This is a genomic window from Streptomyces sp. NPDC127117 (assembly GCF_042677325.1).
Lineage (GTDB): Bacteria > Actinomycetota > Actinomycetes > Streptomycetales > Streptomycetaceae > Streptomyces.
This window is the reverse complement of record NZ_JBHXTM010000037.1, coordinates 4,013-60,642: the sequence shown is the minus strand read 5'-3', so window position 1 is coordinate 60,642 and position 56,630 is coordinate 4,013. Positions and strand designations below refer to the sequence as shown.

General features: G+C 71.5%; 52 protein-coding genes and 2 tRNA genes (1 of these 54 cut by a window edge). 34 read left to right on the top strand and 20 right to left on the bottom strand.

Annotated features, from left to right (window positions below):
* Positions 1 to 209 carry the 5' end (the start) of a lysylphosphatidylglycerol synthase domain-containing protein gene (locus tag ACFVH0_RS27985; RefSeq protein WP_385824573.1) on the bottom strand. It extends 2,644 nt beyond the left edge of the window, so 209 of the gene's 2,853 nt are visible here — the first part of the coding sequence; it begins with the start codon at positions 207 to 209; its stop codon lies beyond the left edge, outside the window.
* Between the two features lie 221 nt (positions 210 to 430).
* Between ACFVH0_RS27985 and ACFVH0_RS27980 the strand changes: the two genes are divergently transcribed.
* The 3 genes from ACFVH0_RS27980 (at position 431) to ACFVH0_RS27970 (ending at position 8,428) form a co-directional block, all read left to right on the top strand.
* Complete coding sequence (locus tag ACFVH0_RS27980; RefSeq protein ID WP_385824571.1) at positions 431 to 850, top strand: MGMT family protein; 420 nt, start codon at positions 431 to 433, stop codon at positions 848 to 850.
* A gap of 455 nt (positions 851 to 1,305) precedes the next feature.
* Positions 1,306 to 4,785 carry an ATP-dependent helicase gene (locus tag ACFVH0_RS27975; RefSeq protein ID WP_385824569.1) on the top strand — a complete coding sequence of 1,160 codons (3,480 nt, stop codon included), beginning with the start codon at positions 1,306 to 1,308 and terminating at the stop codon, positions 4,783 to 4,785.
* Between the two features lie 91 nt (positions 4,786 to 4,876).
* Complete coding sequence (locus ACFVH0_RS27970; RefSeq protein ID WP_385824567.1) at positions 4,877 to 8,428, top strand: UvrD-helicase domain-containing protein; 3,552 nt, start codon at positions 4,877 to 4,879, stop codon at positions 8,426 to 8,428.
* 57 nt (positions 8,429 to 8,485) lie between these two features.
* Here ACFVH0_RS27970 and ACFVH0_RS27965 read toward each other — a convergent pair whose 3' ends face one another.
* Complete coding sequence (locus ACFVH0_RS27965) at positions 8,486 to 9,235, bottom strand: hypothetical protein (RefSeq protein WP_385824565.1); 750 nt, start codon at positions 9,233 to 9,235, stop codon at positions 8,486 to 8,488.
* A gap of 171 nt (positions 9,236 to 9,406) precedes the next feature.
* On the opposite strand from ACFVH0_RS27965, the gene ACFVH0_RS27960 reads away from it, so the two are divergent.
* Entirely contained in the window at positions 9,407 to 10,801 is a 1,395-nt protein-coding gene (locus ACFVH0_RS27960; RefSeq protein ID WP_385824563.1) for a dipeptidase, read from the top strand.
* 44 nt (positions 10,802 to 10,845) lie between these two features.
* Positions 10,846 to 11,793: an NAD(+) diphosphatase gene (nudC, locus tag ACFVH0_RS27955; RefSeq protein ID WP_385824561.1), complete on the top strand. Its 948-nt coding sequence runs from the start codon at positions 10,846 to 10,848 to the stop codon at positions 11,791 to 11,793.
* 95 nt (positions 11,794 to 11,888) lie between these two features.
* On the opposite strand, the gene ACFVH0_RS27950 is transcribed toward nudC, so the two are convergent.
* A complete protein-coding gene (locus ACFVH0_RS27950) occupies positions 11,889 to 12,143 on the bottom strand; it encodes a mycoredoxin (RefSeq protein ID WP_385824560.1) in 255 nt (84 codons plus the stop codon).
* Between the two features lie 401 nt (positions 12,144 to 12,544).
* On the opposite strand from ACFVH0_RS27950, the gene ACFVH0_RS27945 reads away from it, so the two are divergent.
* The 5 genes from ACFVH0_RS27945 (at position 12,545) to ACFVH0_RS27925 (ending at position 16,526) form a co-directional block, all read left to right on the top strand.
* Positions 12,545 to 14,740 (top strand): ATP-dependent DNA helicase UvrD2, encoded by a 2,196-nt coding sequence (locus ACFVH0_RS27945; protein ID WP_385824558.1) that lies wholly within the window; start codon positions 12,545 to 12,547, stop codon positions 14,738 to 14,740.
* Positions 14,741 to 14,905: 165 nt separating this feature from the next.
* Positions 14,906 to 15,241: a hypothetical protein gene (locus ACFVH0_RS27940; RefSeq protein WP_385824556.1), complete on the top strand. Its 336-nt coding sequence runs from the start codon at positions 14,906 to 14,908 to the stop codon at positions 15,239 to 15,241.
* 173 nt (positions 15,242 to 15,414) lie between these two features.
* Positions 15,415 to 15,783, top strand: a complete 369-nt coding sequence (locus ACFVH0_RS27935) for a WhiB family transcriptional regulator (protein WP_124716511.1) — start codon at positions 15,415 to 15,417, stop codon at positions 15,781 to 15,783.
* 32 nt (positions 15,784 to 15,815) lie between these two features.
* Complete coding sequence (locus ACFVH0_RS27930) at positions 15,816 to 16,139, top strand: hypothetical protein (protein WP_385824609.1); 324 nt, start codon at positions 15,816 to 15,818, stop codon at positions 16,137 to 16,139.
* 171 nt (positions 16,140 to 16,310) lie between these two features.
* Complete coding sequence (locus tag ACFVH0_RS27925) at positions 16,311 to 16,526, top strand: hypothetical protein (RefSeq protein ID WP_385824554.1); 216 nt, start codon at positions 16,311 to 16,313, stop codon at positions 16,524 to 16,526.
* 40 nt (positions 16,527 to 16,566) lie between these two features.
* On the opposite strand, the gene ACFVH0_RS27920 is transcribed toward ACFVH0_RS27925, so the two are convergent.
* The gene (locus tag ACFVH0_RS27920) at positions 16,567 to 18,036 is read right to left on the bottom strand and encodes an ABC1 kinase family protein (RefSeq protein WP_385824552.1); all 1,470 of its coding nucleotides are present in this window, start codon (positions 18,034 to 18,036) and stop codon (positions 16,567 to 16,569) included.
* A gap of 41 nt (positions 18,037 to 18,077) precedes the next feature.
* The gene (locus ACFVH0_RS27915; protein ID WP_385824550.1) at positions 18,078 to 19,223 is read right to left on the bottom strand and encodes a ThiF family adenylyltransferase; all 1,146 of its coding nucleotides are present in this window, start codon (positions 19,221 to 19,223) and stop codon (positions 18,078 to 18,080) included.
* Positions 19,224 to 19,459: 236 nt separating this feature from the next.
* Between ACFVH0_RS27915 and ACFVH0_RS27910 the strand changes: the two genes are divergently transcribed.
* The 4 genes from ACFVH0_RS27910 to ACFVH0_RS27895 all read left to right on the top strand — a co-directional run bounded on the left by ACFVH0_RS27910 (position 19,460) and on the right by ACFVH0_RS27895 (position 23,349).
* Complete coding sequence (locus ACFVH0_RS27910; RefSeq protein ID WP_385824548.1) at positions 19,460 to 20,083, top strand: M48 family metallopeptidase; 624 nt, start codon at positions 19,460 to 19,462, stop codon at positions 20,081 to 20,083.
* Positions 20,084 to 20,190: 107 nt separating this feature from the next.
* Positions 20,191 to 21,882, top strand: coding sequence for a TerD family protein (locus ACFVH0_RS27905; protein ID WP_385824546.1), 1,692 nt, complete (start codon positions 20,191 to 20,193; stop codon positions 21,880 to 21,882).
* A gap of 11 nt (positions 21,883 to 21,893) precedes the next feature.
* Positions 21,894 to 22,574: an AIM24 family protein gene (locus ACFVH0_RS27900; protein ID WP_189273532.1), complete on the top strand. Its 681-nt coding sequence runs from the start codon at positions 21,894 to 21,896 to the stop codon at positions 22,572 to 22,574.
* Between the two features lie 19 nt (positions 22,575 to 22,593).
* Positions 22,594 to 23,349 carry an AIM24 family protein gene (locus ACFVH0_RS27895; RefSeq protein ID WP_385824544.1) on the top strand — a complete coding sequence of 252 codons (756 nt, stop codon included), beginning with the start codon at positions 22,594 to 22,596 and terminating at the stop codon, positions 23,347 to 23,349.
* Positions 23,350 to 23,429: 80 nt separating this feature from the next.
* Here ACFVH0_RS27895 and ACFVH0_RS27890 read toward each other — a convergent pair whose 3' ends face one another.
* Together ACFVH0_RS27890 and ACFVH0_RS27885 are read right to left on the bottom strand one after the other, a co-directional pair.
* Entirely contained in the window at positions 23,430 to 23,975 is a 546-nt protein-coding gene (locus ACFVH0_RS27890) for an NUDIX hydrolase (protein WP_385824542.1), read from the bottom strand.
* Positions 23,972 to 25,432: a zinc-dependent metalloprotease gene (locus ACFVH0_RS27885; protein ID WP_385824540.1), complete on the bottom strand. Its 1,461-nt coding sequence runs from the start codon at positions 25,430 to 25,432 to the stop codon at positions 23,972 to 23,974. Before ACFVH0_RS27885 ends, ACFVH0_RS27890 begins: the two co-directional genes overlap by 4 nt.
* Positions 25,433 to 25,624: 192 nt before the next feature.
* Here ACFVH0_RS27885 and ACFVH0_RS27880 point away from each other — a divergent pair, with 192 nt between their 5' ends.
* The 4 genes from ACFVH0_RS27880 (at position 25,625) to ACFVH0_RS27865 (ending at position 28,881) form a co-directional block, all read left to right on the top strand.
* Complete coding sequence (locus tag ACFVH0_RS27880) at positions 25,625 to 26,767, top strand: SDR family oxidoreductase (RefSeq protein WP_385824538.1); 1,143 nt, start codon at positions 25,625 to 25,627, stop codon at positions 26,765 to 26,767.
* Between the two features lie 120 nt (positions 26,768 to 26,887).
* A complete protein-coding gene (locus ACFVH0_RS27875; RefSeq protein ID WP_385824535.1) occupies positions 26,888 to 27,349 on the top strand; it encodes a molybdenum cofactor biosynthesis protein MoaE in 462 nt (153 codons plus the stop codon).
* Positions 27,350 to 27,478: 129 nt separating this feature from the next.
* Positions 27,479 to 27,649: a hypothetical protein gene (locus tag ACFVH0_RS27870; RefSeq protein WP_385824533.1), complete on the top strand. Its 171-nt coding sequence runs from the start codon at positions 27,479 to 27,481 to the stop codon at positions 27,647 to 27,649.
* Between the two features lie 143 nt (positions 27,650 to 27,792).
* Positions 27,793 to 28,881 carry a PDZ domain-containing protein gene (locus ACFVH0_RS27865; RefSeq protein ID WP_385824531.1) on the top strand — a complete coding sequence of 363 codons (1,089 nt, stop codon included), beginning with the start codon at positions 27,793 to 27,795 and terminating at the stop codon, positions 28,879 to 28,881.
* 31 nt (positions 28,882 to 28,912) lie between these two features.
* Here the strand turns inward: ACFVH0_RS27865 and ACFVH0_RS27860 are convergent, their stop codons facing one another.
* A complete protein-coding gene (locus ACFVH0_RS27860) occupies positions 28,913 to 29,473 on the bottom strand; it encodes a PPA1309 family protein (protein ID WP_385824529.1) in 561 nt (186 codons plus the stop codon).
* A gap of 137 nt (positions 29,474 to 29,610) precedes the next feature.
* Here ACFVH0_RS27860 and ACFVH0_RS27855 point away from each other — a divergent pair, with 137 nt between their 5' ends.
* From ACFVH0_RS27855 to ACFVH0_RS27840, 4 genes are all read left to right on the top strand, one after another.
* A complete protein-coding gene (locus tag ACFVH0_RS27855) occupies positions 29,611 to 32,577 on the top strand; it encodes a UPF0182 family protein (RefSeq protein WP_385824607.1) in 2,967 nt (988 codons plus the stop codon).
* Between the two features lie 52 nt (positions 32,578 to 32,629).
* Positions 32,630 to 32,703 (top strand) — tRNA-Met (locus tag ACFVH0_RS27850).
* A 213-nt stretch (positions 32,704 to 32,916) separates the two neighbouring features.
* On the top strand, positions 32,917 to 35,037 hold the full coding sequence (locus ACFVH0_RS27845) for a tetratricopeptide repeat protein (protein ID WP_385824528.1): 2,121 nt from the start codon (positions 32,917 to 32,919) through the stop codon (positions 35,035 to 35,037).
* Between the two features lie 119 nt (positions 35,038 to 35,156).
* Positions 35,157 to 35,230: transfer RNA gene (locus tag ACFVH0_RS27840), tRNA-Met, on the top strand.
* A 62-nt stretch (positions 35,231 to 35,292) separates the two neighbouring features.
* Here ACFVH0_RS27840 and ACFVH0_RS27835 read toward each other — a convergent pair.
* From ACFVH0_RS27835 to ACFVH0_RS27820, 4 genes are all read right to left on the bottom strand, one after another.
* A complete protein-coding gene (locus ACFVH0_RS27835; RefSeq protein WP_385824526.1) occupies positions 35,293 to 36,435 on the bottom strand; it encodes an ABC transporter substrate-binding protein in 1,143 nt (380 codons plus the stop codon).
* A gap of 32 nt (positions 36,436 to 36,467) precedes the next feature.
* Positions 36,468 to 37,337 (bottom strand): ABC transporter permease, encoded by an 870-nt coding sequence (locus tag ACFVH0_RS27830; RefSeq protein WP_385824524.1) that lies wholly within the window; start codon positions 37,335 to 37,337, stop codon positions 36,468 to 36,470.
* Complete coding sequence (locus ACFVH0_RS27825; RefSeq protein ID WP_385824522.1) at positions 37,334 to 38,143, bottom strand: ABC transporter ATP-binding protein; 810 nt, start codon at positions 38,141 to 38,143, stop codon at positions 37,334 to 37,336. The genes ACFVH0_RS27830 and ACFVH0_RS27825 overlap by 4 nt, the downstream gene beginning before the upstream one ends.
* Before the next feature lie 207 nt (positions 38,144 to 38,350).
* The gene (locus ACFVH0_RS27820; RefSeq protein WP_266912408.1) at positions 38,351 to 38,770 is read right to left on the bottom strand and encodes a Fur family transcriptional regulator; all 420 of its coding nucleotides are present in this window, start codon (positions 38,768 to 38,770) and stop codon (positions 38,351 to 38,353) included.
* Positions 38,771 to 38,931: 161 nt separating this feature from the next.
* Here ACFVH0_RS27820 and ACFVH0_RS27815 point away from each other — a divergent pair, with 161 nt between their 5' ends.
* Positions 38,932 to 40,383 carry a catalase gene (locus tag ACFVH0_RS27815; protein ID WP_385824520.1) on the top strand — a complete coding sequence of 484 codons (1,452 nt, stop codon included), beginning with the start codon at positions 38,932 to 38,934 and terminating at the stop codon, positions 40,381 to 40,383.
* Between the two features lie 93 nt (positions 40,384 to 40,476).
* Here the strand turns inward: ACFVH0_RS27815 and ACFVH0_RS27810 are convergent, their stop codons facing one another.
* Both ACFVH0_RS27810 and hisN read right to left on the bottom strand, forming a co-directional pair.
* Positions 40,477 to 40,881, bottom strand: a complete 405-nt coding sequence (locus ACFVH0_RS27810; RefSeq protein ID WP_385824518.1) for a cyclic nucleotide-binding/CBS domain-containing protein — start codon at positions 40,879 to 40,881, stop codon at positions 40,477 to 40,479.
* A 176-nt stretch (positions 40,882 to 41,057) separates the two neighbouring features.
* Complete coding sequence (hisN, locus tag ACFVH0_RS27805) at positions 41,058 to 41,858, bottom strand: histidinol-phosphatase (protein WP_266912402.1); 801 nt, start codon at positions 41,856 to 41,858, stop codon at positions 41,058 to 41,060.
* Positions 41,859 to 42,009: 151 nt separating this feature from the next.
* Here hisN and ACFVH0_RS27800 point away from each other — a divergent pair, with 151 nt between their 5' ends.
* Positions 42,010 to 42,693 carry a TetR/AcrR family transcriptional regulator gene (locus ACFVH0_RS27800; protein ID WP_385824516.1) on the top strand — a complete coding sequence of 228 codons (684 nt, stop codon included), beginning with the start codon at positions 42,010 to 42,012 and terminating at the stop codon, positions 42,691 to 42,693.
* Here ACFVH0_RS27800 and ACFVH0_RS27795 read toward each other — a convergent pair.
* The 4 genes from ACFVH0_RS27795 to ACFVH0_RS27780 all read right to left on the bottom strand — a co-directional run bounded on the left by ACFVH0_RS27795 (position 42,623) and on the right by ACFVH0_RS27780 (position 46,202).
* Positions 42,623 to 42,946 (bottom strand): DMT family transporter, encoded by a 324-nt coding sequence (locus tag ACFVH0_RS27795; protein WP_385824514.1) that lies wholly within the window; start codon positions 42,944 to 42,946, stop codon positions 42,623 to 42,625. The two genes, ACFVH0_RS27800 and ACFVH0_RS27795, sit on opposite strands and share 71 nt — an antisense overlap.
* Before the next feature lie 90 nt (positions 42,947 to 43,036).
* A complete protein-coding gene (rsgA, locus tag ACFVH0_RS27790; RefSeq protein ID WP_385824512.1) occupies positions 43,037 to 44,053 on the bottom strand; it encodes a ribosome small subunit-dependent GTPase A in 1,017 nt (338 codons plus the stop codon).
* A 3-nt stretch (positions 44,054 to 44,056) separates the two neighbouring features.
* Entirely contained in the window at positions 44,057 to 45,373 is a 1,317-nt protein-coding gene (gene aroA / locus ACFVH0_RS27785) for a 3-phosphoshikimate 1-carboxyvinyltransferase (RefSeq protein WP_385824510.1), read from the bottom strand.
* A 115-nt stretch (positions 45,374 to 45,488) separates the two neighbouring features.
* Positions 45,489 to 46,202, bottom strand: a complete 714-nt coding sequence (locus tag ACFVH0_RS27780) for a M50 family metallopeptidase (RefSeq protein ID WP_385824508.1) — start codon at positions 46,200 to 46,202, stop codon at positions 45,489 to 45,491.
* Between the two features lie 78 nt (positions 46,203 to 46,280).
* Here ACFVH0_RS27780 and ACFVH0_RS27775 point away from each other — a divergent pair, with 78 nt between their 5' ends.
* From ACFVH0_RS27775 to ACFVH0_RS27735, 9 genes are all read left to right on the top strand, one after another.
* Positions 46,281 to 47,096, top strand: a complete 816-nt coding sequence (locus ACFVH0_RS27775) for an SOS response-associated peptidase (protein WP_385824506.1) — start codon at positions 46,281 to 46,283, stop codon at positions 47,094 to 47,096.
* Positions 47,097 to 47,163: 67 nt separating this feature from the next.
* Positions 47,164 to 47,799, top strand: coding sequence for an alpha/beta family hydrolase (locus ACFVH0_RS27770; protein WP_385824605.1), 636 nt, complete (start codon positions 47,164 to 47,166; stop codon positions 47,797 to 47,799).
* Positions 47,800 to 48,072: 273 nt separating this feature from the next.
* Positions 48,073 to 48,729, top strand: coding sequence for a sigma-70 family RNA polymerase sigma factor (locus ACFVH0_RS27765; protein ID WP_266729806.1), 657 nt, complete (start codon positions 48,073 to 48,075; stop codon positions 48,727 to 48,729).
* A complete protein-coding gene (gene rsrA, locus ACFVH0_RS27760; protein WP_124716484.1) occupies positions 48,726 to 49,046 on the top strand; it encodes a mycothiol system anti-sigma-R factor in 321 nt (106 codons plus the stop codon). The genes ACFVH0_RS27765 and rsrA overlap by 4 nt, the downstream gene beginning before the upstream one ends.
* A gap of 137 nt (positions 49,047 to 49,183) precedes the next feature.
* Complete coding sequence (locus ACFVH0_RS27755) at positions 49,184 to 50,614, top strand: HD-GYP domain-containing protein (RefSeq protein WP_385824504.1); 1,431 nt, start codon at positions 49,184 to 49,186, stop codon at positions 50,612 to 50,614.
* Positions 50,611 to 51,894 carry an HD-GYP domain-containing protein gene (locus ACFVH0_RS27750; protein ID WP_385824502.1) on the top strand — a complete coding sequence of 428 codons (1,284 nt, stop codon included), beginning with the start codon at positions 50,611 to 50,613 and terminating at the stop codon, positions 51,892 to 51,894. Before ACFVH0_RS27755 ends, ACFVH0_RS27750 begins: the two co-directional genes overlap by 4 nt.
* Before the next feature lie 91 nt (positions 51,895 to 51,985).
* Positions 51,986 to 52,978: a tetratricopeptide repeat protein gene (locus ACFVH0_RS27745; protein ID WP_385824500.1), complete on the top strand. Its 993-nt coding sequence runs from the start codon at positions 51,986 to 51,988 to the stop codon at positions 52,976 to 52,978.
* A 143-nt stretch (positions 52,979 to 53,121) separates the two neighbouring features.
* Positions 53,122 to 53,760 (top strand): peptide deformylase, encoded by a 639-nt coding sequence (def, locus tag ACFVH0_RS27740; protein WP_385824498.1) that lies wholly within the window; start codon positions 53,122 to 53,124, stop codon positions 53,758 to 53,760.
* 179 nt (positions 53,761 to 53,939) lie between these two features.
* Positions 53,940 to 54,671 carry a D-Ala-D-Ala carboxypeptidase family metallohydrolase gene (locus tag ACFVH0_RS27735; RefSeq protein ID WP_385824496.1) on the top strand — a complete coding sequence of 244 codons (732 nt, stop codon included), beginning with the start codon at positions 53,940 to 53,942 and terminating at the stop codon, positions 54,669 to 54,671.
* Positions 54,672 to 55,021: 350 nt separating this feature from the next.
* Here ACFVH0_RS27735 and ACFVH0_RS27730 read toward each other — a convergent pair whose 3' ends face one another.
* On the bottom strand, positions 55,022 to 55,252 hold the full coding sequence (locus ACFVH0_RS27730; protein ID WP_385824494.1) for a hypothetical protein: 231 nt from the start codon (positions 55,250 to 55,252) through the stop codon (positions 55,022 to 55,024).
* Positions 55,253 to 55,355: 103 nt separating this feature from the next.
* Positions 55,356 to 56,330 (bottom strand): GlxA family transcriptional regulator, encoded by a 975-nt coding sequence (locus ACFVH0_RS27725; RefSeq protein WP_385824492.1) that lies wholly within the window; start codon positions 56,328 to 56,330, stop codon positions 55,356 to 55,358.
* Between the two features lie 81 nt (positions 56,331 to 56,411).
* Between ACFVH0_RS27725 and ACFVH0_RS27720 the strand changes: the two genes are divergently transcribed.
* Positions 56,412 to 56,630, top strand: a 219-nt coding sequence (locus ACFVH0_RS27720; RefSeq protein ID WP_385824490.1) for a hypothetical protein, incomplete at its 3' end; no start/stop codon positions are given.

The following is a 56,630-nucleotide window of genomic DNA, read 5'->3' as shown; positions in this document are numbered from 1 at the left end:
GGGCGGTGCACCCGGGCGGGGAGCAGCGGTTCGTCGCCCGAGACGCGCTCGGCCTGCTCCTCCGCGGCGGTCGAGAGCGTCGAGCCGGTCAGACGGCCGGGGGTTTCTCGGGCTTCCTCCCGGCCGGCACCGGGCTTCCCGGCGGGTGCGGGGGCCTCGTCAGGATGGGGCTCGGCGTCAGGGGCGTCCGCCGCCTTCGGTGGCTGCACGCCCTGCTCCTTCGTCGCCTCTGATTGGTCTTCGTGTTCTCGTATCACCGGTCACCGCCCGCACGATGGTGGCACGGCCCGGCGACGGAGGGGGGCATCAGGGTGCACTGCACGGACACGCGAAGCGCAAGATACGCTCCTTTGCTCCCGCGCGCACGCCCTGTGAGCGGGCGCACACGGACCGGGCCGGGATGTCGGTGGCGTACGGCAGGATGGGCCGGATGAGCCAACACCGGACGAGCGGCGACGGGGCGGCCGGCGACCCGATGAGCCACGCATTGCCGGAGTACGCGGAGCGGGTCCTCGACGTCGCCGACCTGATCCCGCCCGGCCGCGTCATGACGTACGGCGATGTCGCCGAGTGGCTGGGCGAGGGCGGGCCGCGCCAGGTCGGCCGGGTCATGTCGCTGTACGGGGCCGCGGTGCCGTGGTGGCGCGTGGTGCGCGCCGACGGGGCGCTGCTCCCCGGCCACGAACTGCGGGCGCTGGACCACTACCGAGCGGAGGGCACCCCGCTGCGCGAGGCGTCGCGCGTCGCGGAGGGCCATCTGCCGCGCCTCGACATGAAGCGGGCACGGTGGGACGGCGTCACCGCGGGCGGTGGCGCGGACCGGGACAAGGGCGGAGGTGCTCACATCTGACAGCTTCGGCCATTCGGCGGCACAGCGGGCGGTGCCGGGGCCGTACGAGCTGCCGGAAGCGGCCCGGTCCGGGAGCCGTGGCGTACGGCATGACGGGGCCCGGCGGGCGAATCGCGGCGCGGAACACCGTGAAGCGGAACACGGCGGCACCCGCCACGCGGCGCGGGAGCGGGCCCGCGACGGCGTCCGTACCCCGGAGCCGACCGGCGAAGGCATGCGCGCCCCGGGCCGGGCCCGTGACGGCGTCCGCGCCCCGGAGCCGCCCCGCGACGGCATCCGCGCCCCGGACCGGACCCGTGAAGGCATCGGGGCTCGCGAAGGCATGCGCGCCCCGGAACGTGACGAGGCACGCAGTGCTCTCGTCCCGGATCGTGCCCCCGCTGGCGTAGCTTCGTAAGTTCGCGGCACGCACCGCACCCTCGGCATCAGCACACCCACCAGGACCGGCGAACCACGTGAGCTCCTCCTCCTTCACCCGGCACAGCCCGCACCGTCGGACACGGCAGCGGGCCGCGGGCGCGTACCGGCTGGTGCGCACTCCGCCGGGCTCCGTGGACCCTCCTCTCCTGGACGCAGCACAACGCGCGGTGGTTGATCACCCCGGCGGACCGCTCCTGGTCCTCGCCGGACCCGGTACCGGCAAGACGACCACGCTCGTCGAGGCGGTCGCCGCCCGCATCGCACGGGGCGGCGACCCGGCCCGCGTCCTGGTCCTCACCTTCAGCCGCAAGGCCGCGGTGGAGCTGCGCGACCGGATGGCCGCCCGGCTGGGCGCCGCCCGCGGACCGCAGGCCACCACGTTCCACTCCTTCTGTTACGCGCTGGTCCGCGCCCACCAGGACGCCGACCTCTTCGCCGAGCCGATGCGGCTGCTCTCCGGTCCGGAGCAGGACGTCACCGTCCGCGACCTGCTCGCCGGCCAGCTCGAACTGGAGCGGGACGGCTTCGCGCACATCCGCTGGCCCGACGAGCTGCGGGCCTGCCTGACCACCCGCGGTTTCGCCGACGAGGTACGAGCGGTGCTGGCCCGCAGCCGCGAGCTGGGCCTGGGCCCGGACGCGCTGGCCGCCTTCGCCCGCCGCACCGGCCGGCCCGACTGGGGCGCCGCCGCCGAGTTCCTGGCCGAGTACCTGGACGTGCTGGACGCGCAGGGGGTGCTGGACTACGCGGAGCTGGTGCACCGGGCCGTGCTGCTCGCGGAGCGCCCGGAGGTGTCGGCGCTGCTCGCGGGGCAGTACGACGCGGTGTTCGTCGACGAGTACCAGGACACGGACCCGGCGCAGGTACGGCTGCTGCACGCGCTGGCCGGCAACCGGGGGAGCGCGCCGGGCGCGGGGGGCGGCCGGGACCTGATCGCCTTCGGTGATCCGGACCAGTCGATCTACGCGTTCCGGGGCGCCGATGTGAACGGCATCCTCGACTTCCCGGAGACGTTCCGGCGGGCGGACGGCGCTCCGGCCCGGGTCGGCGTGCTCACCACCTCGCGGCGTTCCGGCGGACAACTGCTGGCCGCCACCCGGCTGCTCACCCGCCGGATGCCGCTGACCCGGCTGCCCGCGGCGAAGGTCCGCGCCCACCGCGAACTGGCCGCGGTCCGCGAGGGCGGCAGCGTGGAGGCGTACACCTACCCGACCGCGTCCACCGAGCTGGAGAACATCGCCGATCTTCTGCGCCGGGCGCATCTGGAGGACGGCGTCCCGTGGAACGAGATGGCAGTGCTCGTACGGGCCGGCGGCCGCACACTCCCCTCGCTGCGCCGGGCCCTGACGTCGGCGGGCGTGCCCCTGGAGGTCGACGGTGACGACCTTCCGCTGCGCCACGAACCGGCGGTGGCCCCGCTCCTGACAGCCCTGCGCACGGTCGCGACCGCAGCTTTGCGCCAGGGCGCGCCGGGCGCGGACGAGGCTCCGGCGTCGGAGAGCGCGGCGGGTGCGGAGAGCGCGGAGAGCGTGGCGGGTGCGGAGAGCGCGGAGAGCGTGGCGGGTGCGAAGGACACAGCGGACCCGGAGGGCACAGTGGGCCCGGCGGTCCCGGAGGGTGCGCAGGATCCGGAGGTGTCCTCCTGGCTGGACACCGAGACCGCCCTGGCCCTGCTCGCCTCCCCCCTCGGCTCCATGGACGCGGCCGACCTGCGCCGCCTCGGCCGGGCCCTGCGCGACGAGGAGCGGGCCGCCGGGAACCGCGTGCCGGCGCCCTCCGGCGACCTGCTGGCGCGGGCGCTCGCCGAGCCCGAACGGCTCGTCGCGCACGATCCGGCGTACGCCCGCGGCGCCCAGCGCCTCGGCGCGCTGCTGCGCAAGGCGCGCGAGCTCCTCGAAGGCGGCGGTACCGCGGAGGAGGCCCTGTGGGCACTGTGGTCCGGCACCCCGTGGCCGGGCCGGCTGGAGCGTGCCGCGCTGCGCGGCGGCGCGGGCGGCCGCAACGCCGACCGTGACCTCGACGCCGTCTGCGCGCTCTTCGACACCGCGGCCCGCGCCGAAGAACGCACCGGCGGGCGAGGGGCGCTCAACTTCCTGGAGGAGGTCGACGCCCAGGACATCGCCGCCGACACCCTCTCCCGGCGCGCGGTGCGCCCCGACGCCGTACGGCTGATGACCGCACACCGCTCCAAGGGCCTGGAGTGGCGCCTCGTCGTCGTCGCGGGCGTGCAGGAGGGGCTCTGGCCGGACCTGCGCCGCCGCGGCTCACTGCTGGAGGCGGACCGGATCGGCCGCGACGGCCTGGCCGAACCGCTCACCCCCGGCGCCCTCCTCGCGGAGGAGCGCCGGCTCTTCTACGTCGCGGCGACCCGCGCCCGCGAACGGCTCGTCGTCACCGCGGTCAAGGCGCCCGCCGACGACGGCGACCAGCCGTCCCGCTTCCTCACCGAGCTGGGCGCCGAGCCCCGCGACGTCACCGGCCGGCCCCGCCGCCCGCTCGCCGTCGCCGCGCTGGTCGCCGAACTCCGCGCCACCACCGTCGACCCCGGGGCCTCCGCCGCCCTGCGCGAGGAGGCCGCCCGCCGCCTCGCCCGGCTCGCCGCGCTCGCCGACGACGAGGGCCAGCCGCTCGTACCCGCCGCCCATCCCTACCGCTGGTGGGGCCTGTACGAACCGACCCGCTCCGCCGTCCCGCTCCGCGACCGGGACCAGCCCGTGGCCCTCTCCGGCAGCGCGCTCGACCAGCTCGCCAACACCTGCGCGCTCCAGTGGTTCCTGGGCCGCGAGGTGAAGGCGGACGCCCCGGCGACGGCCGCGCAGGGCTTCGGCAACGTGGTCCACGTACTCGCCGACGAGGTGGCGTCCGGACGTACCCCCGCCGATCTCGCCGTCCTGATGGAGCGGCTGGACTCGGTCTGGGACGGCCTCGTCTTCGACGCCCCCTGGAAGTCCCGGCAGGAGAAGGAACAGGCGCGGGCCGCCCTCGAACGCTTCCTGCGCTGGCACGTCATGGACCGCACCGCCCGCACCCCCGCCGCGAGCGAGCACGATTTCGACGTGACGCTGGGGGCTGGGGAGTACGAGGTGCGCATCCGGGGCTCCATGGACCGCGTCGAACAGGACACCGAGGGCCGGGCCTACGTCGTCGACTTCAAGACCGGCAAGCAGTCCCCGACCAAGGACGAGGTCGCCCGCCACCCCCAGCTCGCCGTGTACCAGCTGGCCGTCCGGGAAGGCGCGGTCGACGACGTCTTCGACGGCAGGCGCCCCGAGCCCGGCGGCGCCGAACTCGTACAGCTGCGCCAGCCCGCCCCCAAGAAGGAGGGCGGTGACGCCCTTCCCAAGGTGCAGGCGCAGGAACCGCTCGCCGGTGAATGGGTCTCCGACCTGCTGGCCACCGCCGCCGGCCGGGTTCTGGACGAACGCTTCACCCCCACCACCGGCCAGCACTGCACGCACTGCTCCTTCCGGGCCTCGTGCAGCGCGCAGCCGGAGGGCCGCCACATCCTGGAGTGAGCGGGAGGGGACGGGTGCCCATCGGCCCGGACACGGTCGTCCGTACCTTGTCGGCCGTACGTTGTCGGTGCGTCCGGTTAGCCTTTCTGGGGTGTCCTCACGTATCACCGATCCCGAGCAGCTCAAGGAGCTCCTCGGGATCCCGTTCACCCCGGAGCAGACGGCGTGCATCACCGCGCCGCCCGCCCCGCAGGTGATCGTGGCCGGAGCCGGGTCGGGGAAGACCACGGTGATGGCGGCCCGCGTGGTGTGGCTGGTGGGCACCGGCCAGGTCGCCCCGGAGCAGGTCCTCGGGCTGACGTTCACCAACAAGGCCGCCGGTGAGCTCGCCGAGCGCGTCCGCAGGGCCCTGATCGCGGCCGGGGTCACCGATCCGGACGCCATCGACCCGGACCACCCCCCGGGCGAGCCCAGCATCTCCACGTACCACGCGTTCGCCGGCCGGCTCCTCACCGAGCACGGGCTTCGCATCGGACTCGAACCCACCACCCGCCTCCTCGCCGACGCCACCCGCTACCAGCTCGCCGCCCGCGTGCTGCGCGAGGCCCCCGGTCCCTACCCGGCCCTGACCAGGTCGTTCCCCACACTGGTCAGCGATCTGCTGGCGCTCGACGCCGAGCTCGCCGAGCACCTCGTACGCCCCGAACAGCTCGCCGAGCACGACACCGGCCTCCTGGCCGCGCTCGAATCGGCCCGGCTCAGCAACGCCGAGCTGCGCCGGATCCCCGAGACCGCCGAGGCACGCCGCGAACTGCTCCAGCTGACCCGGCGCTACCGCGAGGCCAAGAAGAGCCGCGACCTCCTCGACTTCGGCGACCAGATCGCGCTCTCCGCCGAGCTGGCACTCACCCGCCCCGAGGTCGGCACGATCCTGCGCGACGAATTCCGGGTCGTGCTGCTCGACGAGTACCAGGACACCTCCGTCGCCCAGCGGCTGCTGCTCTCCGCCCTCTTCGGCAGCGGCCCCGAAGGCCGGACCGGGCACGCCGTCACCGCCGTCGGCGACCCCTGCCAGGCGATCTACGGCTGGCGCGGCGCCTCCGTCGCCAACCTCGACGACTTCCCGCTCCACTTCCCGCACGCCGACGGCACCCCCGCCACCCGCTACTCCCTCAGCGAGAACCGCCGCAGCGGCGGCCGGCTCCTGCACCTGGCCAACGGCCTCGCCGAACCCCTGCGCGCCATGCACGAGGGCGTCGAGGCGCTGCGCCCCGCCCCCGGCGCCGAGCGCGACGGCATCGTCCGCTGCGCCCTGCTCCGCACCCACGCCGAGGAGATCGGCTGGCTCGCCGACTCGATCGCCCACCTGGTGCAAACCGGCAAGTCACCCGGCGAGATCGCCGTCCTGTGCCGCACCGCGGGCGACTTCCCGGAGATCCAGGCCGCGCTGGTGGCCCGTGACATCCCGGTCGAGGTCGTCGGACTGTCCGGGCTGCTGCACCTGCCCGAGGTCGCCGACCTCGTCGCGGTCTGCGAGGTGCTCCAGGACCCCGGCGCCAACGCCTCCCTGGTCCGGCTGCTCACCGGCCCCCGCTGGCGGATCGGCCCCCGCGACCTGGCCCTGCTCGGCCGCCGGGCCCGGCTCCTCGTCCACCGCGCGGCCCACGGCGACGACGAGGACCACGACCCCGACCGCCGGCTCGCCGAGGCCGTCGAGGGCATCGACCCGGCCGAAGTGATCTCGCTCGCCGACGCGCTGGACACCTTCCTCGAATCGGGCGGCGAGGAGGACGACGGACTTCCGTTCTCCGCCGAGGCCCGCATCCGCTTCGCCCGCCTCGCCGCCGAACTGCGCGACCTGCGCCGCTCGCTGGCCGACCCCTTGATGGACGTGCTGCACCGGGTCCTGGCCACCACCGGACTGGAGGTCGAGCTCTCCGCGTCGCCGCAGGCACTGGCCGCCCGCCGCCGCGAGACCCTCGCCAACTTCCTGGATGTCGCGGCCCGCTTCGCCGCCGTCGACGGCGAGGCCACCCTCCTGGCCTTCCTCGGCTTCCTGCGTACCGCCGTCCAGTACGAGAAGGGCCTGGACAACGCCCTGCCCGGCGGCGAGAACACGGTCAAGGTCCTCACCGCCCACAAGTCCAAGGGCCTGGAGTGGGACGTCGTCGCCGTGCCCGGCCTGGTCGCCGGCCAGTTCCCCAGCGGCCAGTCCCGCGACGCCTGGACCGCCCAGTCGAAGGTCCTTCCGCACGCCCTGCGCGGGGACCGGGCGACCCTCCCCGACGTCCACTCCTGGGACGCCAAGGGGCTCAAGGCGTTCAAGGAGGAGATGAAGGAGCACCAGCACACCGAGGAGCTCCGCCTGGGATACGTCACCTTCACCAGACCCCGCACCCTGCTGCTCGGCTCCGGCCACTGGTGGGGTCCGTCCCAGAAGAAGCCGCGCGGCCCGTCCGGCTTCCTGCACGCGCTGTACGAGCACTGCGCGGCCGGACACGGCGAGATCGAGGTCTGGGCCGACGAGCCGGCCGAGGACGAGGAGAACCCGGCGCTCGACACGAAGGCCGTCGACCGGGCGTGGCCGCTGCCCCTCGACGACACCGCCCTGACCCGCCGCCGAGCCGCCGCGGACACGGTGCTGGCACACCTGGAGGCACTGGCCGGGGCGGGGGGCGTGCCGGACGTGTACGAGGCGCTGCCCGATGCCCCGGGGCCGCACGACGAGCCCTACGACGACGGGTACGACGTCCCTCACGACTACGACGAGGGGCACGCCCCTTACGACGACGGGTACGACATCGCGTACGACGATGCCCCGTTCCCCGATGAGGCCGGTGTCGAGGCCGGGGACTGGGACGCGCTGTCGACGGAGTCCCCCGTGGCCGCCGCCTCCGCGCCTCCCGCCCCCCTGCCGCGCGTCCCGGAGTCGACGGAGCCCCCCGGGCCCCCCGCCCCTCTGCCGCGCGTCCCGGCGGCCCGTACCCCCGAGCCCGCCGGGGAGCACCGCCTCACCCCCGAGGAGGCCCGCACCCTCGCCTCCTGGGACCGCGACCTCGACGCCCTCGCGGGCGAGCTGCGCCGAGCCCGCGCCACCGTGCGCGACGTCCTCGTACCCGCGTCGCTCTCCGCCACCCAGCTGCTGCGCCTCGCCGACGACCCCGACGGCTTCGCACAGGAGCTGGCCCGACCGATGCCACGGCCGCCGCAGCCCGCGGCCCGCCGGGGCACCCGTTTCCACGCCTGGGTGGAGTCCCGCTTCGAGGAGCTGCCGCTGCCCATGCTCGGGCCCGACGAGCTGCCCGGCGGCGACGAGAGCGACGCCGAGATCGCCGACGAACGCGATCTCGCCGCACTCAAGGAAGCCTTCGAGCGCACCCCGTACGCCCGCCGCACCCCGTACCGCGTCGAGACGCCGTTCCAGATCACCCTGGCCGGCCGGATCATCCGGGGCCGCATCGACGCGGTGTACCGCACCGGGGACACGTACGAGATCGTCGACTGGAAGACCACCCGCGCCAACACCGCCGACCCCCTCCAGCTCGCCGTCTACCGCCTGGCCTGGGCGGAACTGCACGACCTGCCGCTCACCGACGTCACCGCCACGTTCCTGTACGTGCGCAGCGGCGAGACCGTCCACCCCAAGCGCCTGCCGGGCCGGGCGGAGCTGGAGCGCATCCTGCTGGACGAGCAGCCGGACTAGTCCATGCCCGCCCCGGGGCCGGGCCCAGGGGCGGGCATGCCCTGCGGCGCGTACGGACTAGGACTGCGCAGCCCGGTCGATCAGCAGTTGGGCGCGGGCGGTCGCGAACAGCCGCCGCTGCGTGGCGAGCTTGCCGGGGGTGGCGGCGGTGTCGAGGAGCAACTGATAGACCCGGCCGGCCTCGCCCGGGACGAAGACCTCGACGCGCTTGCGGGGTTCGCCCTGGCCCGCCCAGTGGTAGTCGATCTCCAGCCAGAGGGCGCTCCGGCCGTTCTGCCGGGTGGTGTGGGTACGGACTTTCAGACCGGCCATCGACGACCTGGCGGTGTCGCGGTACCAGGCGAGCTGCCCGGCGGAGGCGTCCTGGGCGGTCGCCCCGTACGAGGTGTCCCGCTTGACGCTCAGGTCATGGGCACCGTCCGGGGACACCCAGTTGCTCTGGATGGCGTTCCTCTCCTTCCGGGTCCAGCCGTCCGGCACGGCGAAGACGACAGTGAGACCGGGCTCCGCGACCCGGCGCCACCCCTCGGGCACCGGCGGCGGGGCGGGCTGCGACGGCCCCGAGGGCGTGGCGTCGGGCCCGTCGGCCGCGCCCGTCCCCGCCGTCCCCGCCGGGGCCGGCGCGGAGGCCGAGGCAGCCGGAGCACCGGCATTGTCGGCGATGGTCCGGTTGACCGAGGAGCCACCGACGAGCGGGATCCCCAGCACCGCCAGCAGCAGACCGACGACAGCGGTGACCGCCGAGACCCACGCGGCCGTCTCCCCGGTCCGCCGACCCGGCGGCGTACCCGCACCTGAACCGCTCAACTCCCTCTCCCCCCTCGCAGCCGGGCACGGGCGCTGCCCCGCAAGGCCACTCAGGAGGCCATTCAACTGGAGGAGCGCCGGCACCGACAGGTATCCGGCCACAGCGGTGCGGGAAGGGCCGGGATTCCCGGGCGGGAGGATCCCGCCGGGCGAGGCACTAGGCTCAAGGCCATGAGCGACACCCCGGACAGCGCCGTCCGTACGTACACCGAGCAGCACCGCACAGCCTTCCTGGACGACCTCGCCGACTGGCTGCGCATCCCGTCCGTATCCGCCCAGCCGGAGCACGACGGGGACGTACGGCGCAGCGCCGAGTGGCTGTCCGCCAAGCTCGGGGAGACCGGTTTCCCGGTCACCGAGATCTGGGAGACGCCCGGCGCCCCCGCGGTCTTCGCCCACTGGCCGTCCGACGACCCGGACGCCCCGACCGTCCTGGTCTACGGGCACCACGACGTCCAGCCCGCCGCCCGCGAGGACGGCTGGGACACCGACCCGTTCGAGCCGGTGATCCGCGACGGCCGCATGTACGGGCGGGGAGCCGCCGACGACAAGGGGCAGGTGTTCTTCCACACCCTCGGCGTCCGGGCCCACCTCGCCACCACCGGCCGCACCACCCCCGCCGTCCATCTCAAGCTGCTGATCGAGGGCGAGGAGGAGTCCGGTTCGCCGAACTTCCGCGCCCTGGTCGAGGAGCGGGCCGAGCGGCTCACCGCCGACGCGGTGATCGTCTCCGACACCGGCATGTGGGACGAGTCGACCCCCACGGTCTGCACCGGCATGCGCGGCCTCGCCGAGTGCGAGATCGAGCTGTACGGCCCCGAGCAGGACATCCACTCCGGTTCGTTCGGCGGCGCGGTCCCCAACCCGGCGACCGCCGTCGCCCGGCTCGTCGCCGCACTGCACGACGCGGACGGCCGGGTCGCGATCCCCGGCTTCTACGACGGTGTGGCCGAACTCACCGACACCGAGCGCGCGCTCTTCGCCGAGCTGCCCTTCGACGAGGCCACCTGGCTGCGCACCGCCAAGTCCCGCGCGGCATCGGGCGAGGCCGGCTACTCCACCCTGGAACGCATCTGGGCCCGTCCCACCGCCGAGGTCAACGGCATCGGCGGCGGCTACCAGGGCGCCGGAAGCAAGACCATCGTCCCGTCCTCCGCCCTGGTGAAGATCAGCTTCCGGCTGGTCGCGGGCCAGGACCCCGACCGCATCCAGCAGGTGGTCCGGGCTTGGGCGGAAGCACGGATCCCGGCCGGTGTCGGGCACCGGATCACCTTCTCCCCGGCCACCCGCCCCTGCCTGACCCCGCTGGACCACCCCGCCCTGCAGGCCGTGGCCCGCGCCATGGGACGGGCCTTCGGCCAGAAGATCCTCTTCACCCGCGAAGGGGGATCGGGGCCCGCCGCCGACCTCCAGGACGTGCTCGGCGCACCCGTCCTCTTCCTGGGCATCTCCGTACCGTCCGACGGCTGGCACGCCCCCAACGAGAAGGTCGAGCTCGGCCTTCTGCTCAAGGGCGTGGAGACAACCGCCCACCTGTGGGGCGAGCTGGCCGTCGCACTCCGCTGAATCCTCTGAACACCCGATCCATCCCGGGGGAGTAGGAAGCACCTGTGAGCACCTTCGACAACGCCACCGCAGACCGGCCCATCGGTCTCACCGCGCCCAGCGGCATCGACCGCGCCGCGCACCACCGCCTCGACGAGGCATGGCTGTCCGCCGCGTGGAGCCACCCGACCACCCGCGTGTTCGTCGTCTCCGGCGGCCAGGTGCTGATCGACGACACCGCCGACGGCGGTACGGAGATCGTCATGACTCCGGCCTTCGAGGCCCCGCTCACCGAGACCCACCGCTACTTCCTCGGCACCGACGAGGACGGCGTCAGCTACTTCGCGCTCCAGAAGGACTCCCTGCCCGGCCGCATGGACCAGCCGGCCCGCCCGGCCGGTCTGCGCGAGGCCGGTCTGCTGCTCGGCCCGCGCGACGCGAGCCTGATGGTGCACGCGGTGGCGCTGGAGAACTGGCAGCGCCTGCACCGCTTCTGCTCCCGCTGCGGCGAACGCACGGTCATCGCGGCGGCCGGCCACATCCGCCGCTGCCAGGCATGCGGCGCCGAGCACTACCCGCGCACCGACCCCGCGGTGATCATGCTCGTGACGGACGACCAGGACCGGGCGCTGCTGGGCCGCCAGGTGCACTGGCCCGAGGGCCGCTTCTCGACGCTCGCGGGCTTCGTCGAGCCGGGGGAGTCCATCGAGCAGTCCGTGGCGCGCGAGGTGTTCGAGGAGGCGGGGGTCACGGTCGGCGAGGTCGAGTACATCGCCAGCCAGCCCTGGCCGTTCCCGTCGAGTCTGATGCTCGGCTTCATGGCCCGGGCCACCTCGTCCGAGATCAATGTGGACGGCGAGGAGATCGAGGAGGCCCGCTGGTTCTCCCGCGAGGACCTGCAGGCCGCCTTCGAATCGGGCGAGATCCTGCCCCCGTACGGCATCTCGATCGCGGCGCGCCTGATCGAGCTCTGGTACGGCAAGCCGCTCCCGAAGCCGGGCAGCGTCGGCTGACGCCCGAGCGGTCCGGTGCCCCCGGCCCTGTACGCGGACGCCCCCTCCGGTGCTCGACCGGAGGGGGCGTCGCCGCACTGCGGGAGAGCCGGGGATCAGGCGGCGAGCGCCTGCTTCACCTGAGCCAGGGACGGGTTCGTCATGACGGCCTCGGCACCCGTGTCACCGACCACGAGAACGGTGGGAACGGTCTGGTTGCCCCCGTTGGCCTTCTCGACGAAGGCCGCGGACTGCGGGTCCTGCTCGATGTTGATCTCGGTGTACGCGATGCCCTCGCGGTCCATCTGGCCCTTGAGCCGGCGGCAGTAGCCGCACCACGTGGTGCTGTACATCGTCACAGTGCCCGCCATGTCTAGGCGCTCCTCTGTCTCGTCTGTCTCGTCGGTCTTCTCAGACTCGTCTGAACTCATCCGTCTCATCCGGCACGCGGACACATCCGTCACGCGGAGAAGCTGGACCGTGCGTCACCGCACGGAAGGGGAACGTACGCGAGGCAACCACCATTCCCGCCCCCGCCCGGCGTCGGCATCGTCCCGGGCCGGCTCCGGGGCCGCCCCGGTGCCGGACGCCGAGGTCGCCCGGGATCAGTACGGCAGAGTCCGGGATCAGCAGTACGACAGAGTCCGGGATCAGCAGTACGACACAGAGCACGGGATCAGCAGTACGACAGAGCACGGGATTAGTACGACGGATACGGCGCCCCTGTGGACAACCTCCGCGTCCGCCTCTCCCGACCTGGCAGCATGGCGGGGTGACAGCAGCAACGCATTCCTCCCTTTTCCCTCAGGTCCCCGAGTCGGCCGACGCCGTGCTCGACGGCCTGGATCCCGAGCAGCGCGAGGTCGCCACGGCCCTGCACGGCCCGGTGTGTGTGCTGGCCGGAGCCGGTACGGGCAAGACGCGTGCGATCACCCATCGCATCGCCTACGGGGTGCGCGCAGGGATACTCCAGCCCACGAGTGTCCTCGCCGTCACGTTCACCAACCGGGCCGCCGGTGAGATGCGCGGACGGCTCCGCCAGCTCGGCGCGGGAGGGGTCCAGGCCCGGACGTTCCACTCCGCCGCCCTGCGCCAGCTCCAGTACTTCTGGCCGAAAGCGGTCGGTGGCGATCTGCCCCGGCTGCTGGAGCGCAAGGTCCAGCTGGTCGCCGAGGCCGCGGCCCGCTGCCGCATCCGCCTCGACCGCAACGAGCTGCGCGATGTCACCAGCGAGATCGAGTGGTCCAAGGTCACCCAGACCGTGCCCGGCGACTACCCGGCCGTGGTCGCCAAGACCCAGCGCGACGCCCCGCGCGATCCGGCCGAGATCTCCCAGATCTACGCGACGTACGAGGAGCTGAAGCGCGACCGCTCGGTGATCGACTTCGAGGACGTGCTGCTCCTCACCGTCGCGATCCTCCAGGACCGCCACGATATCGCCGACCACGTCCGCCGCCAGTATCAGCACTTCGTCGTCGACGAGTACCAGGACGTCAGCCCGCTCCAGCAGCGGCTGCTGGACCTCTGGCTCGGCGACCGGGACACCCTGTGCGTCGTCGGCGACGCCAGCCAGACGATCTACTCCTTCACCGGAGCCACCCCCGACCACCTGCTGAATTTCCGCACCCGCCACCCCAACGCGACCTTGGTCAAGCTGGTCCGGGACTACCGCTCCACCCCCCAGGTCGTCCACCTGGCCAACGGACTGCTCGGCCAGGCCCGGGGTCGCGCCGCCGAACACCGGCTCGAACTGGTCTCGCAGCGCGCGCCCGGCTCCGAGCCCGCCTACGCGGAGTACGCGGACGAGCCCTCGGAGGCCGAGGGCACCGCCCGCCGGATCCGTGATCTGATCGCCGCGGGAGTCCCGGCAGGCGAGATCGCCGTGCTCTACCGGGTCAACTCTCAGTCCGAGGTCTACGAGCAGGCCCTGGCGGACGCGGGCGTGCCGTACCAGCTGCGGGGCGCGGAGCGGTTCTTCGAGCGGGCCGAGGTGCGCGAGGCCGGAGTCGCCCTGCGCGGCGCCGCCCGCGCCGGGGGCAACGACTCCCTGCTCGACGACGCGGAGGGGCTGCCCGCGGAAGTGCGCGCGGTGCTCTCCACCAAGGGATGGACCCAGGAGCCCCCCGCGGGTTCCGGAGCGGTGCGCGACCGCTGGGAGTCGCTGGCCGCCCTGGTCCGGCTCGCCGAGGACTTCGAACAGGCCAAGCCGGGCGCGACCCTCTCCGACCTGGTGGCGGAGCTCGACGAGCGGGCCGCCGCCCAGCACGCCCCCACGGTCCAGGGCGTCACCCTCGCCTCGCTCCACTCCGCGAAGGGCCTGGAGTGGGACGCCGTGTTCCTGGTCGGCCTGACCGAGGGCATGATGCCGATCACCTACGCCAAGACCGACGAACAGATCGAGGAGGAGCGCCGGCTGCTGTATGTCGGCGTCACCCGGGCCCGCCTCCACCTCTCGCTGTCGTGGTCGCTCTCCCGCTCGCCCGGCGGCCGCGCCGGACGGCGCCCGAGCCGCTTCCTCAACGGCCTGCGCCCCGGCTCGGCGCCCCTGGGCACGCGTGGCACGGCCGGTGGCGGCGGGATCGAACGGGGCCCGGCGGGATCGGTGGCCAAGCGCAGCCGCCGAGGCCCCGCCCGCTGCCGGGTCTGCGGTAAGACCCTCACCGACGCCGGTGAGATGAAGCTGATGCGCTGCGAGGACTGCCCCTCCGACATGGACGAGGCGCTGTACGAGCGGCTGCGCGACTGGCGGGCGGTCAGGGCCAAGGAGATCGGTCAGCCCGCCTTCTGTGTGTTCACGGACAAGACGCTGATGGCGATCGCCGAGGCCGTACCGGGCAGCGAGGGCGAACTGGCGGTGATCTCCGGCGTCGGCGCGCGGAAGCTGGGCCGGTTCGGGACCGCCGTCCTGGCCATTTGCGCAGGTGAGACGGTGGAGGATGTGCTCGGGAAGGCTGCTGACGAGATGTGAGAAAAACTCGTCGAAAAAATAGTTTGCGCCTGCCCCAGTCATCACCATAGGTTCTTAACCACGGGAACAGCGACTTCTCTGAAGCCCTGGTCCTGTGCTGTACTTATCCGAATACGTAGGACCGGCCCGCCGGTCCGCCCTAGACGCCGAGAGGAGGCGATTGAAGTGATCAGCATCATCGAGACCAACAAAATGACCGATCTTTCGGTCGTCTCCGCCTGCTCGCTCGGCCTCTTCCGCTCTTCCGAGTCCTCGCTCCGTGGCACCGGTCTGTCCGGCATCTCTGTCGCACGTCCGCTGTCCCCGGCGAGCCTCCCCGTGCGGGAGCGCAATGAGCGACCGGCTCTGGCACCGGCAGCAGCAGTAGCGAAGGGACAGGCCCAGGCCTATGCCTTTGCGGCCGTCGGTGCGGGAGCGGAATCCGGCGCCAAGAAGCAGACGATGCAGCACCACACGATGTGGGCCTTCCGTGGGCCTGAACCCTGGAGTGATCCAGCCTGATTCACCATCAGGCCGGCGCCTTCAGGGCCGCGGAACCCCACTCGGGATCCGCGGCCCTTTTGTTTTGTCCAAACGGACGAGACAGCGCGAAGGAGCCTCGGGACAAGCAACACCCGGTACCAGCCGCCACCCGGCCAACAGGCCGGAACGACCAGACGAGGACACCACCCACCGTGCAACTCGAAGCGCACGCCCCGTCCGTACCGCCTTCCGACACGATCCCGCCGCCCGGCCTCACGGAGGACTCCACCTTGTTCCCCCTCACTGCGCTCACCGCGCTCGACGACGCCATCGAGAACCTCGGCGTTCCCGTCCCCTGCCGCTCCTATGACCCTGAGGTCTTCTTCGCGGAGTCGCCCGCCGACGTCGAGTACGCCAAGTCCCTCTGCCGCACCTGCCCGCTCGTCGAGGCCTGCCTCGCCGGCGCCAAGGAGCGTCGCGAGCCGTGGGGCGTCTGGGGCGGTGAGCTCTTCATCCAGGGCGTCGTCGTCGCTCGCAAGCGGCCGCGTGGTCGTCCGCGCAAGAACCCGGTCGCGGCGTGATCGCCGGACTGGGGGCCACGGCCCCCAAACCCATGAAGCGCATCGGCACCATCGACCGTCCCCACACCCACGATCCCCGAAATCAGGCAGCAATGTCCGTCCCCACGAATGAGCCCGTCGGCTCCGCAACACCGAACGTCACGATCATCGGCGCGAACGACTCGCGTCAGAACAGGACCCGCGAGATGCAACTCATCCCAGAAGCCCTGGCTCGTGCTCATATGCACGACCGCATGAGGGAGGCCGACACGGAGCGCCAGGCGGTACGCCTGATCAACGCGCGCCGTATGCAGCGCCGGGCCGAGCGCGCCTCGATGCGCGCCCGCCGGGCGCTGGCCATGGCCGTCATGCACTGAGCCTGGCCGTACACCAGCAGTACCCGCTGCCGGGCAGCCGCTCTGCCCGGCAGCAATCAGTACCCACAGTCAGTACCCCTTCCGCGGGGCCGGTCCGAAACGGACCGGCCCCGCGGTCGTGCTGTGTGGTGGCGCCGCGCGGCGCGGCGGCGACGGAGTTATCGTCACGAGGTGGACGAGGAGACCCAGCACCGGATTCAGCGACCCGCGCAGAGCGACGCTGCGATCGTCACCTGTGCCCTGTGCGGCACCTCCGCCGAGAGCGAGACCGCACCGCCGACCTGGATCTGCTCCGTGGAGAACAGCAGGCGCCAGCACTTCTGTGAAGAGTGCGCCCGCACTCACATCAGGTCGATCGAGAGCAGGCTGGACTCCGCCTGGTGGTGACCCGGCCGGCGGCCACGCGTCCAGCCGTGCCGCCCCGGACCTACGCCCCCAGGGGCGCGTCACCCGCCAACTCCTGCACCTCGGGCTCCCGCACCTCGGATTCCTGTTCGTCGGGCTCCCGCACCGCAGGTTCCTGTGCCTCGGCTTCCGGTGCCGCAGTCGCCTGCTCGTCCGCGGGCAGAAAGCCCGGCAACCAGGATTCGAGCTCGTCGCGCAGCCGCACCGTCGCGCCCAGCTGGCACAGCACCCCGATCGTGCTCAACGTCACCCGGTGTATCAGCAGATAGGCGGGCGGCAGATTCAGCTGCTTGCCGAGTTGGTGGGCGGGGGAGCGGGGATCCGCGATCCGCGCCGCCTGATTGCGCATCCAGCTCCGGGTGAACGTGAACTCCTCCACCTGCGCCGGCTCGATGATCGGGAGGAGATAGTCGAGCACCGCGTCCGGGTCGAGGTCGATCGTGTCCTTGACGAATCCCTCCCCGCGCAACAGCTCGTACACCGCCTCCGCCTCGCCCGCCAGCGTCAGCCGCAGGGAGTCCCCGATGGTCTGCGGCAGACCGCCCGGCAGCCGGTCCACCGTCCCGAAGTCCAGCACCCCGAGCCGCCACTGCCCTTCCTCGCCGGCCTCCTCGTCCGGAGGCAGCAGCCGGAAGTTGCCCGGATGCGGGTCCGCGTGCAGCAGGCCGGTGCGCGCGGGCCCCGAGAAGAGGAAGCGCGCCAGCAACTGCCCAGCCCGGTCCCGCTGCTCCGGTGTGCCCTCCGCGATCACGTCGGACAGCGGGACACCGTCCATCCACTCCGTCACCAGCACCTGGTCGGACTGGTGCACCACGCCGGGGATCACGACATCCGGGTCGTCCGCGAACTCCTCGGCATGATCCCGCTGCGAGCCCGCCTCCTGCTCGTAGTCCAGCTCCTCCGAGACCCGGTCACGCAGCTCCGTGATGAGCGGTTTGATGTCCATCCCGGGAATCAGCGGGCCGAGCAGGCGGGCGAATCTGCTGAGCTGGGTCAGATCCGAGAGCAGTGCCTCTCCGGCGCCCGGATACTGCACCTTCACCGCGACGTTCCGCCCGTCGTGCCAGACCGCCCGGTGCACCTGGCCGATCGAGGCGGCGGCCGAGGGCTTGTCCTCGAATTCGAGGAACAACTCCCGCCAGCCCTCGCCGAGCCGCTCCTCCAGTACCGCGTGGACGGTGCCACTGGGCATGGGCGGTGCGGCTTCCTGGAGCTTGGTGAGCGCCGCCCGGTACGGTCCGGCGACCTCCTCGGGCAGCGCCGACTCGAAGACGGACAGTGCCTGTCCGAGCTTCATCGCCCCGCCCTTCAACTCGCCCAGGACCTTGAACAACTGGTCCGCGGTGCGCTGCTGCACCTCCCGGGCGACCAGCTCCGCCGATCTCCCGCCGATCCGCTTGCCCAGACCCCACGTGGCACGGCCGGCGAAGCCCAGAGGCAGGGCGGCCAACTTGGCGGTGCGGGTGACCGCTTTCCGGGGTAGATCAGACATGAGCCCCTCCAAATCCCAGACTGCCGTACCGCGTGCGGCGGTTACCCGGCCATTGTGTCCTGCATCGCTTCGGTCCCGGAGGAGCCCTCCCGGTCAGTGTGCCCAGCCGCTCCGCAGGAACAGCCGAGGTGAGGCACCAACCGCTCGGTCCGCCAGTCCAACAGTGGCAGCGCGGCCTCCCAGCGGGCCCCCGTGCTCGCGGGCAGTTCGCCGTCCAGGAAGGACAGCGCATGGGCGGCCGCGAGCCCCGCGACCGCAGTCGCCAGTCCCAGGTCACAGGCCTGCACGGCAGTCCGCCGCCCGGACTGCCACTGGGACAGCATCCGCGTCCAGTCCGTGTCGCCTGCCGCGCGGTCCAGTGCCAGGCACCCGGCGCAGGCCGTACCCCCGGGCAGGACCAGGGGGCCGACGAACCCCGTCGCCTCCATCACTCCGGCGTAGAGATGAGGAGTTCCCGACGCGATCCACGGATCGGCCGCACGGGGGTCGGGGACGTACGCCGTGAAGCCGTCGCGAGGGGCCATCACGATCAGCGACAGCCCGGGCTCGCCACCGGCCGGAGAGCCCGCCGTCTCCGCCGCCCGGGGAGCCGGACCCGCGGCGGATCTGCGCACCAACTGCCGGGCGGCGGTGTCCCTGCGCTCCCCGACGGACGCCGGCGGAAGCCCGCCGGGCGAGATGTCGCACGGCTCGGCATGCCCGCCGTCCAGCACCTCCACCCGGCCCACCCCGGACCCGGACAGCACCGCCGCGATCGCGGCGCCGACCCGCCCGGCACCTCGCACCTGGACCCGCATCGCCCTACGGGCCGCCAGCCGTCGCATCCCGCCGCCCGGTTCGGGATGGACGACGGACAACGAGGCCAGATCGGGGCGGTGCCGGTCCAGGCCGCCCGGCCTGTCCCGTAACGCATCGGCCTCCGGGCCGGCGGCCCGTACATCGTCGATCAGTCCCGCGTTCATCAATCGACGGACCAAGACGTCCACTTGATGGTCCGACAGGTCCAGCGCTCGGGCCTCCTCTCGCAGCAGCGGCAGGCCGCGTGTTCCGTCGAGCAGTTCCAGAAAGCTGCCCGTGGCGATATCCAGCGGGCCGAACTTCACCGCGTGGGCGTGAGTCACACCGAATTGCACGGTGCCCCGGCCGCGCCATGCGCGGCGCAGTGCGGGCTTCAACATCGGATGCACGGCTACCCCCGGTCTGAGTTCCTTGATCTCTTTGGCTCCTGGATCCTCGCTCGCGGGCCGCTGCCCGTGATCTTCGCGAGATCCGTTGTCAGAATGCAGGCAGGCGTCGAAGCGTGCAGAAAGTTATCCACAGGCAGGGGGTATTAGTCGTTCAAATGGTGCATGCCATGGAGTGGATCAAGCGTGAACCGTCCGGAGACGGGACTTCCCCCGCCGCAACCGGGTAACGTCGTGGCGTGCCCGCCGACCCGTCACCCGGAATCGCCGGGGAGACCCCCGCGCGCAGTGCCGGAACCCAGCAGCGCAGCGCGACGGACCGTCCGCCCCGCGCCTCGGCAACGAGCGCGGTCGAGGTCCGCAGGAGCAACCGCCGCAGCAGAACGGTCTCCGCGTACCGGGAGGGCGACCGCACCATCGTGCTCATCCCGGCCCGGATGTCGGAGGCCGAGGAGCAGCGCTGGGTGAACGTGATGCTCGACAAGCTCGCGGCGCAGGAGAGCAGACGCGTCTTCGGCGACGGCGAACTCGCCGAGCGCGCCGAGCGGTTGTCCGCCCAGTATTTCGAGGGCCGGGCCAGGCCCGCTTCGGTGCGGTGGGTGACCAACCAGAACACCCGCTGGGGGTCCTGCACCCCGGCGGAGGGCAGCATCCGCCTGTCGCACCGCTTGCAGGGCATGCCCGAGTACGTCGTCGACTACGTGCTGGTCCATGAGCTGGCCCACCTGCTCGTTCCCGGTCACGGTCCGCGCTTCTGGCGGCTGCTGGAGGCGTATCCGCGTACCGAGCGGGCGCGCGGATACCTGGAGGGCGTGGTGGCGGCGGACCGGCTGCCCCATCTGCCCGCCGCGCGCGGTGAGTGACGTCCACCGATTCTGTACCGGGTGTGTACCGACTTAGCTCGATGTCGGACTTTGCGGTTAGCCTGGCGCGACGCATTCACATTCGGGATGGGGGACGGTCGTTACGCATGGCCAGGGAATTCCAACGCGGCCACAAGGCCAAGATCAGCGATCTCACGCCGGGGACGGATCTGTACGTAGGTGTGCAGATCGCCGGTCAGGGACTGACCTTTGACATCAGCTGCTTCGGCCTCGATGCCAATGAGCAGCTCTCCGACGACCGGTATTTCATCTTCTTCAATCAGCCTAAATCGCCCGAGGAGTCCATTCAGCTCCTCGGTGCCCAGGCCGGCGACACCGAGTCGTTCCGCGTCACCCTGGACCGCATTCCGGCGAACATCCACAAACTGTCGTTCACCGCGACGGTCGACGGGGCCGGACAGATGTCCCAGGTCGGCCCCGGATACATCCGGATCGTCGCCGGTGGCGAGGAAGTCGTCAGGTACGCCTTCAACGGTTCGGAGTTCACCACCGAGCGCGCGGTGATGCTGGGCGACTTCTACCTGAAGGACGTCTGGCGGTTCGCCGCGGTCGGCCAGGGCTTCGACGGCGGCCTCGAAGCGCTGCTGAAGAACTTCGGCGGTGAGGTCGCCGAGGAAGAGCCCGCCGCACCTCAGCCGCAGGCCGCGGCACCGTCGTTCGCCCCGCCGGCCCAGGCTGCCGCACCCGCCCCCGTCCCGTCCTTCGGAGCCCCGCCCGCACCGCAGGCACCCCAGCCCCCGCAGCCGGCGCCGTCCTTCGGCGCTCCGTCTGCCCCGGCCCCGCCTCCCACACCGCAGCAGCAGATGCACGCCGCGCCGACGATGGCGGCGCCACTGGCGCCGCAGGGTGGCACGGTGCCGCCGCCCGCCCCCGCCCCCGCTCCGTACGGACAGCCGCCCCAGCAGCCGCAGTTCGGGCAGATCCCCGGCCAGGTGCCCCCCGCCGCCCCGTACGGGCAGCAGCCCCCCGGCCAGTTCGGCCAGCAGGCCCCGGCCCCGTACGGTCAGCAGCCTCCCGGCATGCAGCCTCCCGGCATGCAGCCTCCCGGCATGCAGCCGCCGGGAATGCAGCCGCCCGGTATGCCCCAGGGCGTGCCGCAAGGAGTTCCGCAGACCGGTGCCGGTCTCCAGGCGGCGCTCCAGCCGTACAAGGAGACGTCCACCGGTCAGCGCTGGACCCCGCAGAACCAGCAGCTCATGCGGGTCGACCTCACCATGGGCGGTACGCCCGTGCTCGCCCGCCAGGGCAGCATGGTGATGTACCAGGGCAAGGTCGACTTCGGCTACAAGGGCGCCGGTTTCGCCGGCCGCATCGTCGGCAACGCCACCGGCCAGGAAATGCAGCTGATGCGCTGCAGCGGCCGCGGACAGGTCTTCCTCGCCGAGGACGGCTCCCATCTGCACGCCATCGAGCTCCAGGGCGACGGCATCTGCGTCTCGGCGGAGAACGTCCTCGCCTTCGACGAGTCGCTGCAGCACGAGGTCCGCAGGATCGAGGGCCACGGCATCCCCGGCGGCGCCCTGTTCACCATGCAGTTCCAGGGCACCGGCACGGTCATCGTCAAGACCCACGGCGTCCCCGTCGTCCTGCCGGTCACGCCGACCACCTTCGCCGACTGCAACGCCGTCGTGGCCTGGTCGTCCGCGTCCCAGGTGATCATCTCCAGCCAGGTCCGGCTGCGCCGCAACGCGTACCCGGGACACAGCGGGGAGACCGTGAACCTCCAGTTCCGGGGCGCCCCCGGCAACTTCATCGTCGTCCAGCCCTACGAGGTCTGAGGGAGCCCGTCATGAATCAGCAGCTCGCGGGCTACGCCCCGACCCCCGTCACGGCCCGTATGGAGAACCACGGCCGCACGATGCTCAAGGTCGCCATGGCCACCGGCCAGGACCTCTACGCACGTACCGGCTCCATGGTCGCGTACGAGGGCTTCATCCAGTACGAACCCAACCCGCCCGCCGTCCGCCAGATCGCCTCCCAGTGGATCACCGGCGAGGGCGCACCGATCATGAAGTGCTCCGGCGACGGACTCCTCTACCTCGCCGACTACGGCGCCGATGTGGTCGTCATCAACCTCAACAACGACTCCCTCTCGGTCAACGGCACCAACGTCCTGGCCTTCGACGGGCATCTCACCTGGGGCGTGGAGCGGGTCAAGGGCCTCGCCAAGTTCGCAGGCCAGGGCCTGTGGAACGTCTGCATCTCGGGCACCGGCTGGGTCGCGATCACCTCGCGCGGCACACCGATCGTCGTCGACTGCGGACGCGGTGAGGACGAGACCTACGTCGACCCGGACGCCCTCGTGGCGTGGTCCCCGAACCTCAAGGTGAAGGGCAAGCGCAGCTTCAAGGCATCCTCGCTCATCGGGCGGGGCAGCGGCGAGGCGTACCAGATGGCGTTCTCCGGCCAGGGCATCGTCGTCGTACAGCCGAGCGAGGACAGTACCGACCGCCTGCGGGTCCGGAACTGACGGGGGAGGAGAACACACCATGCAGAGTCCGCTCTTCAGCTACACCGAACAGCAGTCCCAGGACCGGTACACCGTCCAGAACCCGCAGCTCCTGCGGGTCTCGCTGACCGGCCACGACGACGTCCTCGCCCGCAAGGGCGCCATGGTCGCGTACCAGGGGCTGATGGAGTTCGACGGCGAGTACCAGTCGCACGGACAGCGCCGCGCCCGCGCGAACACCGGTGAGGGCCTCGACCTGATGCGCTGCTCCGGGCAGGGCACCGTCTACCTCGCCAACCTCGCGCAGTACATCCACGTCGTGGACGTCGACCATGACGGCATCACGGTGGACAGCGCCTATGTCCTGGCGCTGGACTCCTCGCTGCACACCGAGGTCATCGCGGTGGACAGCCAGTACGGCATCTCGGGCACCGGGAAGTACCAGCTCAACATCTCCGGCACCGGCAAGGTCGCCCTGATGACCTCGGGCCAGCCGCTGATGATGCAGGTCACGCCGGACAAGTACGTCAACGCCGACGCCGACGCGATCGTCGCCTGGTCCAGCTCGCTGCGGGTCCAGATGCAGGCCCAGACGCACTCCTCGGGAGTCTGGCGGCGGCGCGGGAACACCGGAGAGGGCTGGGAGCTCAGCTTCCTCGGCCAGGGCTTCGCCCTGGTGCAGCCGAGCGAGGTGCTGCCCCCGCAGAACCACGAGATCGGCCAGGGCGTCCGCGCCCAGTTCGGCATGGGCCAGCAGGGCGCCCACGGTCAGAACCAGAACAACTCCTGGAACTGAACCACCGGGCACCGGCACGCGAACACGGGTGAGGGGTGGTCTCCGCGGAGACCACCCCTCACCCGTGCCGCAGACGGTTCCTACCCGCGCCGCTCCAGCTCGGCGCGGGTCCGCTCCATCAGCCGTACGACCGAGGCGTCGGCCACCGAGGCGACCTCGTCGTAGGCGAACCAGCGCAGGTCCAGTGACTCCTCGCTGATCTGCTCCGTCGCCCCGGAGGGTGCCAGCGCCGCGTACTGCACGTCCAGGTGCCAGTGGCAGGGAGCGGGGATCGGGTGGCGGTCCAGCCTCACCGGGCCGCCACCGAGCAGAGTCAGCCCGGTGATGCCGGACTCCTCGGTCGCCTCCCGCAGCGCCGCGCCGGCGAGCGACTCGTCCAGCGGCTCGCAGTGACCGCCCATCTGGAGCCACATCCGGAGCTTGCGGTGCAGGGTGAGCAGCACCCTGCCGCGCTCCGGGTCGATGACCAGCGCGCTCGCCGTCAGATGGCCGGCGCCGCAGGCCTTCCACATGCCGTCGGGGTGCTGTGCCAGGTGGTCGAGGTAGCCCTGGCGCAGCTCGACCTGGGCCCGGTCCGGGCTCTCGTACCCCTTCAGTACGAGAACGGCGTCGTCGTACAGGCTCACCGGTCGCTGTCGCCCTTGCCGTCGTCCTCGCGGTCCTCGGTCTCCCCGGTGCCGGCCTCGCCCTTGTCGTCCGCGTCCGCGGCGGGCTTCTGCGGGCCCTTCGCGGCCTCGCCGAGCATCTTGTCCAGCTCGGAGAAGTCCAGCTGCTCGTGGTGCACGAAGCCGTCCGGATCGTCCAGGTCGTGGGCCGTGGGCAGCATGTCGGGGTGCTCCCACAGGGCGTCGCGCCCGTCCAGACCGCGCGCGTCGGTGAGCGAGGCCCACAGGCGCGAGGCGTCACGCAGCCGGCGCGGGCGCAGCTGGAGGCCGATGAGCGTGGCGAAGGTCTGCTCGGCGGGGCCGCCGGAGGCGCGGCGCCTGCGCATCGTCTCGCGCAGCGCGTCCGCCGAGGTCAGACGGGACTTCGCGGCCTCGTGCACCACGGCGTCCACCCAGCCCTCGACCAGCGCGAGAGCCGTCTCCAGCCGGGCCAGGGCGGCCTTCTGCTCCGGAGTGTCCTCCGGCTGGAACATGCCCTGCTGAAGAGCGTCCTGGAGCTGCTCGGGCTGCGACGGGTCGAACTGGCCGACCACGTCCTCCAGCTTGCTGGTGTCGACCTTGATGCCGCGCGCATACCCCTCCACGGCACCGAACAGATGCGAGCGCAGCCACGGAACGTGGGCGAAGAGACGCTGGTGGGCGGCCTCGCGCAGCGCGAGGTACAGCCGCACCTCATCCTGCGGCACACTGAGGTCCTTGCCGAACCGCTCCACGTTCAGCGGCAGCAGGGCGGCCTTGCCCGCCGGGCCCAGCGGCAGGCCGATGTCGGTCGAACCGACCACCTCGCCCGCGAGCACCCCGACGGCCTGCCCGATCTGCTGGCCGAACATGGCGCCGCCCATCGACCGCATCATGCCGATCAGCGGGCCGGCCATCGCCTGCATCTCCTCGGGCAGCACATCGCCCATCGCGAGACCGACACGCTCCGCCACCGGGTCGACCAGCTTCTGCCAGGCGGGAAGGGACGCCTCGACCCACTCCGCACGGCTCCACGCCACGGTGGAGACCGAACCGGAGGGCAACGACGTCACGCCGTCCAGCCAGAGGTCGGCCAGGCGCAGCGCCTCGTCCACGGCGGACCGCTCGGACGGGCCGACGCTGGCGTCCTTCGTGCCGTCCGGCGTGCCCTGCGAGACCGTCTGGCGGGCGATCTGCTTGGCCATGTCCCAGTTCACGGGACCGCCCTCGTAGCTCAGCATCTGGCCGAGCTGCTGGAAGGCGGCGCCCAGGTCATTGGGGTTCATCGTGCCGAACATCGCCGCGAACGGGTTGTCCCCGCCCGCGCCGGGCCCGAAGCCGAACGGGTTCGCAGGCCCGCCCGAACCCTGCCCACCTCCGGTGGGGTCCTTCTTCTTGCCCTCGTCGCCGTTCTCCGGCTCCTCCGGCGGAAGGCCGAATCCGAATGGGGTGTCACTCACGGGTTTCCTCGGCTCGTAGGGCCGCCGGCTCGAACCGACGGCGACTGCCCGACATCACCATCCAGCGTAGACACCAAAAGTCCGCTTAGGGCCTCAGTGCTCCGCCGGCTCCCGGCCTGCGGCAGGATGGACGCCACCTGGTACGCACGCGTCATTCGGGTACGTACTGAAGACAACCGCTGGAGACGCCCGGTGAGTTCCCCAGATCCTCAGGTTCGCGCAGCGCGAAACCTGTCCGCCCCCTCGACCGAGAACAAACCAGAAAAGAACCGCTCCAGGCATCGTGGCCCCGTCGTCGCGGTCACCGGAGCGGCAGGGGGCGTGGGCGAGCTGCTCACCGCACGCCTCGCGGCATCCGAGGAGATCAAGCAGGTCATCGCCATCGACGAACGCCGAGGAGAGGTCTCCGAGGCGACCTGGCACATCCTCGACGTACGCGACCCCGCCATCGCGGAGAAGCTGCGCGGCGCGGACGTCGTGGTGCACCTCGCACTCGATCTCGACCTGGAGACCGACCCCGCCGCCCGTACCGCCTACAACGTGCGCGGCACCCAGACCGTGCTGACGGCCGCCGCGGCCGTCGGTGTCCACCGGGTCGTGCTGTGCACGTCGGCGATGGTCTACGGGGCGCTGCCCGACAACGACGTCCCGCTCGCCGAGGACGCCGAGCTGCGCGCCACCGCCGAGGCCACCGGCGTCGGCGACCTCCTGGAGATCGAACGGCTCGGCCGCCGCGCGCCCCGCGCCCACCCCGGACTCAACGTGACCGTGGTCCGGCCCACCGTCCTGGTCGGCGGTACGGACACCGCGCTGACCCGCTACTTCGAGTCGCCGCGCCTCCTGGTCGTCGCCGGATCGCGTCCGGCCTGGCAGTTCTGCCACGTCGACGACCTGGTCACGGCCCTGGAGTACGCCGCGCTGGAGAAGATCGACGGCGAGTTCGCGGTCGGCTGCGACGGCTGGCTGGAGCAGGAGGAGGTCGAGGAGCTCAGCGGCGTGCGCCGGATGGAGCTGCCCTCCGCGGTGGCCCTGGGCGCCGCCGCCCGGCTGCACCGGATCGGCCTCACCCCGTCCCCGGCGGGCGATCTGGCGTACACGATGCACCCCTGGGTGGTCAGTGTGAGCCGGCTGCACGACGTGGGCTGGCGCCCGGCCTGGACCAACGAGGAGGTGCTCGCCGCGCTCCTCGAAGAGGTCGAGGGCAGGCACACCGTCGCGGGACGCCGTCTCGGCCGCAAGGACGCCACCGCGGCCGGTGCCGCCGGTGCGACCGTGGCACTGCTCGGCACCGCCGCCCTGGTCCGCCGCGCCCGCAAGGCCCGCCGCCGCATCTGAGGGCCGCCCGGCGGGGCCCGCCCGAGCGGGACCTTCTGTAGAAGGCTCCAAGGTCAGGGGCGGCCCGCCGGTGGAAAGCGCTATTCCGCCTTGTCGGCGCCGTGCGGCACCATGGGCCCCATGGCTCCCACCTATGACCACCCCGGCGAGCGGGCGGCGGGCGACCCCGTCCGGCTGCTGGAGATCCGCGACACCCCGCTCTCCGTCGACGAGGTCTTCCGGGCCGTCGGGGACGACGCCGCGGGCGGCACGGCGCTCTTCGTCGGCACGGTGCGCAACCACGACGGCGGCCAGGACGTCGGCGCGCTCGGGTACTCCTGCCACCCCTCGGCGCAGGACGAGATGCGCCGGGTGGCCGAGAAGGTCGTGGCGGACTTCCCGGTCCGGGCGCTGGCCGCTGTCCACCGGGTGGGTGACCTCCAAGTGGGCGATCTCGCGGTGATCGTCGCCGTCTCCTGCCCGCACCGCGCCGAGGCGTTCGCGGCCTGCCGGAAGCTCATCGACGACCTCAAGCACGAGGTTCCGATCTGGAAGCACCAGCGCTTCTCGGACGGCACCGAGGAATGGGTCGGAGCCTGCTGAGCGCAAGCCGGCCAGGAGGCCGTCCGGTCCGATTTGCGTAACCCCACCCCTGCCGTGAGCGTTGGTGGTCCAGACGGTTAATCTGCTGATCGGTCAGTTGCGGTCGCTCATTGGGGTAGGGAGGTCGTAATGGCAGCACTTGCCTGGTTGCTGATTCCGCTTTTCGCTGCGCTCGGCGCTGCGATATGGGGAAGCTGGGCCACCCGTAATCGAACGACCGGCGATGTCTCCGAACTCGCCGGCTATGCCAGGTTCCGCGAGGCGATGGAGAAGCCGCACTCCGGTTCCGATGTCGCCTGACGTTTCCTCGCGCGTACGCAGTTGCCAATCCGCATCGCGGCTCCGACTGCCGACGCCCTCCGGCACAGCCCGCGCCCGGCTTCCCGCCTCGTACGGACCGGCCCCGGCGGTGCACTGACAGACCCTTCCCGTACTGTCGTTCCATGCCACGCCGCACCGCGACGATGCTCGCCTCGACCCTGGTCCTCATCGCGCTGCTCTGCGCAGGCGTGCTGATCAAAGTGCCGTATTCGGAGATGTCTCCCGGGCCGACCGTGAACACCCTCGGCGAGGTCGGCGGCGAACCCGTCCTGCAGATTTCCGGGCACAAGACGTACCCGACGTCCGGCAACCTCAACATGACAACGGTCAGAGTCACCGGTGCCGACTACAACATGAACCTCGTCGAGTCCGTCTACGGCTGGCTGGCCCACGACAGCGTGGTCGTACCGCACGACACGCTCTACCCCGACGGCAAGACCGAGCAGCAGTCGACGCAGGAGAACGCCGAGGAGTTCAGCCAGTCCCAGGAGAGCGCCAAGGTCGCCGCGCTGAACGAGCTGAAGATCCCGGTGACCTCGCGTGTCGTGGTCTCCACGGTCATCAAGGACAGCCCGGCCCAGGGCAAGCTGCACGCCGGCGACGTGATCAAGGAGGTCGACGGCACGGCCGTCGAGCAGCCCGAGGACGTCGCGAAGCTCGTCACCCGCCGCGACCCCGGTCAGAAGGTCACCTTCACGATCATCCCCGCCCGTACGGCGGAGGCCGCCGAGAAGGCCGGCAAGGAGCCCGAGGGCAGCCGGAAGATCGTCATCACCACCGCGAAGGCGCCCAAGGAGGACCGCGCGATCGTCGGTATCCAGGCCGGGACGGACCACACGTTCCCGTTCCGGATCGACATCAAGCTCGCCGATGTCGGCGGCCCGAGCGCCGGTCTGATGTTCTCGCTGGGCATCATCGACAAACTGACCCCCGGCAAGCTCACGGGCGGCAAGTTCATCGCGGGCACCGGCACGATCGACGACAAGGGCAAGGTCGGCCCGATCGGCGGCATCAACATGAAGCTGGTCGGCGCGCGCGACGCGGGCGCCAGGTACTTCCTGACGCCGGACGAGAACTGCAAGTCCGCCGCCGCCGACACCCCGAGCGGACTCACGCTCGTGAAGGTGAAGACGATCGACGACGCGAAGAAGTCGCTGGAGAAGATCCGTGCGGGGGACACGGCCGGGCTGCCGAGCTGCTCGGCGAGCTGACCGCGCCCCCTGCGGGGGAGGCGCCGGGAGGTCAGCCCTCGAAGGTCGCGGCCAGCGCGTCGGCCAGACCGGGCACCAGACCGGCGCCGGTCCGCACCTCGCTCGGGGTGTCCTTCGCACGCAGCCGTACGGCCGACTCACGCGTACCGTCCCGCAGGACCGCCACGGTCATCCGCACCTCCTGACGCTCCGGGTGTTTGGCGACCCACTTGGTCAGCTGGGCGTCGCTGAGCCCCTCGGGCACGGATGCCTCGGCGGACGGCGGCAGCATCAGCCGCTCCACCGTCATCGCGCATCCGATCACCGCGTCGGGCCAGGCGATCGTGGCGAGGAACTCGTCCAGGGCGGTGCCCGGCGGCAGCTCGTCCTGCTCGATGGGGGTCAGTGCGGAAGTCGGGGATTCGGCGCTGTCCAGACCGAGCTGGGCGGCGAGACCGGGCTCCTGGACCCGCAGCTTGGCGGTGTCGACCAGGGCGAAGAGCCGGGCAGGCTGGTCCCAGCCGAGGCCGGAGATGTACTCGTCGATTTCGAGCACGGCGACGGTGAGCGGGCTGGCGGCCATCGGGGGGCCTGAGGGGGAAACGTTGGGCATGGTCAATATCCTGCCTCCTTCCGCCCCGGGAACGGGAACTAGGTAAAGCCTCAGTAAGTTGCATAGGTGGGCTCTACGATCGCTGGGCCCGCTTCACACGACCCGCGAACTTCGAGGTGCGCACGTTGGCTTTCCAGATGCCGGACCGCGGCGGAGGCCCGACCGGGCCACGGATCAGAGTCGGCCGCCCGTCCCGGCGTGCCCGTACCCTGCTCATGACACTGGGCGTCCTGGCGGTTCTCGCCATGGCGTTCGTCATGTTCGCCGGGTTCTGGACTGACTGGCTGTGGTACCGGTCGGTCGCGTATTCGTCCGTCTTCACCACCACCCTGTGGACCAAGATCGGGCTGTTCCTCGTCTTCGGACTGCTGATGGCCGTCGCCGTCGGCCTGAACATCTGGCTCGCGCACCGGCTCCGGCCGCCGCTGAGCGCGATGTCGCTGGAACAGCAGAGCCTGGACCGCTACCGGATGAGCCTCGCCCCGCACAAGAAGTGGGTGCTGCTCGCGATCACCGCGCTCGTCGGTCTGATCGCCGGAGCATCCGCCTCCGGCCAGTGGCGTACCTGGCTGATGTATGTGAACGGCGTGGCGTTCGGGCAGAAGGACCCCCAGTTCCATCTGGACGTGTCCTTCTACGCCTTCGATCTGCCCTGGTACCGCTTCCTGCTGGGCTTCGGCTTCGCGGCCACGGTGCTCTCGCTGATCGCCGCCGCGATGACCCACTACCTGTACGGCGGGCTGCGCATCACCAGCCCCGGAGCGCGGGCGACCGGCGCGGCCACCGGCCATCTGTCGGTGCTGCTCGGCGTCTTCGTCTCGCTGAAGGCTGTGGCGTACTGGCTCGACCGGTACGGCCTGGCCGTGAAGTCCAGCGACTTCAAGGCCACGGACAACTGGACGGGTCTGCGGTACGTCGACGCCAACGCCTATCTGCCGGCCAAGACCATCCTGTTCTGCATCGCCGCGATCTGCGCCGTGCTGTTCTTCGCGACGCTCTGGCGCCGCACCTGGCAGCTCCCGGTCATCGGCTTCGGCCTGATGGTGCTCTCGGCGATCCTGATCGGCGGGCTGTACCCCGCGATCGTGCAGAAGTTCCAGGTCCAGCCGAACGAGCAGGCCAAGGAAGCCCCGTTCATCCGGAAGAACATCGAGGCGACGCGTGACGCGTACGACATCGACGACGCGAAGGTCGACGACTACTCCGGCAAGAGCACGACGGACGACGACGCCAAGCTGCGTGCCAGCGCGAACGAGGCCGCCAGCTACCGGGTGATGGACCCCAATGTCGTCTCCCCGGCCTTCCAGCAGCTCCAGCAGAAGAGGAACTACTACCAGTTCCCCAAGACGCTGGACGTCGACCGCTACAAGGACGCCGCGGGCAAGGACCAGGACACGGTCATCGGTCTGCGCGAGCTCAACCTCGACGGCATCCCCAAGCGCAACTGGATCAACGACCACTTCACCTACACCCACGGTTACGGCGCCATCGCCGCCCGGGGTACGACGACGGGCAAGAACCCGAAGGGTTCCCCGGACTTCACCGAGTCCGGCCTGCCGACGTCGGGTGAGCTCGGCGAGTACGAGCAGCAGATCTACTACGGCGAGAAGACCGAGCAGTACTCCATCGTCGGCGGGCCCCAGAAGGAGCTCGACTACGAGGAGGACGGCGAGAAGACCACCAGCTACAAGGGCGACAGCGGGGTCAGTCTCTCCAACGCGTTCAACCGCGCCGCGTACGCGGTCTCGTTCAGCGAGCCGCAGATCCTCTACTCGGGAGCCATCGGCGAGGGCTCGCGGATTCTCTACAACCGCACGCCCAAGGAGCGCGTCGAGGCGGTCGCCCCGTGGCTGACCATCGACGGCGACGCCTACCCGGCCGTGGTGAACGGCCGCATCCAGTGGGTCGTCGACGCGTACACCACCACCAACGGCTACCCGTACGCCTCCCGTACGACGCTCGGTGACACCACGGCCGACTCGCTGACCACCAACCAGCGCGCGGTCGTCGCCCAGCAGAACCAGGTCAACTACATCCGCAACTCGGTGAAGGCCACCGTCGACGCCTACGACGGCAAGGTCAAGCTGTACGAGTGGGACACCGAGGACCCGGTCCTCAAGACCTGGCGCAAGGCGTTCCCGGGGACCGTGGAGCCCAAGGCGGACATCCCGAAGCAGCTCATGGACCACCTGCGCTACCCGCAGGACCTGTTCAAGGTGCAGCGTGAGCTGCTGACCCGCTACCACGTCACGAACCCCGCGCAGTTCTACAGCGGCAGTGACGCCTGGCAGGTCCCGGACGACCCGACCAACAAGGAGTCCGGCTCCGTCCCGCCGTATTACCTGAGCATAAAGATGCCGGACCAGACGGCTCAGAAGTTCTCGCTGACGACGACCTTCACCCCGAAGGGACGGCCCGACCTCGGGGCGTTCATGGCGGTGGACGCCGATGCGGCCAGCAAGGACTACGGCACGATAAGGCTGCTGAGAGTCACCACCACGGTGAAGGGCCCCGGACAGGTACAGAGTGAGCTCAACGGCAACGACGATGTCGCCGAGTTCGTGAGAAACCTGAAGGGGACCGACTCCGACATCGAGTACGGCAACCTGCTGACCGTGCCGCTGGAAGGGGGCTTCCTCTACATCGAGCCGGTGTACACGCGCGGTGGCACGCAGAACTATCCGCTGCTGCGCAAGGTCGCCGCCTCGTACGGGTCGAAGACCGTCTTCGAGAACAGCCTCGGGGAGGCGCTCAACGCGGTCTTCGGGGTGACGGACTCCGGCACCACCGAGCCGCCGGACACCACCCGGCCACCGGGCACCACGCAGCCTCCGGCCACCGGTGACGCGGCGCTGAAGAAGGCGATCGCGGACGCGCAGAAGGCATACTCGGAGGGCGAGGCGGCCCTCAAGGAGCAGGACTGGGCCGCCTACGGCAAGGCCCAGGCGGATCTGCAGGACGCGCTCCAGCGCGCGGCGGCCGCCCAGCCGAAGTCGGGCAGCGCGAACAACGCGAACGGCCCGGACAAGGCGGGCGGCGCCGACAAGGCGGCTGACGGTGCCGACAAGGGAGACAAGCCGGCCGGCGCTGACAGCGGTGGCTGAGTAACCCGGTAAGGGCTCACCCCCGCGTCGTGGTACGGTTTCACCACAACGACGCGGGGTGGAGCAGCTCGGTAGCTCGCTGGGCTCATAACCCAGAGGTCGCAGGTTCAAATCCTGTCCCCGCTACTGAAAGACGAAGGCCCGGATCCTTTCGAGGATCCGGGCCTTCGTCGTGCCACGGCGACTTTCTTGTGCAGGGTGCGTGAAGTGCGGTTCGCGGGGCACGAGTTGGCTCCGGACGTGTTTGACTTATCTCTCTGTGGGCATGTCGACAAAACGCTGAAGTGACCTAACTGGCCGCGCTATACCAGGTGTACGCGGGTGGCAGGCGGTGCGACGATGGTATTTATGGGGGACAGGGCAACTCTGTTGGAGACAGGGCGGTTTGTGCAGCATCGCGTTCATCGGACGGGTAACGCGATGAATGCGGCTTTTGGCGTTGCCGCCACCGAGAGCAACGAGACCACTGACACACCTGAGACACCCGAGACACCTGAGATCATCAAGGCGACCGAGACTGCCGAGACTGCGGGGTGTGCCGCGACCGTCGAGAGCACGGAGTTCACAGAGAGCACGGGAAGCGCCGGGGCCGAGGGGGGCGCCGGAACCGTCGGGGCCACGGAGACTCCTGGTGGTGCCGAGAGTCCGGAGAGTGCCGAGAGCGAGGCGCGGCACCGTCGCGCCGCCGACGCCGGGGACACCGCGTCGATGAGCGTGCTCGGCGCCCTGCTGCTGCGCCGCGGCGACCTGGACGGCGCCGAGCCCTATCTGCGCGGCGCCACCGCGGACGGCGACCGGGCCGCTGCCAACAACCTGGGCGTCCTGCTCCACCAGCGCGGATACACCGACGACGCGGCCGGCTGGTGGCGCATCGCCGCCGTCGCGGGGTCCGCCGCCGCCGCGCACGCGCTGGGCCGCCACTACCGCGAGCGCGGCGACGAGCCCGGCGCCGAATACTGGCTCCGGCAGTCCGCCGAGCAGGGCCACGCGCTGGGCGCGTACGCCCTGGCCGATCTGCTGGAGCACCGCAGCGACGTCGGCGCGGAGCGCTGGCTGCGCGCCGCCGCCGAGCAGGGGCACCGGGAGGCCGCGTACCGCCTCGCGCGCCTGCTGGACCGCAACGCCGGCGACGACCCGCACGACGCCTTCGGCCGCCCGGGGCTGGGCCCCGGCGCGGGTGACCGCCCCGGTGCGGCCGGACGTCCCGTGGTGCGCAAGGACGACGGCCCGGTGGCAGGTCCGGCGACCGGGCGGGTGGGCGAGGCCGAGCAGTGGTACCGCCAGGCCGCCGCGCGCGGTCACCGGCGTGCCGCCCTGCACCTCGGCGCCATCCTCGAACAGCGCGGCGAGCCCAAGGAGGCCGGCCGCTGGTACCTCATCTCCGCGAAGGCGGGCGAGGCGCGCGCCGCCTGTGCGCTCGGCTTCCTGCTGCGCGACGCGGGCGACGAGGAGAGCGCCGCCGTGTGGTGGCTGCGCGCCGCCCAGGACGGCGACGGCAACGCCGCCAACGCCCTGGGGGCACTGCACGCGGCCCGTGGCGAGCAGCAGACCGCCGAGCGCTGGTACCGCGCCGCCATGGACGCGGGCGACGTCAACGGCGCCTACAACCTCGGCCTGCTCTGCGCGGCCCAGGACCGTACGCCGCAGGCCGAGCAGTGGTACCGCCGTGCCGCGTACGCAGGCCACCGCGAGGCCGCCAACGCACTGGCCGTACTCCTGCTCCAGGCGGGCGACGCGACCGGTGCCGAGCCCTGGTTCTCCAAGGCGGCCGAGGCGGGCAGCGTGGACGCGGCGTTCAACCTCGGCATCCTGTACGCCGGGCGCGACGAGGACCGCATGGCGCTGGTCTGGTACGAGCGTGCCGCGGCGGCCGGGCACACCGAGGCCGCCCTCCAGGTCGGCATGGCTCTGCTGCACCACGGCGAGGAGCAGGAGGCGGAGCGCCATCTGCGCTGCGCGGCGGGCGGCGGCAGCGCGGAGGCGGCCTTCCGGCTGGCCGGGGTGCTGGACTCGCGGCAGCCGCCGCCCGGCCCGCCCGCGCTCGGCGAGCCGATGCCGGAGAAGACCGAGTGCGAGGAGTGGTACGAGCGGGCCGCCGAACAGGGGCACCGCCGTGCCCAGGTGCGGGTCGGGATGCTCGCGGCGGCCCGCGGTGACGTGGACAGCGCCGCCCGCTGGTACCGCGAAGCAGCCGAGTCCGGCAGCCGCAACGGTGCCTTCAACCTCGGGCTGCTGCTCGCCCGCGAGGGCAGCGAGCGCGAGGCCGCCCTGTGGTGGAGCCGCGCCGCGAACGACGGGCACGGCCGGGCCGCGCTGCGCCTCGCCCTGCTGGCCGCCCGCCGCGGTGAGCTGACCGAGGGGCAGCGCTGGTGTGCCCGGGCGGTGGAGCTGGGTCCGGCGGAGGTCGCCGAACGGGCTGCCCGGCTGCGGGAGGCACTGCACCAGGAGCTGACCGCGTAGGTCCGCGCGAGGCCGGGTGCGGGGCGTCGTGCGAGCGGCGTCCCGTGCCCCTCCCCGCGGGGCGCCGGAACGGATTTGCGCTGGTCGGCAGCGGTGACGTACAGTTCTAAACACAACGACGCGGGGTGGAGCAGCTCGGTAGCTCGCTGGGCTCATAACCCAGAGGTCGCAGGTTCAAATCCTGTCCCCGCTACTGAAGACAGAAGGCCGGATCCTTTCGAGGATCCGGCCTTCTGTGTGTGTGCTGCGTGTGAGTCAGAGTTTGTGTCCCACCGCCTCCGAGCACATCGCCCGGTCGACGGCCTTCGTCTCCGGCACCGAGGCGCCCTTCGACACTCCCGAGTCGGCGTACGCCTCCTGCAGCCGGTCCGTCGTGCCCTTCCGTATCTCCCAGTCCATCCGCATCGACGGGGTCGACCGCAACGTGGCCTCGTCGGTCTTCATCAGCTTCGCCAGCTCGGTGACGAAACCGGGATCGGACTTGTAGTCGCCGGCGAAGTAGGTGTTCACCGTCCGGATGTAGGCGCGGAGGAAGGCGACGCCCGCGTCCTGGTCCTCGTTCAGCAGCGTCGGGCCGAAGAGCAGGCCGCCGAGCGGTTCACCGACGGGCTGGCCTCCCAGGAACGCGTACCTCTTGTCGCCGTCCACCTTGCGCCAGATCGGGTCGAGCAGCCAGGCGGAGTCCACGCCGCCGTTCTGCAGTGCGGTCAGCACGTCCGCGGAGCCGAGCTGCTGGAAGCTGATCCTGTCGAGGCCGCCGCCGTGCTTCTTCAGGGAGGTGTCCATCGGGTACGCGATGACCGAACCCTTGCCGATCATGGTGCCCAGCTTCCGGCCCGCCATCTCGACGTGATCGGCGCTCTCGCCGTCCTTGAGACGCACCCACAGACCGCTCTTGGAGGTGGGGTCGGGGGAGAAGTTCCCCGCGACCCATTTGATGTCGAAGCCGCCGTTGATGCCGTTCATCACGGCTGCCTCGGGAGCCGCCCACTGGGCGTCCACATCGCCCTTGGCGAGCAGCGGCAGGGCGTCGGGGGTGGGCAGCACTTTCAGTTCGACGTCCAGCCCTTCCTTCGCGAACTCTCCCTTCGCCACCGCGACCTGGAGCGGAGCGACGTACTCCGCGCTCAGGGTGCCGGTGGCCACGGTGATCTTCCGCTTCTTCGCCAGGGGCTGGGCGGCCGGTGCGCCCTTGTCGCAGCGGGCCGCCTTCCGGTCGGGGGCGAGGTCGGCCGGGTCGGTCCAGCTTCCGGCGCCACAGCCCGCGACGGGCCTGACGGTGCGTGGCGCGGCGGCGGCACCGTCGCCGCCGGAGTCGTGCCCGGCGCAGCCCGCCGCGCCGAGCAGGGATGCCGTGACGAGCACGACGGTGCATATGAAGCGGGTGTGGGTACGCACAGTGCCTCCGTACGAAGAGCGTGGGGAGCCGTTCAGGACCGACCGGGGCCGCGGTCGCGCGGGGCCCACGGCGTGAGCAGCCGCCCGGCGATCCGCACGACTTCGGAGAAGACGACACCGAGGACCGCCACACACACGATGCCGACGAACATCACGTCGTTCTGGAACAGCGCCCGGGAGTCGAAGATCAGATGGCCGAGACCGTCGGCCGCGGCGATCTGCTCGGAGGCGACGATGACTAGCACGGCCACTCCTGCCGCGATCCGTGCCCCGACCAGTACCGCGGGCAGCGACGCGGGCAGCAGTACGTGGCGGAACATCTGCCAGTGCGAGGCGCCGAAGACCTGGCCGGCATCCCGGTGGCCGGCCGGGACGGCGAGCACGGCCGCCATGGTGGAGATCCAGACGAAGAAGAAGACGGTCGCGGCGACCAGAGCGATCTGCGGCCCTTCGCCGAGGCCGAACATGTTGAGGAAGACGGGCAGCAGGGCCAGCTTCGGCACGACGTACAGGGCGTCGAGCAACGGCTCCAGCGCCGCCCGTACGAGGGAGAGCGAGCCCATCAGCAGGCCGAGCGCGTACCCCGCGACGGTGCCGATCGCATAGCCGCCGAGGACCCGCTTGAGCGTGGCCCATACATCCGGCCACAGTTCACCGGCGCCCGCCCGGTCCAGGCCGTCCGACAGGATGGTGGAGGGGGCGGGGTAGACCCGGGCGTCGATCCAGGACTGCGTGGCGGCCAGTTGCCAGAGCAGCACGAGGAACAGGGGTACGGCGACGGCGAGCGCGATCTCCAGGGCGCGGCGCCTGCGGTGGGTGCGTACCGGACGCAGTTCCTGCGGGCCCGGCCTGCGGATCAGAAGGCCCTCGTCGGGCTTCGTGGTGTTCACGGTGATGGTCATGCCGGGACCGCCTCCCTGCGCACCTCGCCGCGCAGGAGTTCCCACAACTCGCTCTTCAGCGCGGTGAATTCGGGTGCCGACCGGACCGTGCCGGTGCGCGGCCGGCCGAACGGCGGGCGGCGCTCGGCGATGATCCGCCCCGGCCTGGCGGACATCACCAGCACCCTGTCCCCGAGCACGATCGCCTCTTCGAGGCTGTGGGTGATGAAGAGGGTGGTGGTACGGGTGGTCTGGGTGAGGTCGAGCAGCTCGTCCTGGAGGATGGTGCGCAGCTGGGCGTCGAGCGCCGCGAACGGCTCGTCCATCAGCAGTATCTCGGGTTCGACAGCGAGGGCGCGGGCGATCGCGACCCGCTGCCGCATACCGCCGGAGAGGGCGGCCGGGTACGCCCCCGCGAAGTCGGAGAGCCCCATCCGGGCCAGCCAGTCGCGCGCCCTGGCGTCGGCCTCCTTGCGCGGTGTGCGCTGGATGTCGAGACCGAACCGGACGTTGGCGAGCACGGTCTTCCAGTCGTAGATGCCGTAGTCCTGGAAGATCATCGCCGCCGGGCGGGATGCGGCCGTACGGATGGACAGCTCGCCGGAGCTGGGGCGGAGCAGTCCGGCGGCGATCCTGAGCAGCGTGGACTTGCCGCAGCCGGACGGGCCGACGACGCAGGTGAACTCGCCCGGCGCGACGGAGAGATCGAGCGGACCGAGGGCGGGCAGGGCCTTGGCGCCGCGCCCGAACGAGCGGGTGAGCGCTTCGGCGCGGAGCTTGGGACTGGTGGCTGCGGTGGCGGGTGGGGTCGGGTGCGGATCTCCCACGGGTCTCTCCTCGGGCGTATCGAGGTGCGGATCCGCCGCGGGGCGGACGTGATCGCCGCAGACGATATGACTACCCGTCAGATTCGGGAAGGGGGTGCGCACGTGCCGGTGGCGGGGAGGTGCGTCCCCCTGTGCGGGGGATCACGCGGAAGGCCCCGGTGCGAATGATGCTCGCACCGGGGCCTTCGTCGTGAGGAGTGGCTCGGCTCAGCCCGTCGCCGCGCAGTTCGGGCAGATGCCGCGGTAGGTCACCTCGACGCCGGAGACCGTGAAACCGAAGCGCTCGTCGCTCGGCAGGTCCGCCATCGGGTCGCCGGCCGGGTGCACGTCGCGGATCGTGCCGCAGCTCGCGCAGACCAGGTGGTGGTGCGGCCGGTGCGCGTTCGGGTCGTACCGCTTGGCGCGGCGGTCGGTGGAGACCTCGATGACCTCGCCGAGCGTCACCATCTCGCCCAGCGTGTTGTAGACGGTGGCGCGGGAGATCTCGGGCAGCTTGGCCACGGCCCGCGCGTGGACCTCGTCGGCCGTCAGGTGCACATGGTCCCCGTCGAGGACCTCGGCCACGACGCGCCGCTGCGCAGTCATGCGCCAGCCGCGTCCGCGAAGTCGTTCCAACAGGTCACTCATAGAAACAAGCCTAACAGTGGAGGGACCAGGTCCCGAACGGGTGTGACTTTGGATGTTCACTTGACTTGGACTAAGTCCATTGTAGGATCGGCACCGGCATACGCCAAGGGACAGGCTGTGCAGTTCGAGACGAATGTGCAGGAACGACGCAGGAGGCGCACGTGACGCAGGGACCGCTCACCACGGAGGCCGGCGCGCCGGTCGCCGACAACCAGAACAGCCAGACCGCGGGCGTCGGCGGTCCCGTCCTGGTGCAGGACCAGTCGCTGCTGGAGAAGCTCGCGCACTTCAACCGTGAGCGCATTCCGGAGCGCATCGTGCACGCCCGCGGCGCCGGCGCGTACGGCACGTTCACGCTGACCCGTGACGTCTCGCAGTGGACGCGGGCCAAGTTCCTCTCCGAGGTCGGCAAGCAGACCGAGACCTTCCTGCGCTTCTCGACCGTCGCGGGCAACCTCGGCTCGGCCGACGCGGTGCGCGACCCCCGCGGTTTCGCGCTGAAGTTCTACACCGAAGAGGGCAACTACGACCTCGTCGGCAACAACACCCCGGTGTTCTTCATCAAGGACGCCATCAAGTTCCCCGACTTCATCCACACCCAGAAGCGCGACCCGTACACCGGCTCGCAGGAGGCGGACAACGTCTGGGACTTCTGGGGGCTGTCGCCCGAGTCCACCCACCAGGTGACCTGGCTCTTCGGTGACCGGGGCATCCCGGCCACGCTGCGCCACATGAACGGGTACGGCTCGCACACGTTCCAGTGGAACAACGAGGCCGGCGAGGTCTTCTGGGTCAAGTACCACTTCAAGACCGACCAGGGCATCAAGAACCTCACCCAGGCCGAGGCCAACAAGCTCGCCGGTGAGGACCCGGACAGCCACCAGCGCGATCTGCGCGAGGCGATCGAGCGCGGCGACTTCCCGTCCTGGACGGTGCAGGTCCAGATCATGCCGGCGGCCGAGGCGGCCACGTACCGCTTCAACCCGTTCGACCTCACCAAGGTGTGGCCGCACGCGGACTACCCGCCGATCGAGATCGGGAAGCTGGAGCTCAACCGCAACCCGGAGAACATCTTCGCGGAGACCGAGCAGTCGATCTTCAGCCCCGCGCACTTCGTGCCGGGTATCGGTCCCTCCCCCGACAAGATGCTCCAGGGCCGTCTCTTCGCGTACGGCGACGCCCACCGCTACCGCGTCGGCATCAACGCCGACCACCTGCCGGTGAACCGCCCGCACGCCACCGAGGCGCGTACCAACAGCCGGGACGGCTACCTGTACGACGGCCGCCACAAGGGCGCGAAGAACTACGAGCCGAACAGCTTCGGCGGTCCGGTCCAGACCGACCGTCCGCTGTGGGGGCCCACCACCGTCACCGGTGAGATCGCCACGCACGCGGCCCCGAGCCACGCCGAGGACAACGACTTCGTGCAGGCCGGAAACCTGTACCGGCTCTACTCCGAGGACGAGAAGGCCCGGCTGATCGACAACCTCGCCGGGTTCATCGCCAAGGTCTCGCGCGACGACATCGCCGAGCGCGCGATCAACAACTTCCGCCAGGCGGACGGTGACTTCGGCAAGCGTCTGGAGGCCGCGGTCCAGGCCCTTCGCGGCTGATCCGGGCGGTTTGCCGTCGACCGGTGGGCCGGTCTCCCTCCCGGGGGAGACCGGCCCACCGGTCGTTCGCGGGGCTCAGCCGATTCGCGGGGCTCAGCCGATGAGTTCCGCGTGGTGGCGGCGCCGGGCGGGCGCCCAGCAGCGCAGGATGTCGCGGACGGAGACGATGCCCACGGGTCCGTGGCCGTCCAGCACGATCAGATGCCGGAACCCGCCGTGCGTCATGGCCACCGCGGCCTCTTCCAGGGTCCAGGTGGGCGCGGCGAAGACCACATCGTTGGTGGTGTGGGTGGCGACGGTCTCGACGTCCGGATCCTGTCCGGAGCCGACCGCGTTGAGGATGTCGCGTTCGGTGAGGATGCCGAGCCCGCTGTTGTCCTGGTCGAGTACGACCGCGGCCCCGACATGGCGGACCGACATCAGCCGGGCGGCCTGGCGGAGCGTATGGGCGGGCCCGATGGTGAGGACCAGCGTGCTCATGGCGTCACGGACGAGCATGAAGGGAGCCACCTCCTTGGTGAAACGACTGCGTGAGTCGATTCACAAATTCACAAGCGGGGGGACTCTCAGAGTTGCACCGATGCGGGGACGGGACAAGGGGGGACGAAGCTCCCCCGGGGGCGCGCGGAAGCGCGCGGCGCCCCGGGGGACACGATCCCGGCGTGCGAGCCGGGTCAGTAGCGCTGGTTCAGATAGCCGAGCAGCTCGTGGTGGAGCAGGCCGTTCGAGGCCGCCGCGTTGCCGCCGCCCGGACCGGAGACCCCGTCCAGGCTGGTGAACTTCCCGCCCGCCTCCTGGACGACGATCGCGTTGGCGGCCATGTCCCAGAGTGAGAGCTCCGGCTCCGCGCAGATGTCCACCGAGCCCTCGGCGACCATCATGTACGGCCAGAAGTCCCCGTATCCACGGGTGCGCCAGCAGGCCCGGGTCAGGTCCAGGAACCCGTCGAGGCGGCCCTGCTCCTCCCAGCCGCTCAGCGAGGCGTACGCGAACGAGGAGTCCGCGATCCGCTCCACCTTCGACACCTGGAGCCGGGTCGCGGAGGTCAGGCTGCGGCCGGTGTACGCCCCGGCTCCCTTGGCCGCCCACCAGCGCCGGTTCAGCGCGGGGGCCGACACCACGCCGACGACCGGCTGGAAGCCGTCCTCGCCGGCCTCCATCAGCGAGATCAGCGTCGCCCAGACGGGCACTCCGCGCACATAGTTCTTGGTGCCGTCGATCGGGTCGATGACCCAGCGGCGAGGGCCAGTGCCCTCGATCCCGAATTCCTCGCCCAGAATCGCGTCACGCGGGCGGGCCCGATGGAGGTGGCCGCGGATCAGTTCCTCGGCGGCCTTGTCGGCCTCGCTCACCGGCGTCATGTCCGGCTTCGTCTCGACCTTGAGGTCGAGGGCCTTGAACCGGTCCATCGTCGCCGCGTCGGCGGCGTCCGCCAGTACATGGGCAAGGCGCAGATCATCGTGGTAATCGGGCATGCCGTCACAGTATCGACCGAAGGTGAACGGAGCCACACGCCCCCAGAGCCACACGCCCCCAGTGCCATGAGCCCGGAGCCGCGCGGACCATTGACAGTCCCCGGGGCCGCGCCGACGCTGGGACGCGGAGCCCTCGGCGCGGGAGGCGACGATGCCCACAGCGCGGAAAGCACTGCTGGACGCCGCCCTCTCGGCGCTGGCGACCCTGCCCTGGACGTCGGTGCGCATGGTCGACGTGGCATCCGCCGCCGGAGTCTCCCGGCAGACCCTCCACAACGAGTTCGGCGGCAAGGACGGCCTGGCCCGCGCCCTGGTGCGGGACGCCGTCGACGGCTATCTGGCCGGGGTCGAGCGCGCGCTGGGAACGGCCGACGGTACTGCGGACGGACTGGCCGCCACCGCCGCCTGGACCGTCCGGGCCGTACGGACGAACGTGCTGGTCAAGGCGTTGCTCACCGGCTGCTGGAGCGAGCGGTTACCCCGCCCCGGATCCCTCGCCGCCGGATGCGGGGAGCCGCTGCCCGGCCCTCGGAGCGGCGATCCCGGGCTGCCGGCCCCCGCCGAACTGCTCCGCCGGGCCGGTGAACGCGCGGTGGCCGCCCTCGACGGGGAACGGCCACCCCAGGACCCGGAGGAACTGGCCATGACCTGCGAGATCGTGCTGCGGCTCGCCCTGAGCTACGCGCTGGTGCCTGCCCCTTCGGGGACCGGGGGAGAGCCGGCACCGCTGGTGCGCCACGTGGTGGCGCGGGTGCCGTACGCGGTCAGTGGGACGAGCCCGAGAGCTGGAGCCCGATCACCCCGACGATCACCAGGGAGATCGACACCAGCTTGAGCGTGGAGACCACGTCGTCGAGGAAGACCATGCCGTAGATCGCGGTGCCCGCCGCGCCGATGCCCGTCCACACGGCGTAGGCGGGGCCCACGTCGAGCTTCTTCAGCGACATCGTCAGCAGACCGAAGCTGCCGAGAGCGAAGACGCAGAACGCGATGGTCGGCCAGAGCCGGGTGAAGCCGTGCGAGAGTTTCAGACAGACGGCGAAGCCGGTCTCCAGAAGTCCTGCGACCACGACCAGCAGCCACGCCATCGTCAGTGCCCTCCCGCGTCGGTGACCGCCTTGCCACACTGAATGTGATTATGCACTTACCGGTGACAGCAGATCGCAAACGTGCCCCGGTCAGTCGCCTTCGCGTCGCTCCCGGGTGGAGAGCAGCCGGTGCAGCGAGTCCAGCCGGGCCGGATCTGCGTGACCGTCGGCCACCCAGGCGGCCAGGGCGCATTCCGGTTCGTGGCTGTCGTGGGTGCAGCCGCGCGGGCACTCCTCGGTGCCGGGCTCCAGGTCCGGGAACGCGTGGATCACCCGGGACGGGTCGATGTGGTTGAGCCCGAAGGAGCGCACGCCGGGGGTGTCGATCACCCAGCCGCGGTAGTCGGGCAGCGGCAGCGCCAGCGCCGATGTGGTGGTGTGCCGGCCGCGCCCCGTGACCGCGTTGACCACTCCCGTCGTGCGCCGGCGGTCCTTCGGTACCAGTGCGTTGACCAGCGTGGTCTTGCCGACGCCGGAGTGCCCGACGAAGGCGGTGACCCGGTCCTTCAGCTGCTCGCGGACCCGCTCGGCCGCGTCGCCGTTCTCCAGCTCCTCGCGGCTGGTCACGATGAACGGGACGCCCAGCGGCGTGTACGCCTCCAGCAGCTTGTCCGGGGAGGCCAGGTCGGACTTGGTGAGTACGAGGAGCGGGGAGAGCCCGCCGTCGTACGCCGCGACCAGACAGCGGTCGATCATCCTGGGACGGGGTTCCGGATCCGCCAGGGCGGTCACGATCGCCAGCTGGTCCGCGTTGGCCACGACCACCCGCTCGAACGGATCGTCGTCGTCCGCCGTCCGGCGCAGCACCGAGCGGCGCTCACCGATGCGGACGATGCGCGCGAGGGTGTCCTTGTCGCCGGAGAGATCACCGACGATGGAGACGGTGTCACCCACCACGGCGGCCTTCCGGCCCAGCTCACGGGCCTTCATCGCCATGACCGTACGGCCGTCGACGAGACAGGTGAGGCGGCCCCGGTCGACGGTGAGGACCATGCCCTCCTCGGCGTCCTCGTGCTTCGGGCGGGTATGGGTGCGAGGCCGGTTGCCCTTCGGGTTGGGGCGGAACCGGATGTCGTCCTCGTCGGGGTTCTTGCCGTAGCGGCGCATGTCTCAGGCCCCGAGCATTCCGGTCCACATCTGCGGGAAGTCCGGCAGGGTCTTGGCGGTCGTCGCCACGTTCTCGATCTCCACTCCGGGTACGGCAAGGCCGATGATCGACCCCGCGGTCGCCATCCGGTGGTCGTCGTAGGTATGGAAAGTACCGCCGTGCAGCGGACGGGGCCGGATGTGGAGGCCGTCGGCGGTCTCGGTGACATCGCCGCCCAGCTCGTTGATCTCCTTGGTGAGGGCGGCCAGCCGGTCCGTCTCGTGCAGCCGCAGATGGGCGACGCCGCTCAGGGTGGACGGCGAATCGGCCAGGGCCGCGACCGCCGCGATGCCCGGGGTCAGCTCGCCGACCTCGCCGAGGTCGACGTCGATGCCGTGGATCCGGCCCGAACCGGTGAAGGTGAGACCGTGCTCGGTCAGCTCGCAGCTGCCGCCCATCGCGGTGAAGATCTCCCGCAGCGCGTCGCCCGGCTGGGTGGTGTGCTCGGGCCAGTCGGGGATCGTGACCCGGCCGCCGGTGACCAGCGCGGCCGCCAGGAACGGCTGGGCGTTGGAGAGGTCGGGCTCGATGGTCAGATCGCGGCCGAGGAGGGCGGAGTGGGCGACCCGCCAGACGTTCGGCTCGCCGCCCGTCTCCGGCTCGTCCACCTGCGCGCCGACCGCCCGCAGCATGTCGACGGTCATCCGGATGTGCGGCATGGAGGGGAGCCGGGCGCCGGTGTGACGCACCTCCACCCCCTGGTTGAAGCGCGGCGCCGACAACAGCAGCGCCGAGACGAACTGGGAGGACGAGGAGGCGTCGATCGCCACCGGACCGCCGTCCAGCGCACCGCTGCCGTGCACGGTCATCGGGAGCGAGCCGCGCCCCTCGTCGTCGATCCGGGCACCGAGCACCCGCAGCGCCTCGATCACGCCGGTCAGCGGGCGCTCGTACGAACGCGGGTCGCCGTCGAAGCGGACCGGGCCGTCGGCCAGGGTCGCGACCGGCGGCAGGAAGCGCATGACCGTACCGGCGTTGCCGACGTCGACCGTGGTGGGGCCGTGCAGCCCGGCCGGAATGACCCGCCAGGCCTCGCCGGAGCCGTCCGGGCCCACGCCCTCCTCGATGCCGACGCCCATCGAGCGCAGCGCCTCGGCCATCAGCAGGGTGTCGCGGGAACGCAGCGGGCGGCGCAGCCAGCCGGGCTCGGCGGCGAGCGCGGCGAGGACCAGCGCGCGATTGGTGACCGACTTCGATCCGGGCACGGTGACGGTCGCGTCGACCGCCCCGGTCGCATGCGGGGCGGGCCAGAGAGCGGGGTGCACGGAGCTTTCGGTCATGGATCTCACTTTAGACCGCCCGGCAATCCGGGGGTCTCAACGGCCTCGGCCGGGGCCGTCGCCGCCGTCCGGTCGGCGTGGCCGCCGTCGCGGGCCGCCGGCCGCCCCTCATGTCTCACATACCGAGCAGCCAGCGACCGCCGCCGATCAGCGAGCAGAGCGACACCGCGTGGAACAGGAAGAGCCAGAGCGCGGCCGGTACGTCCGTCAGCCGCGACAACTGGTCGGCGTCCGAGTCCGGGGCACCGCCGTACCGCCGCTTGGACTGGAGCTCGAAGGCCGGGCGCACGCCGCCCAGGAGCAGGAACCAGACCACGGTGTACGCGAACAGCGACTGCCAGGCGGGTGAGGCCAGCCAGGACACCAGCAGGAAGACCGAGCCGGTGACGATCACCGTCAGCGCCCCGTACACATTGCGGATCATCACCAGCATCACGGCGAGCAGGGCGGTGGCCACCCACAGCAGCAGCGTGATCCGGCCGTCGACCAGCAGCCACGCGCCGCCCAGGCCCAGCAGTGACGGGGCGGTGTAGCCGGCGGCCGCGGTGAGGACCATGCCGATGCCGGTCGGCTTGCCGCGGCTGACGGTCAGGCCGCTGGTGTCCGAGTGCAGCCGGATGCCGGACAGCTGCCGGCCGGTGAGCAGGGCGATCAGCCCGTGACCGCCCTCGTGCGCGATGGTGATCGCGTTGCGGGTCAGCCGCCAGAGCGGGTTCGGCACTACGGCGATCAGCGCGAGCGTGCCGGTGACCACCACCAGCCACTGCTCGGGGGCGGGCTGGGTGCCGAACACGCGGTCCCACAGATTGCCCAGTTCGGTGCTGTCCATGGTGAGGGCGGCTCCTTGCGGTGTCGGCTTGCGGGATCGGCGTCCTGCCGGGGTGACGGTCGTGGCAGTCTGGCACTCATGTGCGGACGGTATTCAGCGAGTCGGCGGCCCGAGGACCTGACCGGACTCTTCCATGTCGAGAAGTGGGAGCCGGCCGAGGCCCTGGCACCCGATTGGAACGTGGCGCCCACCAAGGAGGTCTACGCCGTACTGGAGCGTCCTCTCAAAGACGCAGACGACCAGCGTCCGGTTCGCCAGCTGCGTGCTCTGAAATGGGGACTCGTGCCGTCCTGGGCGAAGTCCCCGGAGGGCGCCGCACGGATGATCAACGCCCGCGCGGAGACCGTCCACGAGAAGCCGTCCTTCCGCCGCCCCTTCGTCTCCCGGCGCTGCATCCTGCCCGCCGACGGCTACTACGAGTGGGTCACCGGCGCGGACGAGCGGCAGCTGGAGGAGAAGGGGAAGAAGAAGCGCCCGCGCAAGCAGCCGTACTTCGTGACCCCCGCCGACGGATCGGTCTTCGCGATGGCCGGGCTGTACGAGTTCTGGCGCGACCGGACCCTGCCCGACGACCACCCGATGGCCTGGTGGGTGACGTGCACGGTGATCACCACCGAGGCGGAGAGCACCCCGCTCGCCGTCGCCCCCGCGGACGGCCCGGCCGCGCTCGCCGACATCCACCCCCGGATGCCGCTGATGCTGACGCCGGACCGCTGGGACGACTGGCTCGACCCGTCCCGCACCGACGTCGAGGAGCTGAGGGCGCTGCTCGCCCCGCCGCCGGGCGGGCTGATGCGGGCCTACCCGGTGGCCACGGCCGTCAGCAACGTCCGCAACAACGGGCCCGAACTGCTGGAAGAACTGGCCGCGCCGGAAGTGGGCACCCTCTTCTGAACTCCCGGCGGGGAGGATGGGGCGCGTGACTACTGCAGAGACGGGCCGCGGGGCCGGGACCGCCGAAATGGCCGACACCGACGCCGGACCGGCCAGGATCACCTGGTTCCCGGCGACCGGTACGACGAAAGCGGCGGGAGCCCGCCTGGTGCTGGCCCTCGGCCATGGCGCGGGCGGTGGCGTCGAGGCCCGCGACCTGCGGGCCCTGGCCGCCGCGCTGCCCGCACACGGGGTGACCGTCGCCCTGGTCGAGCAGCCGTGGCGGGTCGCCGGGAAGCGGCTCGCGCCCGCCCCGAAGACCCTGGACACCGGATGGCGGGGGCTGTGGCCCGCGCTCGCCGCCGCCGGGCCGCCCGTCGTCGCGGGCGGGCGGAGCGCGGGGGCCCGGGTGGCCTGCCGGACGGCCGCGGAGCTCGGCGCCCACGCCGTACTCGCACTGAGCTTCCCGCTGCACCCGCCGGGCAAGCCGGAGAAGTCCCGCGCGGACGAACTGCTCGGCTCCGGGGTGCCCACGCTCGTCGTGCAGGGCGGCCACGACCCGTTCGGGCGGCCCGCCGAATTCCCGCCGGGGGAGTACGGGCTGGCCGAAGTGCCGTACGCCGACCATGGGTTCGCCGTACCGAAGAAGGCCGGGCCGAGCCAGGACGAGGCGATGGAGATCCTCACCGGCGCCGTGACCGGATGGCTGTCCGCCCTCGTGTGACGTCCACCCCGGGAATGTTGGGCGAGGGGCCACTGTTGTCGGTGTCATCGGTACATCAACGTCGTACGTGGAGAGGGAGTCCGTCGCATGGGTTCGACCATCTGCCCGAGCCGCTCGAACGCCGCTGACCTGGAGTGGACGGTGCTGCATGCGGCCAGGACCACTCCCGAGCGGGCACTGGGCGGATCGGATCGACAGCCCGTCTCGAAGCAAGGTCGACTATTCTCCGATTCGAGCGGGTCCGGTTTCGGCTCCGCCACAGCGTTGGAGGAGGTGGGTCCGGTCACTGGGACCGACACAGGGACCGACGACGGCCGCGCACAGGAGACGTCCGCCGAGCGCAACGCGCGCTTCGAGCGGGACGCGCTCGGTTTCCTCGACCAGATGTACTCGGCCGCGCTGCGCATGACGCGCAACCCCGCGGACGCCGAGGACCTGGTCCAGGAGACGTATGCCAAGGCGTACGGCTCCTTCCACCAGTTCCGTGAGGGCACCAACCTCAAGGCGTGGATGTACCGCATCCTCACCAATACGTTCATCAACTCGTACCGCAAGAAGCAGCGCGAACCCCAGCGCAGCGCCGCCGAGGAGATCGAGGACTGGCAGCTGGCGCGCGCCGAGTCGCACATGTCGACGGGTCTGCGTTCCGCCGAGTCGCAGGCGCTCGACCACCTGCCCGACTCCGACGTGAAGTCCGCTCTGCAGGCGATCCCCGAAGAGTTCCGCATCGCCGTGTATCTCGCCGATGTCGAGGGCTTTGCCTACAAGGAGATCGCGGACATCATGGGGACTCCCATCGGTACGGTGATGTCCCGACTGCACCGGGGCCGCCGCCAGCTGCGCGGCATGCTGGAGGACTACGCCCGTGAGCGCGGGCTCGTCCCGGCCGGTGCCGGAGAGTCGGACGATCGGAAAGGCTCGGGCTCATGAGCTGCGGAGAGCCGCACGAGACGGACTGCTCGGAAGTCCTCGATCATCTCTACGAGTTCCTCGACCACGAGATGCCCGACAGCGACTGCACCAAGTTCGAGGTGCACTTCGAGGAGTGCTCCCCGTGCCTGGAGAAGTACGGACTGGAGCAGGCCGTCAAGAAGCTGGTGAAGCGGTGCTGCGGCCAGGACGACGTGCCGAGTGACCTGCGGTCCAAGGTGATGGGCCGGATCGATCTGATCCGCTCGGGGCAGGCCGTGCCCGAGCAGGACGTGACGGCGGCGGAGAGCGGACAGCCGACAGCCGCCAAGGAGTGACACCCGGCGGCCGGACCGTACCGGCCGCCGCTCCCGAATCACCCGAATGTGCTAATCGGGCTCATTGACGCTCGACCGGTCGTGCAACTCGCTAGCCTGGCGCCTCCATTGACCATGTTGGGGGGCGGGCCGAGCGGGTGAGAGCCACACGCGGTGCGGCGCGCACGTTCATTCCGGTGGTCGCGCTGGGCGCCCTGCTCTGTGCGCTCCCCGCGCTGCGCGGCGGCGCGGGAACCCCCTGGGGCACCGTCGCACTGCTCACCGGGCTCTATCTGGCCTGTGAACTCCCCGGGCGCCGCCCCTTCTTCGGAAGCTCCGTGCCGATCCGTGCCGGATCGTTCTTTCCGTTGCTGCTGGCCGCCGCGTTCCTGCTGCCGCCGGCCGCCGCCGCCCTCGTCGCGGTGCCCGGATCGCTCGTCGGCCGGGTCGAGCAGCCGCCCTTCACCGCACGGCGCGTCTGGCGGGCCGCACAGCTCGCCCTCACGGTCTGGGCCGCCTCGACCGTCCACGCGGCTCTCGGCGGCACCGCAACGCTCGGCGGCCCCGGCCGCCTCCCCGACCTGCCCTACGCGATCCTGCCCGCCTGTGCCGCCGCCCTGGCCTTCAGCCTCGTACTGGCCGCGCTGGACGGCTCCATCCTGGTGGCGGCCGAACGGCTGCCCCTGCGGCGGGCCTGGAGCGGGCTGCTGGGCCGCTCGCTGGGACCGCATCTGGTGCACGGACTGGCCGGGCTGATGATGGCTGTCCTGTGGCGCGGCCCGTACGGACCGCTGTCCGCGCTGATCGTCCTGCTGCCGATGTACATCTCCTGCTGGGTCTTCGCCCAGTACCACCGCGAGCACGCCGCGCACCGCGCCACCATCAGGGCGCTGGTGCAGGCCGTCGACATCAAGGACACCTACACCCGCGGCCACAGCGAACGGGTCGGGCGGGCCTCCGTCCTCATCGCCAGTGAACTGGGCATGGACCCCGGCCGCCTGGAGGTCGTCCGGTTCGCCGGCATCCTGCACGACGTCGGCAAGCTCGGCGTCCCCACCCGGGTGCTCCGCAAGGACGGTCCGCTCACGCCGGAGGAGCGACAGGTGATCGAACTGCATCCGGAGTACGGGCACGAGATCGTCCGCGGCATCGGCTTCCTCGGCGAGGCACGGGCCGCGATCCTGCACCACCACGAACGGCTGGACGGCAGCGGCTACCCGTACGGGCTCAGCGGGCGCGAGATCCCGGAGTTCGCCCGGGTCGTCGCGGTGGCCGACGCCTTCGACGCGATGACCTCGACCCGGTCCTACCGGCGGGGACGGCCGGTGCCGGCCGCGCTGGAGGAGCTGAAGCGGTGTGCGGGCACGCAGTTCGACCCGCAGATGGTCCGGGCGCTGGTGCGCGGACTGGAACGGCACGGCTGGTCGGCGGTGACGACGGCCGGGACGGCGGACGAGCCCGGCCTCCCGAGGCCGCGGGGCGGGCGTACGGAGGCCGGGGCCGTCCGGCGTCCCGGCGGGCTCGACCACGTACCGCCGCCGAAGTCCCCGGTGCCCGCTCCGCAGTCGCCCGCGGACCGCCGCGGATGACCCGGACCGGAGCCGCAGCCAGGGCCGGAGCCGGGATCCGGCTGCCCACCGCCGTGCTCACCGTCCGCGCCGCCGCGGCCCTGCTCGCCGTCGCCGGACTCGGCCACACCCTCTGGACCGGCGTCCACGACCCCGGCCACGCCCTCGCCTTCGGGGTGCTCATCACCGTCGGCGAGCTGGCCCGCTGGGGCGCGCTGCCCGGCGAGCGCGAGCCCGCACCGCTGGGCGCCGCCGGAGCCCTCGCGTACGCCCTCCTCGGCCGCAGCGGCGGCGAACCCACCCACCACGGTGTCCTCCAGGTGATCGCCGTGCTCGTCGCGGCGCACCTCGTCGCCTGTGTGCCCCATGTGGCCCGTGGCACGGGGCCTGCCCCGGACCAGGTGGCCCGCCGCGTGCTGACCGTCACCTTCGCCGCCGTGTGCTTCCAGCCGCTGTACAACAGCGGCCGTACCGCGAGCTGGTCGGGCGAGGGCCCGTACTACGTGCTCGTCCTGCTCTCGATCCTCGTCCTGACCGCGCTGTGCGACGCGGTGCTCGCGGCCCTGCTGCTGCGCTCGCGCACCCGCCACCCCTACCCGCCGCTGCTGAGGGACGAGCTGCGCGGTCTCCTCGGCATCGGGTCGGCGGTCTGCGCGACCGGGGTCGTGATGGCCCTCGGGGTGGCCGTCGCCGGGCTGTGGGCGCTGCCGGTCCTGTGCGTACCGCTGCTGCTGACCCATGTCTCGTTCCGCCGGTTCGTCGCGGTGCGCACCACCTACCGGCAGACGATCGCCTCGCTCGCCAGGTCCACCGAGATCGCCGGATATACGCCGCACGGCCACGCTCGCCGGGTCGCGGTGCTCTGCCGGGCCGTCGGCCGTGAGCTGGGGCTCTCCGGGAACCGGCTGACCGTGCTGGAACACGCCGCCCTGATGCACGACATCGGCCAGCTCTCGCTGGTCGACCCGGTCCCGGACGGCGCGACGGCCACCCTGCCGGCCGCCGAGCAGCGCCGCATCGCGCTGCTCGGCGGGGCGGTGGTCCGGCAGACCGGGGTGGATCCCGAGGTCGCCGTCGTCGTGGAACGGCAGGCCGACCCCTACCGCGAGCAGCCGTTGTCCGCCAGGATCGTCAGGGCCGTCAACGCATACGACGACCTGTGCGGGGAAAGTCTCATCGGGCCGCTGGGCGCGCTGGAACAACTCAGGCTCGGGACCGCCCACGACTACCAGCCCGAAGTCGTGGAATCACTGGCCAGGGTCCTCGCCCGGGGCGGTCCGGCCCCGGTCCTGCCCGGGTAACCCATGGGTAATGAGCGGGCGTCCGGCCCGGCATGGTTGGATGCGAAGAAGAGCGGAAAACGAGGGTGTCCAGTCGGGACAGGCGGGAATCGTGAGGATCTTCGGGAAGGTACGGCATCGGCCCTCCGCCTCTTGGCGGCAGGCCACGGACCGCGCGTTCACGCTGATCGGCGACGGCCGGTACGAGGACGCGGGCGCACTGCTGACACGTGCGGCGGACCTGGAACCCTGGCTCTCCGAGTCGTGGTTCAACCTGGCGCTGCTGCACAAGTTCCGGCATGACTGGGAACAGGCGAGAGCCGCCGGCCTGCGGGCCGTGGCGCTGCTGGACAAGGAGTCCGGCGCTCCCGACTGGTGGAACGTCGGGATCGCCGCCACCGCGTTGCAGGACTGGCCGCTGGCCCGCCGGGCCTGGCAGGCGTACGGCCTGAAGGTGCCGGGCGCCGGCCAGCACACATCGGCGGCCAACAGCGAGCCGGTCGGCATGGAGCTGGGCAGTGCCGCGGTACGGCTGTCGCCGGAGGGCGAGGCCGAGGTGGTCTGGGGCCGCAGGCTCGATCCGGCCCGGATGGAGGTGCTCTCCATCCCGCTGCCGTCGTCCGGCCGGCGCTGGGGCGAGGTCGTCCTGCACGACGGGGTGCCGCACGGCGAGCGGGTCACCGCGGCCGGGCCCTCCTACCCCGTCTTCGACGAGATCGAGCTGTGGGCGCCGTCCCCCGTACCCACCTGGGTGGTGCTGCTCGAAGCGGCCACCGAGGCGGACCGGGACGCGCTGGAGCAACTGGCCTCCGACGCCGGGTTCGCCGCCGAGGACTGGTCGTCCTCCGTGCGGCTGCTCTGCCGGGCCTGCTCGGAGAGCCGGATGGAGAGCGACGAGGGCGACGGCGAGCACCTCGACCCGCACGACCAGAGCGAACCGGGGCATCCGGGCCCGCTGGGCCACCGCACCGCCGGTGACCTGTGGGTGCCCGAGCGGGAGTGCGGGATAGCGGCACCGGCCGGGCTGGTGCGCGGTCTGCTGGACGGCTGGGTGGCGGACAGCCCGGACAGCCGCGAGTGGCGGGATCTCGAAGAAGTCTGCTGACCGGTGCCCTTAGGCTGTACGGGCACCGGTCGCGGTGCTCGGGTGCCCGCGCCCCGGAACATGTCGGACGGCCGGGCTTCAGGCAGGGCCCGGCTTCAGACCCAGGGCCGGGTTTCAGGTTTTGAGGAAGGCGTACGGCGGACATGGCGCAGCAGGAGACGGACGAGCAGATCAGCGTCGACGACGAGGGTTTCGTCGTGGACACCGAGGACTGTGAGGCGCGCGAGGAGGCATATCGCGAGCGCGGCACCTCCCGTCCGATCACGGTGGTGGGCAACCCGGTGCTCCACACGGAGTGCAAGGACGTCACCGAGTTCGACGACGAGCTGGGCCGGCTGATCGACGACATGTTCGCGAGCCAGCGGGCGGCGGAGGGCGTCGGCCTGGCAGCCAACCAGATCGGCGTCGACCTCAAGGTCTTCGTCTACGACTGCCCGGACGACGACGGTGTGCGGCACACGGGCGTCGTCTGCAACCCGGTGCTCGAAGAGCTGGCGCCGGAGGACCGGGTCCTGGACGACTCCAACGAGGGCTGCCTCTCCGTCCCGACGGCGTACGCCTCGCTGGCCCGCCCGGACTACGCGGTGGTCCGCGGTCAGGACGCCAAGGGCAACCCGATCAAGGTCCGGGGCAACGGCTACTTCGCCCGCTGCCTCCAGCACGAGACGGACCACCTGTACGGCTACCTGTACATCGACCGGCTCTCGAAGCGGGACCGCAAGGACGCGCTGCGGCAGATGGCGGAGAACACGCCGCGCTACGAGGTCGTGCCGAACGACTGAGCGCGTACTCGGCCGTCACCGACGGGCCCGGCCTCCTCGCCATCCCGCGAGGGGGTCCGGGCCCGTTGTCTTCTCTCCCGGAGGTATGTCAACTGCCATTAATCCATGGGTGGTTGACGCGCGTCGACTCGTCCGACAAGCTCACTGACCACACTTCCGTCACAGCGGGGAGCCCCCACATGCTCAGACGTACGGCACGACTTCTGCTCGGACTTGTCATGACCATGGCTTTCGCCTTGGGCGGCGCCGTGGTGACCGCCGGCACCGCACAGGCCGACGGCTGCTACACCTGGACCCGCACGATGTCCCCCGGCGCCACCGGCAATGACGTCGTCCAGCTCCAGATCCGGGTGGCCGGTTACCCCGGCTACAACTCGGTGCTCGCCATCGACGGCTCCTACGGACCGGCCACCACCGCCGCCGTCAAGCGCTTCCAGGCCGCCTACGGGCTGGCCGCCGACGGCATCGCGGGCCCCGCCACCCAGGCCAAGATCTACGAACTCCAGGACAACGACTGCACTCCGGCGCACTTCACGTACGCCGAGCTCAACCACTGCAACAGCACCTGGGCCGGTGGTGCCGTCGCTGCGGGAACGGCCAAGGCCAACGCGCTGAGCACCATGTGGAAGCTGGAGGCGCTGCGCCACGCGCTCGGTGACCGCCCCATCACGGTCAACAGCGGCTTCCGCTCCACGTCCTGCAACAGCGCGGTCGGCGGGGCGTCGAACAGCCGTCATCTGTACGGCGACGCGGCCGACCTGGGCGGGATCGCCTTCTGCACCCTGGCCACGCAGGCCCGCTACCACGGCTTCAACGGGATTCTCGGCCCGGGCTACCCGGACCACAACGACCACGTCCACGTGAACCAGGGGCCCAGCCACTTCTGGTCCGCGCCCAACTGCGGCATCTGACGCGCACCGCACACGGAAGGGCCCCGGAAGCCGCACGCGGCGACCGGGGCCCTTCCCCGCTTCTCGGGCCGTCCGCGCCGTCGGCCGCGTCCCGCCCGTCGTCTGGACCGCGGCGCCGTCCGCGGCCCGCTCCGTCAGACGCAGCTGCGAGATGGCGTTGCGCAGGGTCAGCGCCCCGGCCCCGGTGTCCGGACGACGGCGCTGGGTGCGCGACGCCGCCGAGCAGTCGCCGAGCGACAGCTCCGCCCCCACCTCGAGCGGTGCGCCCGGATACTTCTTGCCGCGGACCACGTCCAGGCACTGGCCCGTGCCGGCCGAGCGCACCGTGTAGTGCCCGTCGGCGGTCGCCGTCAGCGCCCGGGCGGCCGTGCCGCCCCGGACCAGGGCCACGCCCGGGCCCGGTCGGCCAGTGTGAACTCGCCCTCCCCGGGCTGCCGTTGCCGCAACGGGGGCAGCACTTCCGGCGGGGGCGCGGCGGAGGCGGTGCCCCCGGCCGAGGCGCTCTGCCAGGGCAGCAGCGCGGCGGTGAGCGCGGCCACCACGGCCCAGATGGTCCTTCGTCCTGTCGTCCGCATGTCCATGCGGACGACCCTGTGGGCTCGGCCGGGCGGCGGTCCATGGACGGGTGTGGCGAGGAGACGGACGATTGACCCGGCGTCAGGCCTGTGGCTGACGGTGCGTGGATCAGGCCGCTCCGGTCATCGTGGTCGGGCCGCGGAAGGTGCGGCGGTACGTGTTCGGCGTGGTGCCCAAGGAGCGCACGAACTGGTGGCGCAGGGCTGCGGCGGTCCCGAAACCGGTGCGCCCGGCGATCGTGTCCACCGTTTCATCGGATGTCTCCAGCAGATGCTGTGCCAGCAGCACCCGCTGGCGCAGCAGCCAGCGGTACGGAGTGGTGCCCGTCTCCTGCTGGAAGCGGCGGGCGAAGGTGCGCGGCGACATGTGGGCCTGGGCGGCGAGCTGCTCGACGGTCATCTCCTGGTCGAGGTGGCGCTCCATCCAGACCAGCGTCTCGCCGACGGTGTCGCAGGGCGTGCGGGGCAGCGGCCGCTCGATGTACTGCGCCTGGCCGCCGTCCCGGTGCGGCGGCACCACCATGCGGCGGGCGATCGCGTTGGCCGTGTCGGGGCCGTACGCCTGCCGGACCAGATGCAGACAGGCGTCGATCCCGGCCGCCGTGCCCGCCGAGGTGATGACCTGGCCGTCGTCCACGTACAGCACATCGGGTTCGACGACGGCCCGGGGGAAGCGACGGGCCAGCTCCGCGGCGTGGCGCCAGTGGGTGGTGCAGCGGCGCCCGTCCAGCAGTCCGGCCGCTCCGAGCACGTACGCGCCGGAGCAGACGCTCAGCACCCGGGCGCCCCGGTCCACGGCCCGGCGCAGGGCGCCGAGTACCTCTTCCGGGTACTCCCGCTCCATGAAGTGGCTGCCGGCCGGTACGGCGATGAGATCGGCCTCCTCCAGGCGGTCGAGGCCGTGCGGCGTACTGATGGTGAAGCCGGCATGGGTGCGCAGCTGTGGACCCTCGGCGGAGACCACGGCGAAATCGTGGACCGGCAGGCCGGCGTCGCTGCGGTCGAGCCCGAAGACCTCGCACAGCACGCCCAGTTCGAAGGGGTGGACCTCGTCGAGCAGCAGAGCGGCGACATTTTTCAGCATGGAGCCAGTGTGGCAGTAATTCGATGTTCCATGACAGTCCTGCCACTGCCGCAATGTGTCCGCGCGGACGAGAGTAGAGCCATGAACACATTCACGAACGTCCTGGGCATAGCCGCACTTATCACCCTCGTCCTGCTGCCCGCCCTCGCCGGACTCGCCCGCGAACACCGCATCGACCGCGAGCTGCGCGCCGCGGAACGGGAGCGGAGCGACGGCCCCCCGGAAACGACGGGCGCCGCGCCCACCGGGACCGCGGGGCGGCGGCCCCCCCCCCCAAACTGGGGCCGGGGATATCGACCG

Excerpts from the sequence above, each read along its gene's own strand:
- rsgA (WP_385824512.1), bottom strand. The coding sequence starts at position 44,053 with ATGCGCCGCTACGGCAAGAACCCCGACGAGGACGACATCCGGTTCCGC.
- ACFVH0_RS27830 (WP_385824524.1), bottom strand. The coding sequence starts at position 37,337 with ATGACCATCACCGTGAACACCACGAAGCCCGACGAGGGCCTTCTGATC.
- ACFVH0_RS27865 (WP_385824531.1), top strand. The coding sequence starts at position 27,793 with ATGCCACGCCGCACCGCGACGATGCTCGCCTCGACCCTGGTCCTCATC.
- def (WP_385824498.1), top strand. The coding sequence starts at position 53,122 with ATGGCGCAGCAGGAGACGGACGAGCAGATCAGCGTCGACGACGAGGGT.
- ACFVH0_RS27860 (WP_385824529.1), bottom strand. The coding sequence starts at position 29,473 with ATGCCCAACGTTTCCCCCTCAGGCCCCCCGATGGCCGCCAGCCCGCTC.
- ACFVH0_RS27820 (WP_266912408.1), bottom strand. The coding sequence starts at position 38,770 with ATGAGTGACCTGTTGGAACGACTTCGCGGACGCGGCTGGCGCATGACT.
- ACFVH0_RS27770 (WP_385824605.1), top strand. The coding sequence starts at position 47,164 with ATGGCCGACACCGACGCCGGACCGGCCAGGATCACCTGGTTCCCGGCG.
- ACFVH0_RS27855 (WP_385824607.1), top strand. The coding sequence starts at position 29,611 with ATGCCGGACCGCGGCGGAGGCCCGACCGGGCCACGGATCAGAGTCGGC.
- ACFVH0_RS27780 (WP_385824508.1), bottom strand. The coding sequence starts at position 46,202 with ATGGACAGCACCGAACTGGGCAATCTGTGGGACCGCGTGTTCGGCACC.
- ACFVH0_RS27795 (WP_385824514.1), bottom strand. The coding sequence starts at position 42,946 with ATGGCGTGGCTGCTGGTCGTGGTCGCAGGACTTCTGGAGACCGGCTTC.
- ACFVH0_RS27930 (WP_385824609.1), top strand. The coding sequence starts at position 15,816 with ATGAAGCGCATCGGCACCATCGACCGTCCCCACACCCACGATCCCCGA.
- ACFVH0_RS27750 (WP_385824502.1), top strand. The coding sequence starts at position 50,611 with ATGACCCGGACCGGAGCCGCAGCCAGGGCCGGAGCCGGGATCCGGCTG.
- ACFVH0_RS27895 (WP_385824544.1), top strand. The coding sequence starts at position 22,594 with ATGCAGAGTCCGCTCTTCAGCTACACCGAACAGCAGTCCCAGGACCGG.
- ACFVH0_RS27800 (WP_385824516.1), top strand. The coding sequence starts at position 42,010 with ATGCCCACAGCGCGGAAAGCACTGCTGGACGCCGCCCTCTCGGCGCTG.
- ACFVH0_RS27875 (WP_385824535.1), top strand. The coding sequence starts at position 26,888 with ATGGCTCCCACCTATGACCACCCCGGCGAGCGGGCGGCGGGCGACCCC.
- ACFVH0_RS27920 (WP_385824552.1), bottom strand. The coding sequence starts at position 18,036 with ATGTCTGATCTACCCCGGAAAGCGGTCACCCGCACCGCCAAGTTGGCC.
- ACFVH0_RS27735 (WP_385824496.1), top strand. The coding sequence starts at position 53,940 with ATGCTCAGACGTACGGCACGACTTCTGCTCGGACTTGTCATGACCATG.
- ACFVH0_RS27845 (WP_385824528.1), top strand. The coding sequence starts at position 32,917 with ATGGTATTTATGGGGGACAGGGCAACTCTGTTGGAGACAGGGCGGTTT.
- ACFVH0_RS27775 (WP_385824506.1), top strand. The coding sequence starts at position 46,281 with ATGTGCGGACGGTATTCAGCGAGTCGGCGGCCCGAGGACCTGACCGGA.
- ACFVH0_RS27730 (WP_385824494.1), bottom strand. The coding sequence starts at position 55,252 with ATGGACATGCGGACGACAGGACGAAGGACCATCTGGGCCGTGGTGGCC.
- rsrA (WP_124716484.1), top strand. The coding sequence starts at position 48,726 with ATGAGCTGCGGAGAGCCGCACGAGACGGACTGCTCGGAAGTCCTCGAT.
- ACFVH0_RS27900 (WP_189273532.1), top strand. The coding sequence starts at position 21,894 with ATGAATCAGCAGCTCGCGGGCTACGCCCCGACCCCCGTCACGGCCCGT.
- ACFVH0_RS27960 (WP_385824563.1), top strand. The coding sequence starts at position 9,407 with ATGAGCGACACCCCGGACAGCGCCGTCCGTACGTACACCGAGCAGCAC.
- hisN (WP_266912402.1), bottom strand. The coding sequence starts at position 41,858 with ATGCCCGATTACCACGATGATCTGCGCCTTGCCCATGTACTGGCGGAC.
- ACFVH0_RS27950 (WP_385824560.1), bottom strand. The coding sequence starts at position 12,143 with ATGGCGGGCACTGTGACGATGTACAGCACCACGTGGTGCGGCTACTGC.
- ACFVH0_RS27980 (WP_385824571.1), top strand. The coding sequence starts at position 431 with ATGAGCCAACACCGGACGAGCGGCGACGGGGCGGCCGGCGACCCGATG.
- ACFVH0_RS27725 (WP_385824492.1), bottom strand. The coding sequence starts at position 56,330 with ATGCTGAAAAATGTCGCCGCTCTGCTGCTCGACGAGGTCCACCCCTTC.
- ACFVH0_RS27870 (WP_385824533.1), top strand. The coding sequence starts at position 27,479 with ATGGCAGCACTTGCCTGGTTGCTGATTCCGCTTTTCGCTGCGCTCGGC.
- ACFVH0_RS27810 (WP_385824518.1), bottom strand. The coding sequence starts at position 40,881 with ATGCTCGTCCGTGACGCCATGAGCACGCTGGTCCTCACCATCGGGCCC.
- aroA (WP_385824510.1), bottom strand. The coding sequence starts at position 45,373 with ATGACCGAAAGCTCCGTGCACCCCGCTCTCTGGCCCGCCCCGCATGCG.
- ACFVH0_RS27905 (WP_385824546.1), top strand. The coding sequence starts at position 20,191 with ATGGCCAGGGAATTCCAACGCGGCCACAAGGCCAAGATCAGCGATCTC.